Genomic DNA, 57,671 nt, shown 5'->3' with positions numbered 1-57,671 from the left:
CCCAAGGCACCCAGTGTAGCGGTATGAGAATCTCCACAGACCGCGGTACTGCCCGGCAGGATAGCCCCTTGCTCCGGCGCCATCACGTGGACGATACCTTGGCGATGATCATTCATCTTGAATTCAAGGATGCCGAACTCATCACAGTTGGCATCGAGGGTTTTAACCTGAATTTTTGATACCGGATCAACAATCAAATCAACGCCGCCAGACCGCTCAGTGGTTGGCACGTTATGATCCGGTGTTGCGATATTGGCATCCACTCGCCATGGCTTTCGACCCGCCAAGCGCAATCCTTCAAACGCCTGAGGTGAAGTCACTTCATGCAGGACCTGGCGATCGATATAGATCAGAGAACTACCATCTTCATTGGTTCGCACTAAATGCGAATCAAACAATTTGTCGTATAACGTTTTTCCAGCCATTGAAGGTCACCTCACTGCGTCTTGTTAACCGGCTTGTTCGTTACCGGCTTTTTATAGGCTGCCATCCTAATCCACCATTTGTCAGAAAACAAATTCATTATTTTTATAGTTTGCATTCCAAAGAGGAATGAATAGACTGATAGCAATCATTCAAGGCAGGTGTATATGGATACCAACTCATTACAAGCCTTTGTCGCCGTTGCTGAAAGCGGCTCTTTTTCCCGAGCGGCGGAACAGCTTTTTCTGACCCAATCGGCGATGAGTAAACGCATTCTAATACTCGAACAGCAGCTCAACAATCGCTTATTTGATCGCATTGGCCGCACGGTTAGTCTGACCGAAGCAGGCCGCGAACTGCTACCCAGAGCCCGTCGAATATTACTCGAATTAGAAGATGCCCGCCGCTCGCTGAGCAACCTCAGCGGTGATGTTAGTGGCACACTATCCGTCGCCGCCAGCCACCATATTAGTTTGCACCGCCTGCCTCCTGTATTACGCCAATACAGTTCTGAGTTTCCTGAGGTAAAGCTCGATCTGCGCTTCGATGAATCGGAGATCGCCTACGACAATGTGGTTAAGGGTAATTTGGAGATCGCCCTAATCACCCTCGCCCCGAGTCCCGATCCAAACATTCATTGCCAGACAATCTGGCGCGACAAGCTGAACTATGTTGTTGCCCCTGATCATCCACTAGCCTCATTAGAGCAGGTCACGCTAGAACAACTTTGCCGCTACCCTGCTATTCTATCTGGCCACGCCACCTTTACCCGGCAACTGGCGGAACAGCAGTTTTCACAGCTGGCACTGCAGCCAGACATTGCCATGTCCACCAACTATCTCGACACCATACGCATGATGGTCGAAATAGGACTGGGCTGGTCTCTACTGCCTGAAACCATGACCGAAAACAGTTTAACCGTGCTAAAAGTAGATGCACCAGCGGTCACCCGCGAGTTGGGATACATCACTCATAAAGAGCGCACCTTGAGTAATGCTGCCTGTCACTTTATTCAGCTTTTAGAACAAGCAGCAGAAAAGGGTTCATAATCCGCACCCGCTTCATTAATATGTTCATACCGACATTGTTTAGGAACCGATAATGACCGAAAGCTCAGGCAGTGATAGCTGGTTACAGGAACAACTGCAACGCTGGCAAGAGATAGCGCAACAGCTACCACTCAAATCGGAGCAGTGGCAGACGTTCCTCGATAGCCTTCAGGCAGGCCCCAGCACCGACTTTCGAGATCAGCAGGCCAACCTCCTGAATCTGGTTAAGCATCAGTCGGAACAGTTCAACCACTTTGCTGAGTCGCTGCTACAAAAAGCCAGCGATGATATCAGCCATGCACAACTCGTCGATCAATTGCAAACCTATATGCAGCACCAGTGTAATGATCTGCTCAGCCGGCAGTGGCATATCCCAGAGCCTTTTACTGCCCTGATGAAAGATGCCGTGCTTAACAGTGAGTCCCTATCCCAAGCCCCCCTGCGTGAGCTAATAGAACAACTCGCTAAAGCGCCGGAGATTGGCAACGGTCCCTATAGCCCCGCACAACTAAGATCCTTGGCTCAGGCGATGCTCGATTATCAAGATTCACTGCAAGAGTATCTGCAGCAATACGAACATATCTTTGAACAAACCGGTGAAGACCTGAAACAGCTGTTGGATCAATCAACCAGCGATATCGATAGTCTAAATGCACTGCAAAACCTCTGGATCGAGTGTTACGAAAAAGCCTATCGCGATACCGTCTTCACCGAACAATACCAAGCCGCCCACGGCCGTATCAGCAACAGTCTCAATCGTGTACGTAAACTAGCGTTCGACAGCCGGGATAACAAATTTAAAGAGCTTGGCCTTGTGACCCGCGCCGAACTCGACAGCGCCATTCACCAACAACATCAGCTGCGTAAACAGGTGCGCCGTCAGCAGCAAGAGATTGACGAGCTACGGGCGCTGATAAACAGCCTAGCGCCACAAGCAACTCAATCCCGGCAGCGAGGCAAAGCCTGATGAGCGGCTTTAAATTCAACCCGGAAAAAGTCGCCGCCGAACTCAACCAGTTTAGCCAACAGCTGCTACAGAGCTTTACGACCCTGCAACAACTGGATGAAATATGCGTTGGCCAAACCCCTAAAGAGGTGATTTATCGTGAAGACAAGCTGCAGCTACTGCGCTATCAAAGTGATAAAACCCCAGGGCGAAAACGTTGCAAAACACCCCTGCTCATCTGCTATGCACTGGTTAACCGTCCCTATATGGTCGATCTCGATCAGCAACGCTCTTTTGTCAAACGGTTACTAGAGCTAGGGCTAGATATCTATCTAATCGACTGGGGTTATCCCGATGCCGCCGATCGTTATCTCGATATGGATGATTATATCAACGGTTATATCGCCAACTGTGTCGATCAGGTGCTAAAAGATTCTGGCCAAGCGCAACTTAACCTGTTGGGCATCTGCCAAGGCGGCACTCTCAGTTTATGCTATACCGCTCTGCACCCCACTAAGGTTAAAAATCTGATTACCATGGTGACCCCCGTGGACTTCAAAACCCCGGACAATATGCTTAGCCATCTCGCCCAGCAGATTGATATCGATCTGGCGGTCGAAACCTACGGCAATATCCCCGGCGCAATGCTCAACGATGCCTATAATGCGCTCATGCCGATGCGCTTAGGGCTACAAAAGAACCTCAATATTCCCCGCCAACTAAAGACCCCAACCTCCGCGTTGAACTTTTTGCGCATGGAAAAATGGATCTATGACAGCCCAGATCAAGCTGGCGAGATGTTCCGCCAGTTTCTCACCACCTTTTTTAAGCACAATGGCTTTATCAATCACAGTGCTACGGTAGCCGACACGCCGGTCGATCTGCAGCAGATCCATCAGCCCATATTGAATGTCTTCGGCAGTGCCGACCATCTCGTTCCTCCCTCTGCATCCCGCGCCCTTAAAGGCCTCACGGACAGCAAGGACTATAGTGAATACGAAGTTGCCTCCGGCCATATTGGTGTATTCGTCTCAGGAAAGTCACAAACCGAGGTCGCCCCCGCCATTGCCGACTGGTTAAAACAGCACGAATAACCACAGAATAAAGCGCCGATAATTAAAAATTATCTTTTTTCCGCTGGGTTTCTCATCTAAAATTCGGCCTTTCTTTTTGTCGTTAACAAAAAACCGTTAGGTTTTTTAGCCGGAGTTTACGAAGTTGCCATCTAATGGGAAAATCAAACTGCAGGGGTTTAACAACCTCACCAAAAGCCTAGGTTTCTGTATCTACGATGTCTGCTATGCACAGACACCGAAACAGAAGGCTGAATACATCGAGTACATCGATGAGCAGTACAACGCAGACCGCCTGACAGAGATCCTGACCGAGGCCTGCGATATTATTGGTGCAACCGTACTCAACGTTGCTCGTCAAGATTATGAGCCACAGGGTGCCAGTGTTACGATTCTGGTTGCTGAAGAGCCGATTAAAGATTCTGACAACGTCGACACCACCGAGAAACCGGGCCCATTACCCGACTCAGTGGTTGCCCACTTAGATAAAAGCCACATCTGCGTACACACCTATCCTGAAGCGCATCCGGACGATGGCATCTGCACCTTCCGCGCCGATATTGAAGTATCGACCTGCGGTATTATCTCACCACTCAAAGCGCTGAACTATCTGATCCATAAGTTGGATTCCGATATCGTCACCATCGACTATCGCGTGCGCGGCTTCACCCGTGATGTGAATGGTGTTAAATATTACATCGATCACGATATCAACTCGATTCAAAACTTTATCACCCCCGATATTCGAGAGCAGTATCAGATGGTCGATGTGAACGTCTATCAAGAGAACATCTTCCACACCAAGATGATGCTTAACGATGTTGACCTCAACACCTACCTGTTCGGCACCACCACCGCCGACCTCAACGAACAAGAGATTGAAGATATCACCGAACGCCTCTACAAAGAGATGTCAGAGATCTTTTATGGCCGCAACATGCCGGACATGAAAGGTAAGTGAGTTAGAAGATCGTCGCCCAATTTAAAAAACATAACTCGCCCCTGCTTAGGGGCTAAATCCCCGCGCACCACCTAAGCTTTCTATTTACTTACGCCTCCCCCCTCTTTCCTTTGTTCAGTCCTTCACAAATAGCCCTTTCCGTATATTGCTAACCTTCGCCAATGGCTTTGAGGCTTCTTAAATCCTCGTGTTATTAATACTCCCTGAACATAGCATACATTTTTCAAGCACTGAGGAACGTTTACCTTTTTAGGCAAGGAAGGAAACCTGCGAGTAAGTACTTATCAGTGCTCTACAGACCCCATTAGTAAGATGCCGGGGAAACTGAAAACAGCACCATTCCTACATGCACACAATCCATAGGTAATGTAAAGCCGATGTAAAAACCAGCCTCAAATAAAGAACCGACATAAATGAACCTGCATATTCTGTTTACAAATACACTCATTGATTTCAAGTTATAATCTAAAAATGATATAAACAATTTGCCGCCTTTAACCTTAAGTACAATTCTAAAATAACTTCCTTGGTTGAGTTTTCAGTTATTGGTATGATTCATAGAACAATCAGGAAGCAGCCCATTCATTGAATCAGGCTCAATAGTAAAATCTAGTCTAAGGAAGGAATATCGGTATATGTCTAAAATTGATGAGCTGGCGACTTTAGCTGAATTAAAAGAAAAAGGGCACATTACCGATGATGAGTTTGAGGAGCAGAAAAAAATCTTACTTGGATCTGCTCCCATAGAGCCTTTAGATTTAAATGAAGAATTTACTTTAGCTGAGCTTGAAACCGATAATTCATCATCTCTTACAGCCAAGCCTGAGAAAAAAAACCAAATAACTACTAAAAAAGGATTATCTAAACGCAAAGCAAAAAAATCAATTTTCCATGAAACTTCAAAACACGGAACGGGAATAGGAAAAACCGAAGCAGGTCTTTCAATTTATACAGATGGGCAAGGTATTAGCATTGCTCGACTTATGATACTTATCCTTAAATTATTTGCAGCGGCTGCTGTCTTATTTTTTATTGTCAAGTGTTCCTCCAATACCACCACTAACGACACAAAAAAAAACGGCTCCGTTGAAAGCGCATATAAACTATGCCATGCAATCGAAGAATCAGGACTTTCAACAGCAGAATGTGAATTCTCCGTCCTCACCTTTTCCGTTGAAGCGAGGATGAATGTTAGCTCGTCTACTGCGGCAAAACTCTGCATCATGATGTCAGATACCATGAAAAAAAATGGATATAACTTTCAACCGGGCTGGAAGCTAAAAATATACTCCCCATTCAGCGGCGATAATACTATTGCGCTTTGTAATTTATAACAGAGTATTAGTGCTTTTAACCAAAGGAGTGAACAACGTCACTCCTTTGAACTCACACATAATATGTGATGTAAGAATTTAAGTAAAAACCAGCATACGTGTGATTAGCGCGCCCCTCACTATCCGACGATAACTAGCTATCATCAAGATGTCCCCGCCTCACCCCGAACACGCAAATAGCTCATCAACGTGTCTGTAGTATTCAGCTAATACCCCTACCTCCTTCTAAGCTGCTACCTTGTTGACAAACAAAAACAATTAGCACGACCAAGGAGTTTGTTATGAGCAACAAAAAAATACTGATGATTACCGGTGATTTCACAGAAGATTATGAAACCATGGTGCCTTTCCAGACGCTCTTAGCCGTCGGTCACAGCGTCGATGCGGTTTGCCCCGATAAGGTTGCCGGCGACACCGTTGCCACTGCCATACACGATTTTGAAGGCGATCAGACCTATACCGAGAAGCGCGGCCATAACTTCGCCCTCAATGCGACCTTTGCGGATATCAACCCTGCCGATTACGATGCCCTGGTCATTCCCGGTGGTCGCGCACCGGAATATCTACGCCTGAACACCGATGTATTAGAGATGGTGCGTCACTTTTTCACCACCAACAAACCGGTTGCGGCCGTCTGTCACGGAGCACAACTGCTCGCCGCCGCGGGTGTCTTGCAGGATCGTAAATGTTCCGCCTACCCTGCCTGCATGCCTGAAATCAATCAGTCGGGTGGTTTCTTCGCCGAGATCGCTATTGATGCCGCGATCACCGACGGCAACCTAGTCACCGCTCCTGCTTGGCCAGCTCACCCGGCTTGGTTGGCTCAGTTTATGGCCCTACTAAAATAGCCCCGTCCCAGCCCGATCGTAAAACGGCGACCTGCAAAGGCCGCCGTTTTACGGCATACTGATTACTCAACGACCAATATCGTATTAGCAACAGAGTCTTAGTCGCGTCAAACCGAAAGAGGAAGCAGCTATGTGCAAACTGTTTATCAATGCCGATTCCGACCTATGGAAAAGCAGCACCCGTTCACTGCGGATCGATGGCATGGTGACCAGCGTGCGCCTAGAAAACTATTTTTGGAGCACCCTCGAAACTATCGCACAGCGTGATCAACTGAATATCCCGCAGATGCTAACCCGCCTCTATCACGAATCGATTGATGCTGGACACGATCTCGGCAACTTCACATCGTTTTTACGGGTCTGCTGTATGCGTTACCTCGCGCTACAATTAGCCGGCGATATCCCGACCAACACAGAGATTGCAATCAGCAGCTTGGATGCTGATGCGATTTTATGTAGTGAAATTCAGAAGCGACATTGAAGCGCGCCCAACAGAGTTCAACTGGGGCAGCTCAACAGGGACAGACACCATCCAATACCAATATCCAGTCAAGCCTTGCTCATTGCAAGTACAGCCTGCTCATCACTAGCACTCAACAAACTCAGACACTCACTTAACCCTGCCGCTAAAAAGAAAAAACCCGCTAAGATTTTCGGGAATCTAAAGCGGGTTTTTGTTGGAAACCTAGGGTAATGCTAGCGTGTTAAAACGCCTTATTTATCTTCTTTAGCATTCTCAGCATCATTGCTGGCCTGCTTGTCAGTATGCTCTTCGCCACCGGGAGGGGTGAAGATATTCCACATCGCCATATTCTGATCGGCAATTTTATTCATCATATTTAGTGGGTTAGCCGCGCCGATCATATTTTGCATCTGTTCACGGATGCGTTCCTGCTGATCGATAAAGGTGGCGATGCTCTGCTCGAGATACTGACTCATCATGCCCTGCATACTATCGCCGTAAAAACGGATCAATTGCTGCAGCACTTGGTTAGTCAGCAGCGTGCCATGACCAAGCGCTTCCTGCTCACTGATAATCTGCAACAGAATATTGCGGGTAAGGTCTGCGCCGGTTTTAGAATCTTGAACCTGAAAGCTCTCTTGGCTCAGCACCAACTGCTTAACATCTTCCAGCGTGATGTAGCAGCTGCGAGAGGTGTCGTACAGACGGCGGTTGGTGTATTTTCTGAGAATTCTCAAAATAGTGTCTCTCTACCTGTTCCGTTACTTGGTTAAATATCGCCCGTTGCCAGTGACGGCAGACAAGCTATCTATTTTTTATCTGAATTTTTATGACTGCCGGTATAGGAGGTCATCATATTCATCAGCATCTTCTGTATGGCATCCATTGAACCAAGCCCGCTTGCCATATAGGGCTGAAACAATGTCAATGGATCATAACCATCGACCCCCGCATCCATACGTTCCTGAATCTTACTCATCATCTCTTTTTGAAATGATTCTACATCCGGCAAGCCTAAGACCTTACGCAGCTCTTCCGGTGTCATTTCCACATCTACTTTAAAATTCATCAGAAACCTATCCTCATCCGGATCAGCTTATCCTTCCGGATAATCAGCGTCAGTCAGAATTACACCTGCGTAAAACGGAACAACGGTGATTCAATTACTTAGCTAGTATTAATCTAATACTATACCAACTGCAGTGCAAAACAAATTTACCGATTCGTAACTGCACAATTTTCCGGTTTTATCCATAGAGTTGCGCACAAAAAGGCGATCAGCACCGCCAGTGCCGCCACACTAAATGTTGCAGCTGCACCCAATGACTCCCACATTAAACCACTGCACAATGCCCCCAGCGCACCACCCACACCAAAGCCTAGACTACTGAACATCGCCTGCCCCTGACCGTGATTTGACGGTGAAAAATAGTGGTGCACCAAAGCGATACCCACCGCGTGTAAAACACCGAAACTCACCGCATGCAGCGTTTGGGCAAACAGCATGAGCGTTAGGTTGTCGGGCATCAAGCCGATCAGCAACCAGCGCAGCACACTCAGCAGCAGACTGATCATCATCAATGCCCGCAACCCTAAACCACCAATAAGCTTAGGCATCAGAATAAAGATAATCACTTCAGCAACAACGCCCACCGACCAAAGCATGCCAATCTCAGTGCGGCTATAACCTAGTCCGTCCATCAACACCGAATAAAACGTATAGTAAGGCCCGTGACTAAACTGAATCAGCATGCAGATCAAGAAAAACACCAGCACCTGAGGCCGCAGCAACTGCTGCAAAAAACCACTCTCATCGCTATTACGCGGCTGAGCTTCACCGGCCACACAGAGAGACGCTAGCCAGATCAACACCATCAAGCCCAGCATCATCCAGGGCAACCAGCGAATACTCACTAGATCCAATACCCAACCGATCCCCATCACCGCGACAATAAAGCCCACCGAACCCCATAGCCGGATACGACTATACAAAGCTTCCCGGCCCTTTAAATGCGTCAGGGTTAACACTTCAAATTGCGGCAGCACGGCATTCCAGAAAAAACTAAAGCCCGCCATCACTAAGGCGATCCCTAGCACGCTGTCTTGCCAGAAAATAAGAACAAACACCAAACAGGTGAAGAAGGCTCCGTAGCGAACAATTCGCAGCCGCTGACCGGTATGATCCGCCAGCCACCCCCAGATATTGGGCGCTACTATGCGCGAGGCCATCAGAATTGCCATCAAGCCGCCGATGGTTTGCGCATCGAATTCAAACGATTGTAGATAGAGGCTCCAGTAAGGAACCAGCGCACCGAGCAACGAGAAATAGAAAAAATAGAATCCCGATAAACGGCTATAGGTAGTTAGCTTCATGGCTGTTTCAATACGCCTCCTGTCTGACAATATCGACCCACGATAGACGCAACGAGCATTGAGCATAGCAGAAACAAAAATCCACCGGTTTATGCAACCGATGGATTATCAAAAACGCAGCAGCCAACCGTCGCTGCGCTCAGGTCCATACCCGAGTGGAATTAGGCGTCGCCCAGTTTCTCAAGGATATACTGCGGTAAGGCGAAGCTACCAGTATGGATTTGCGGGTTGTAGTAACGGGTCTTAATACCACTCGCCTTAAAGCGCTCAGCGATCTGCTCGACACTTTGTAATCGAGTTGCGGCATCATCACAGCCCCACGCAAAGGTCATAGCACCACCGATATAAGTTGGTACCGCGGCGGTATAGAAGGTCTGATCTTTAAAGTAAGGGCTCAGACGCTGACGGGTCGTCACAACCTCTTCTGGCTGCATATAGACCACACCGTTCTGGGCGACAAAGATACCGCCGTCATTCAAACAACGCTTACAGCCTTCATAGAAGCGGCTGCTAAACAGCACTTCACCGGGACCGACAGGGTCGGTGCAATCAGAGATAATTACGTCGTACTTTTCATCAGTCTGGCAGACATAATCGATACCATCACCGATCACAACGTTAGCCCGTGGATTATCGTAAGCGCCCTGAGAATGGTTTGGCAGATATTCAACACACATATCGATAACCGCTTGATCGATCTCAACCTGAGTGACGCTATCAACCGATTCGTGCTTCAATACTTCACGCAGCATACCGCCATCACCACCACCGATGATCAGCACTTTTTTAGCGTTGCCATGGGCCATCAGCGGTACATGGGTAAGCATCTCGTGGTAGATAAACTCATCTTTCTCAGTGGTCTGAATAATGCCGTCGAGCGCCATCACAGTACCAAATTGAGGATTGCGGAAAATAATCAGATGCCAAGAATCTGTCTGTTGTTCAAACAGCACCTCTTGCACATCAAATGCTTGACCGTAACCATCGTAAAGAGTCTCTTTGTAGACTGTCATCGTGAATCCACCACTAAAGACGAACGTTTCGCCATCGTTAAATAAATAGTCAGTAACTGAACAGATAAACCTTGCCGTCGACCGTTGCCAGCAACAAGGAGTTATACATTATAAAACGGTATATTAACCGTTTAATACCGGCGTATCACAGACCACATCAGCATTTTGTGCCCGGTGACGTAGCAGGTGATCCATCAGTACAATCGCCACCATCGCCTCAGCAATCGGCGTGGCACGAATGCCGACACAGGGATCATGACGCCCCTTAGTGACCACCTCGATCGACTCGCCTCGGCTATTAATGCTCTGGCCGGGTAGACGCAGACTGGAGGTCGGTTTTAGAGCGATATGCGCGGTAATTTCCTGACCGGTTGAAATACCACCGAGAATGCCACCGGCATGGTTAGAGAGGAAACCTTGTGGGGTCATCTCATCCCGGTGCTCGGTGCCCTTCTGCTCGATACAGGCAAAACCATCGCCGATCTCGACCCCTTTCACTGCATTAATGCTCATCAGCGCATGGGCCAACTCAGCATCGAGGCGATCAAAGATAGGTTCACCCAACCCGACCGGCACCCCACTCGCGGATACAGAGATTTTCGCCCCAACAGAGTTGCCCTCTTTACGCAGGGCATCCATATACGCTTCCATCTCAGCGACTTTATCGACATCGGGACAGAAAAACGGATTCTGCTCCACTTGATCCCAATCGAAACCAGCGATCTTAATCGGTCCAAGTTGAGACAGATAACCTCTTACCGTCACGCCTTTTTGCGCTAAAAACTTCTTCGCCACGGCCCCGGCTGCGACGCGCATCGCGGTTTCACGGGCCGAAGAACGGCCACCACCACGGTAATCACGAAAACCATATTTATGGGTATACACATAATCCGCATGGGCCGGACGAAAGGTTTCTTCAATATTGGAATAATCTTTCGAACGCTGATCGGTATTCTCAATCATCAGTCCGATCGGTGTGCCGGTGGTTTTGCCCTCGAAGACGCCGGAGAGAATTTTCACTTCGTCCGCTTCACGACGCTGAGTAGTGTGTCGTGAGGTACCCGGTTTACGACGATCAAGATCCCGCTGCAGATCCGCTTCGGTCAGTTCGATTCCCGGAGGACAACCGTCAATGATACAGCCCAGTGCTGGGCCATGGCTTTCGCCGAAAGTAGTGACGGTAAATAGCTTACCGTAGGTGTTTCCTGACATCGTCTGTTCCCGATTTTAAAGCAAAAAATTTAGCCGATTATACCCTAGTCATTCAGACTGCGCTGCAATACTGTCTAACCTCTGCCGCCGTCAACAGGAATACCCCATTGCCCCCCTGTTCGAGCTCCAACCAGGTAAAGGGGATCTCGGGGTATTGCTGCTGCAGATGTACTTCGCTGTTACCCACTTCAATCACGAGCAGGCCATCTTCAGTTAAAAACTGCGCCGCCTGACGTAAAATCTGCTTGGTAATATCTAAGCCATCCGGGCCGGAGCCCAGCGCTAAGTCAGGCTCATGTTGATACTCTTGTGGCATCCCCGCCAGATCATCTCGGTCTACATACGGTGGATTACTGACAATCAGATCGTAAGTGCGGCCGGTCAAAGCGCTGAATAGATCACTTTCGATCGCCGTGACCCGCTCATCCAATTCATGGCGCTGAATATTACGTCGCGCAACCTCCAGCGCATCTGCGGAGATATCCGCTAGATCCACCTCCGCCTCTTCAAAGGCATAAGCGCAAACAATACCGATGCAGCCGCTGCCGGTGCAGAGATCCAAAATCCGTTCTACCGGGCCTTCCCGAAGCCAAGGGCTAAACTGCTGTTCAATCAACTCTTGAATCGGTGAGCGTGGAATCAACACCCGCTCATCGACATAAAAAGGCATACCGGCATACCAAGCTTCACCAATAATATAAGGCAAAGGCCGCCGCTGAATCACCCGCTGATCGAGAAAATCGAGTACACGCCGTTTCTCGTCGTCGATCAGACGAGCATCTAATAGCTGTGGGTTACTGTTCCACGGCAGATGCAGTGCGCCCAACACCAATTGCACCGCCTCATCCCAAGGATTATCGGTGCCATGTCCATAATAGAGGTCATATTCATAGAAACGACTCATGCTAAAACGGACAAAATCACGTATTGTATGCAGTTCTTTCAGGGTCTGTGCTTGATTGATGGTCATATCTGGATGGATAATTCGTCGGATTGAGGCCTGCTTTATTACAGGCCGTGTATGTTAATGAATAATGTTTGCGAACGCTATGTCTGAAAACAATCTGTCTCACAACAAGCGCCACAAAATGCGCCTCCCTGCCAATTCTTCGGCTCAAGGGGAAAATACCGATACGGACGACAGCGAGATTGATTTTGCATCGGTCATGCAAGGGGTTGCCCGAATCACTACGGACCGAGCTGACCTGCGCGGTACGCCCAAAAAGCTCAAGCTCGCAGATGATGAAACCACTCGCTATAAGCGCCAGATGGCGGTGCAGGATGAAGAGCTGATTGTTGATGGCCTTAATTCAGAAGTCATCAACTTAGTAGAAACCGAGGATGAGCTTATTTTTGCCGCCCCGGGGGTACAATTAAAGCTCATGAAGCGCCTCAAACAGGGCCATGTCCCTTGGGATGCTGGATTAGACCTACACGGCTTCACCTTGGATGATGCCCGCACCGAACTCGGCAGTTTTATTCGCGAATGCAGTCTACAACAACTACGCTGTGTCAAAGTGATCCACGGTAAATCTAACAGCGTAGAGGGTCAACATGCGCTGATGAAGTCCTATGTTAATGACTGGCTAAGACAGATGAATCAGGTGATTGCCTTTTCATCGGCACAGCCTAAAGATGGCGGCACCGGCGCGCTCTATGTGCTGCTCAAGCGCGCTAAATAAAGCGCCCGAACAGACGTAAATAGTTGCCGAGAGTCTTTACCTCCGGGTGCTAATCACGTAAGTTAGCACACTTTTTAACGGCCCTGTCATAATGACCTTTCCAGAGATGGTGTTAATAGGTGTTTGGCAGAGATCAGACAGACCAAAACAGGATTACACACTGTAATGGAAAAAGAATTTGCCAGCATCATCGAGCAGCTGGGTGAAGATATCACCCGGGAAGGTTTGATCGATACCCCTAAACGCGCCGCTAAAGCGATGAAGTTTCTCACTCGAGGCTATGAACAAAACCTTGATGAGGTCATCAATGGCGCACTCTTTCCCACTGAAAACAGCGAAATGGTTATCGTCAAAGATATCGAGCTGTATTCTATGTGTGAGCACCATATGCTGCCATTCATTGGCAAATGTCATGTTGGCTATGTGCCTAAAGGACAGGTGATCGGTTTGTCTAAAATTGCCCGCATCGTCGACATGTTCGCACGCCGCCTGCAAATTCAGGAAAATATGACCAAGCAGATTGCAGATGCCATTATGGAAGCGACTGGTGCCGATGGCGTTGGCGTGGTTATCGAAGCACGTCACATGTGCATGATGATGCGCGGTGTTGAAAAACAGAACAGCAGCATGAAAACCTCCATGATGCTCGGCTCGTTCCGCAAGAGCCAACCGACCCGCAGCGAGTTCCTCACTCTGATCAATTGATCCGCTGCCCGATAAGACCGACGCCCAGCGCCGGTCTTATGTCTGCCCTACCACTCAACCCCGTCCCCTCCTCACAAAAAAAACGCTCTTTAATTATTTTAAAACAATGAATTAAAGTCATAACTTAACGTTTTAATTTAAATTAAAGCATGTCCCTCACGCAATACATTTACCTACGTAAGACCCCTTAACGATAACGCCAGTACCCCTCAATCTCAGCCGCAACCTATCAAATATCCCTGTGCTGTGCGCATTCTTGATATTAAGCAAGGCGCGATGACACTATGAGCGTAAAATTCTCTCCGTTATTTTTTGAAGGATAGAGATATGACACCGCTAACCACTGCACAGATCCCAACCGTCGGCCTTGAGTTTATGAATCATGACCACGCCGAAGCAGCCCAACAGATCAATCAACTCGACTACTTGATTAGCCAAGCTAACGAGGGAGATAACACCGCGTTGTCAGCCATCGAGCCACTGTTAACCGAGATCTACGCCCATAATCAAAGCCACTTTGCCCGTGAAGAAGCACAGATGGTCCGGGTCGGCTTTCCCGCGTATGAATGCCATAAAGGCGAACATGAGCGCGTGCTTGAAGAGTTTCGCCAATTGTTAGTCCAGTGGCAAGATCACGCCGACCTGACACTACTGGCCGCCTATCTTAATGACATCCTGTGCCAATGGCTGATACAACATATTTCAACAATGGACAGTGTTACCGCGATGTTTGTTAACCGACATGATTGCTCTGCCGCATAACCGCGTCGCACAATAGAGACGACTATTGCTTATCACTCTCTGTTCGGTTAATTTTTAGGCGTTTTATAACGCAGATAGATATCATCGATCAGGGCTTATTGTTAACTTAAGCGCGACGCAGGGCTTAGAAACCAAATTAAAACCATAAAAATCAATGAGATAAAATTATTTTTAAATATTTTATCTTTTTTGTGAACTTTACCCGTACATGCGTCTCTAAATTAATACATCAACGTACTACGCAACATCTGAACTGCCCGGTGGAACCCCTTCCCACCGGGCAGTTTTTTTATGTCCAGTGAAAAATACAGACCACAAAATTAATTTAATAAAAATGCGATTGGCGCTGAACTTTATCTGAATAAGCCCCTCTATATATATACATCAACGTTATATGCTACATCTGAACTGCCCGGCGGCCCCCTTCCCACCGGGCAGTTTTTTTATGTCTGTTAGTTTTCAGTAATGAAATCCTCAGGGAAAACGAAACGGTATAGCGAGATTGATCCTCTATTTGATATGCTAGGGCCAACAGCGCGGCATAACATCAGCCGGACACTTCCGGGCCGCTCACTTCACGCAAACATCCTATAGAGCGACACAGCCTTCATCATGAGTAAATACTGGAGCCCGGCTATCAGCCAACTGACCCCTTACGTTCCGGGTGAGCAGCCAAAAGTTGATAATCTAATCAAACTGAATACCAACGAAAATCCTTATCCGCCTTCACCGAAGGTCACTGAGGCAATCAATAACTACCCTAAAGATCGTCTACGCCTCTATTGCGACCCCGATGCCACCGCGCTGAAGCAATCACTAGCGGATCATTTCCAGCTAGCCTACGATAATATCTTTGTTGGCAACGGCTCGGATGAAGTACTAGCATTAGCCTTTATGGCGTTTTTCCGTCAAGACAAGCCACTGCTACTGCCGGAAACGACCTACAGCTTCTACGATGTCTATTGCAACCTATATGATATTGATTACCGTCAAATCCCACTAACCGATCAGTTTGAGATCGATTTCGCCGCCTATGATCAACCTAACGGCGGGATCATCTTTGCCAACCCCAACGCCCCAACCGGTCGACTCACCTCGCTGGACACCATCGAAGCATTGCTGCAAAAAAACACCGAGTCACTGGTAATCGTCGATGAAGCCTATATCGACTTCGGCGGTGAATCAGCCGTTGAACTGAGCCGCCGCTATGATAATGTGTTGATCATTCAGACCTTTTCTAAATCACGCAGTTTAGCGGGTTTGAGAATTGGCTTTGCACTGGGGCATAAAGATCTTATTGCTGGCCTCGAACGGGTAAAAAATTCATTCAACTCTTACCCATTGGATAGCATTGCGATTGTCGGTGCTGTTGCAGCACTGGAAGATGTTGCCTACTTCGAAGAAACCACGCAGAAGATTATTGCCTGCCGTGAATGGACTCACAACGCCTTAGAACAACTGGGTTTTACCGTCATCCCATCAAAAACTAACTTTGTGTTTGCTCGTCACAACTCACTCAGTGGCGAAGAGCTGATGCAGTATTTGCGTAGCAACAACCTACTGGTGCGACACTTTAGTAAACCGGGTATCGAGAACTATCTGCGTATTACCATCGGCACCCAAGCTGAGATGCACAGTCTGATTGAAACACTAAAGCAACACCCTAACCTCTAGTATCTAGCTCTAGCACCTAGGTCCATAACGCAGTAAAGCAGCCCTTAGGCTGCTTTACTGTTTAATGCCGAGCTCTAGCGACGCTCCTCGCCAGATCGCCTTACAGTGGCGCTCACTCACTACCACTAATTTTATTGCCACCCTGTTGTTTCGCCAGTTGCAAGCAATCCTCAGCCCGATTAAACATCTCCTCAGCACTGTCTTCTTCGCCGGCTAAGGTGGAAACACCGATACTGACAGTAAAGCTAACATCCGTGCCCAGATGTTGCGCCGATAGATCCGCAACCCGGTTACGCACCCGCTCAGCGGTGAGTATGCCCTGTTCCGCGTTGGTTTCAGGCAACAGGATAGCAAAGCAATCTTCCCCCACCCGGGCGAGAAAATCGGCGGTTCGTTTCAGACTATTCAATGATTCAGCCAAGCGTTTAAGCAACTGATCACCAACATCCCAACCCTGTTCATTATTTATCTGTTGTAACTGATCAACATTCACCAACATCAAGCTACAGGTCCAGTCATAGCGTACCGCCTGCGCGATCGATTGCGCCAACACTGGCATCAACGCGCGACGATTGTACATACCGGTCAGCAAGTCCCGTTGCACCGGCGGCACCTCCCGCTGCGCCTCTTTACGCCGACTAATGTCTTCGATTCGACAAACAACGCTCGGCTCATCCCCAGCTGAAGGGGCCATACGCACTTCAACCCAGCAGCTATGCTCCATGCCCTGTTGCTGCAGATAGCTGATCTCTTTAGGATCAAACAACATCTCTTTCACCCGCAGCTGATTTAAGCTAAGCGACTGATCGACCATTCCTTGAAACAACGCAGCGAGTGATTCGGGAAAGATATCGGTTAGGTTCTTACCGATGAGTGCTTCGCTCGCGCCCCAGGGTAACGCCGATTCGGCATGAGAGGAAAAAATAATGGTGCCTTGCTGGCTTAAAATCAGCACATCTTCAGACAGCACATTGAGTAGTGCATCAATGCGGGTTTGAAGAATTTGATTTTTGTTCATGGTAACTCCACTGGCAACACGTGTGATAGTTAACTTATAGCATAGCCAACCAATCGACCTGAAGGGCGAGTGCTGATAATGGGCATATAAATCAATATTAAATAACAAAAAACCCGCCGAAGCGGGTTTTCCTGAAAGCCGTGTGACTAAATCAGATGCAGAAACATTTCAGCGGCGGGAAGCCATTAAACTCAATCGAACTGTAACTGGTGGTATAAGCCCCGGTCGAGAACCAATAAATCCGATCACCGATTTCCAACGACAGTGGCAACTCATACTTAAAGTTTTCGTACATGATATCCATGCTATCACAGGTAGGCCCGGCCAATACCACAGCTTCCGTTTCGCCATCCCGCTCGGTTTCCAAGGGAAACTTAATCGCTTCACCAAGTGTTTCGATCAGTCCATTAAACAGACCCACATCGGTATACACCCAACGATTCAACGCAGTATGGGATTTACGTGAAATCAGTACTACTTCACTCACTAACAAACCGCTATCTCCGACCAACGAACGGCCCGGCTCGAGGATGATTTGCGGTGGGTTATCACCAAAATCTTCGGTCAGATAACGGGTAATCTCTTCACAGTAAACGGAAAAATCGTTCGCTTTGGTTAGGTATTGGGCCGGGAAACCACCGCCCATATTGATTAAACGCAGCTGAATTGCATATTCACTGCGCAACCGCTCAAAAATCACCTTAACCTTAGCAATCGCCGCATCCCATACATCAATCAGGCGCTGCTGAGAGCCTACATGGAAAGAGATACCATACGGTTCAAGTTTTAACTTCTTCGCCAAGACCGCCAAGTCGATCGCCATATCGGGATTGCAGCCAAACTTACGGGACAACGGCCAATCTGCGCCTTCAGCACCTTCGGTTTGAATGCGGATATACACCCGAGAGCCTGGTGCATATTCGGCGATATTTTTCAGATCTTCTTCAGAATCGGTGGCAAACAACCGCACACCTTTTTCGTAAAAATAACGGATATCTTCACGCTTCTTAATCGTATTGCCATAGCTAACCCGGTCAGGGCTGACGTTATGGGACAATACTTGATCCAGTTCATAGATCGATGCGATATCAAAGCTAGACCCTAAGCCGGCCAGCAGCTCCACAATTTGCGGATGAGGGTTAGCTTTCACCGCATAGTAGATAGACGCAAAATCAAATCCATTTTTCAGCTCTTGATATTTTTCTGCAATGGTCTGCAAATCAATTAACTGAAAGGGTGTCTGATGCTGATCGGCAGCCTCTTTCAAGCGAGCCCATTTTTCAGCAGAGATATGATCCGGCAATTTAATCACTATGTTTACCTGTACTCCTGCCGGTTTATCCGGCGGAAAAGTGGAGCGTTTCAACTCCATGAGAAAACGCGGAGTATAGTTAAAACGCACCCTCTGTAAAGATAATTTTAGACGGAAACGGTATTTTTTTCGTGCTTATAATCAAATAACCGAATCACTACCCTGAGTTATAATTTTTTCGATCTCAGCAAAGGATTTAGCCTCATACATAATATCGAATCCCACCCGCAGTTTACGGGATACATCACTAGCGGAGATAATCCCGCGAATACGTTTAATACCCAGTTCGGATTCATCGACAACCAACAAATGCTGCCCCCCCGAACTCTTAAGCGTCAGCATAATGTCGCCAATACGTGAATGGGTCACTTGGTCGAAGGTCAGGGACTGTAGATGTTCTTTATGCAGCATAATATGCCCGACGGACACCTCATCCCGAGTCACCCCATGATTCTGCATATGCACAATCGCCTTGTTATCGGCAATATCATGGGAACTGATCACACCGACAAACTTACCCGCTAGGGTGATCACAAACAGTAAACGCACATGCTGGCTTTTCATTCTTTCCAAGGCATCATCAATCGACACCCCTTCGGTTACCGTTACCGGTGTTACGACGCTGAAATCGGTCATCACTTCAATTGCAGGGTTACGCACACTGAAAGGTTGCTGATTCTGCTCCGGTGCCAGCAGATGTTCAACATCGCAATTATCCTGTAAACGTAATGGGTAGAATTCCTGAGACACAGGCACCTCCTAATATTATTTTTATAATGCCCCTACAGCATAGTGCTGATATCGACTAAATCGCCAGCTATTAATCACTTAAGCTTAAAAAGTCAGACCAATGGTTAATCCTAATCCTGCAACTAACACACAGGATGCAACGCTATAAACCATCAGCCCCTGAGGGTGAACAACCTCACGCGTCGCTTGTTTTAGATCCCAGAAAGGTCGCCGAGCTTCATGTAACGCCTCTGCTCGGGTTAGGCCGATATCTTTCAGCAAATGGTCATCTAGGCCAATGAGTAAACGCCGGCTCGCGTAAGCCTGCCGATAGTGTTGCAACTGGGTAACTAACTTAGACATGGTGAGTCCCTCCTGATAATAGAGCTTCAGTTTAAGGACTAATCTGATACCATGACAGATTCAAAATACTTTTTATAAGAGCAATACAGATTTCTAACTCATCGATCTGTATGGACATACTGACTTAGAACTGTACTGTTTTTAACGCTGTATCGGAGCATATTCAATGAAACTGTATGAGCAGGTAGCATCCACGGTAAAAGACCGGATCGATCTGGGCTACTATCACGAGGGCGATAAACTTCCCTCCGTGCGCGGCCTGAGTCAGGAGCACGGCGTCAGTATTTCGACCGTACAGGAAGCCTATGGCCTACTGATCGATGCTGGAATTATTGAGTCTCGCCCTAAGTCTGGATACTACGTACTATTACAACAGACGCCCCCGGAACTCCCCGCCACCAGCAATCCCGCACCTCAGCCACTGGTTGTTGCTCACTGGCAAAAGCTAAAGGATATGATTAACGAGTATGGCAACCACACCGCCACTAAGTTAAGCCTAGCACTACCGGATACCCAAGCGCCGACACTAAAACCCTTAACCCGCTTAATGTCCGAACTGAGCCGAAATGCCAACTGCAACATTCTTGATTATGAACTCGCCGCAGGCTCAGACCCACTGCGTCATCAGATTGCCAGGGTAATGGTGGATTCAGGTTGTCGAGTTCATCCCGACGAGATTATTATCACCTCCGGTTGCCAAGAAGCTCTCTCCTGTAGCCTGCGAGCAGTCACCGAACCCGGTGATATTGTGGTGGTTGATTCGCCCAGCTTTTTTGGCTCGGTGCAAGCGATCAAGATTAACGGTGTGAAGGCATTAGAGATTCCCACCAATCCGGAAACCGGCATCTCCCTTGAAGCCCTCGAAATGGCCTTCGAACAGTGGCCGATTAAAGCGTGCCTGCTAACACCGACCAACAATAACCCGCTGGGGTATTCGATGCCGGACAGCCATAAACTACGGCTGTTGGAGCTGCTAAATCGCTATGATATTCCACTGATTGAGGATGATGTGTACGGTGACCTAAGCTATACCCTGCCCCGGCCGCGCACGGTCAAATCATTCGACACCCAAGGCCGGGTTATTCTTTGCTCCTCTTTTTCTAAATCGATCGCCCCCGGCATTCGGGTCGGCTGGATAGCTCCGGGGCGTTACCGCGATCATATTATGATGGTGAAATACCTCTCAAGCCTGTCTACGCCGAAGCTGACACAGATGGCCGTTGCTGAGTTTATCGCCCAAGGCTATTACGAAAAACACCTACGTAAAACGCGCATCAACTATCTTCGGGATCGTGATGCCACAATCGGTTGGCTAAAACGCGATATGCCCGAGGGCACCCGCATCAGCTACCCCCAAGGAGGTTATCTACTCTGGGTAGAGTTGCCCGAGCAGGTCGATGCCAATGAACTTAATCGTCAGGCACGTTTAGAGGGCATCAGTATTGCACCGGGTACGCTATTTTCGGCCTCCGGCAAATACAAAAACTATATGCGCATCAGTGTGGTAAACAGTGCCCACCCGTCGATGGAAAAAGCCATTAAGACCCTTGGACGACTCTGTAAAGAGATTCAATCCCAAGCTTTGCTGCCAGAACCCGCTTCGCTGAACCACCCGTGTTAAGACACTTTGGCCGAAAATGCACGTGAAAACATCTCATGATATTTCCCCCACAATCAGCATTTTTTGACTACACTCATTTATATGTCAGGAGCCAGTCCGTTGGGAAACGGACTGTCGTGTGTATTATGACAATCCAAGGGGGATTGAATGTGGATGGATATAACCTGGAGTCACGCGTAAAAAGTCTCGAGGTACTCACCTCTCTATTACTAGCAATAACCAGCAACATACATCAAGGGTCACCAGCACCCTTAGAAACACTCAAGAAACTGCTTAACGCTCACCCAGACATCATGAGCGAAGATCTACTCAATTATATGGAAGAACTCGAAAACACAGCTAAATTACTGCAACAACGGCACTAGCGAGACCGCCGTTTGCACTAACATCGCTGCCCCGCCTTCATCAAACACCCCATTAACAACAATGGACTGAGGCGATAGATTATTTGTCGCCCCAGTAATCCTCACGCCACTGCGCTTGCGCTTGTTGCGATTGGAAGGTCCACAATAATAGACGGCTCTGCTTTTGCCCCTGCGACATCGCCACCTCTTTAATTCGTCTGGCACCGGCTTTTTGTAGCGCCGCTTTAAGCTGAGGAATATTGTCCTGCTTAGAAACCAGACAACTAAACATATAACACTGCTCAGCCACGCTGCGGCTTTCAATAATCATTCGATTAATAAAAGCTAGCTCACCGCCAGAACACCATAACTCATTACTCTGCCCACCAAAATTCAGGTGCGCTTTGTCGGCCGCTTGGCCTAGGTTGCGCTGTTTACGACGATTAGCCGCCTCACATTCCTGTGCAGAACCATGAAAAGGCGGGTTACACAGGGTAAAATCAAACCGATCTGAAAGTTTGACCACTCCTTTGAAAATACGTTTGGCTTCGCTCTGCAAACGACACTCTATCTGGCCTTTCAGGGAAGGGTTCGCCTCGGCGATGAGATTAGCCGTGTTCACCGATACGGGATCAATATCGGTGCCAACAAACTGCCAACCATAGCTGCGGTTGCCAATCACAGGATAGATACAGTTGGCCCCAACACCGATGTCCAAGCCTTGCACCATCCGGCCTTCAGGTACGACACCGCCATTATCTGCTGCGAGTTCATCGGCTAAATAGTGGATGTAATCGGCTCGCCCTGGAATCGGCGGGCAAAGATAACCGGCTGGAATATCCCAAAACTGAACCCCATAGCGTTGCATCAACAGCGCTTTATTAAGTGCTTTAACCGCCACCGGATCATGAAAATCGATACTCGGATCACCGGCACGGTTAACGATAAGGCAGGGTTTTAGATCGGCACAGAGCTGGCAAAGCTTATCGAAGTCATACCGGCCCTGATGAGGGTTACGGGGATGTAGCCGCTTAACGTTCTGCCCGCGACGCGCTTGTTGTTTAGCCATAATCTAAAATAACCCTGCTGCATTGAAAACCAAGCATTGTATCCTAACTCAGGACAAAAGAGGCCTATCATCGGATTTCAATATAGGGCAACCAGCGTTTTTCGAGATCCGCCGTCTCAATATCGAACTCACCCATTGGCGGCTGGCTCAGGTCGCTCGGCGGTGATGCCAGTAGATTGAGGTCAAGGGCATGGGCTTCGCCGCGCACACCGGACTCGGTAACCACCATCTTGTAATAGATACCGTTCCAAAAATTGGCCCCAAAAGCGGCCGGTTTTTTAAACATAAATAGCAGGTCATGTTCCAGCCAGCGCAGATCATCCGCACTGACCCTCGCAGGCTGACGATAGGGATAAGGAATAAAGCACCACAGCTCAGGCCCTTCTAGACACTTCATCTCTTTCATTGAAAGGAAATAATCCTTAAATAGGTGCAGGTCCAGATGGATACGATAAGTAAACGCGGCCTTCTCGGCTACGGTAAAAACAATCGTACCGATACGCTGCTCAGCACCATCGAACTGCTGTAAATAGATGCCTTTCTCACCTTCACTTAAGCCTTCTCCCCACGCCGCTGTTAACGGGCATAATAGTATGGCTGACAGCATTAATCTGGCTAATCGCTTTCTCATCACTGACTCCTCCAATGGCATCCATCCAGTGTAGAAGCCTCACACAGGACCTCTATGATACTTACGTACTGTTTTAGTGCATGCCAGCGCTGCAGTTTGGTAATAATACGGATACAATGCCGCAAACAATGCCAACAGCAATTCACATAACAATAATGAATAAAGGGATTTAATGGATACTGATTACTTAAAAGGGTTTCTCCTAACCTCTCTCGGGGTGCTGATACTCAGCTTCGATGCACTGCTGATTCGGCTGATTCAAGTGGAGTCCTTTAGCCTGCTATTTTGGCGCGGTTTGATGATGAGCCTGATGGTAGCGCTCTGGTGTCGATACCGTTATCCCGGTAAACCGCTTTTTTATCGTGACTGGGCCAGCATTCGTTCGACACTGTTATTTACCCTTAGCTCCATTTTATTTGTCAGTGCAATCCACAACACCTCTGTGGCCAACGTATTGGTTATTATCAGCGCTCAGCCATTGTTTGCTGCGATTATCGCCCGGGTATTTATTGGTGAGCGCTCAGCTCCCATTACCTGGCTCGCTATTGCCATCTCTATGTTAGGGATTGGCTGGGTGATGAAAGACTCGTGGTCCAGTCCAAATATGGAAGGCGATCTGATGGCGCTGCTCTGTGGCATCATGCTCGCCGGCAAATTTGTTAATGACCGTTCAGTCAAACACCGGGATATGACACCCGCGCTGATTACCTCCGGTCTACTCATCAGTGTTATTAGCCTGTTCGGGGCATCCCCGTTGGCCCTTTCCGGTACGGATTGGGGGTGGATGCTCTTACTCTGCGTGATTATTATTCCCATCGCCTTTGTCCTCATCACCATCGGGCCAACCCGTATTTCAGCTGCAGAAGTCGGGATGCTAATGCTATTAGAAACCGCCTGCGGGCCGTTGCTAGTCTGGTTTTTCCTCAATGAAGAGCCCAGTCGTGCGGCCCTGCAAGGTGGCACTCTCGTCATTGTCACCCTATTGATTCACGGCTATATCCAGTGGCGGCGCCAGTCTCGTTAACCACTCAGTGTAAAAAACATTTGCATCGACCGCGACGAATAGTAAGAATGGCGTAATTAGTTTAGATATTAAGAATAAATATATGCGTAAATTTGAAGACTCTTTACCCCTGCAACTGCTTAAAGCCCGTGAAACGGCCATGGCGCTATTTCGGCCGCTGCTGCAGGAAAATAATGTAACCGAACAACAATGGCGAGTACTCAGAGCGCTCAAGGCATTCCAAGAGCTAGAGTCAAAACAACTGGCCGAGCACTGCTGTATTCTTAGTCCTAGCCTGACAGGCATTATCAAACGTCTGGAACAACAGGGTTATATTAAACGTAAAAAATCGGACGAAGATCAGCGCCGCACTCTGCTGAGTCTCACCGATAAAGCCCTCGATCTATTTGAACGACTTAGCCCCGATGTGGAAACGCAGTATCAAGCCTTTACCGAGCTATATGGTGAAGAAAAAATGGAACAGCTGACAAAATTACTCAAAGAACTGGCTGACCTGAAGGTCTAACCGCTTTAGCAACAGCATTCATACGAGTGACCTAGCGCTTAAGAATGCCGCCAGCGGATTAAACAGCTCGGTTCACATGACGCAAAAAAAGCCGCGGATCTTCTGATCGGCGGCTCTTTATTTAGCAGAAATTGAGTGTCAACAGCAGCGGTAAATTAACGCTGCAAACCACCCATACAGATATATTTAGTTTCTAAATAGTCATCCAAACCATATTTAGAGCCTTCGCGACCCTGACCGGATTCTTTCACCCCACCAAAAGGGATCACTTCAGAGCTGATCGCCGTCTCATTGACGCCCACCATGCCATATTCGATCCCTTCAGATACGCGCCAGATACGACCGACATTTTCAGTAAAGACGTAAGCCGCCAAACCAAACTCGGTATCGTTAGCCATCGAAATCGCTTGCTCTTCAGTACTGAACTTAAACACCGGCGCAACCGGGCCAAAGATCTCTTCAGAGAAGATATTCATGCTGTCATTTACATTGGTCAGTATAGTCGGCTCATAGAAGCAGTTACCCAACTCGGATGGTTTACCACCGGTCACCACATTAGCACCCTGCTTAACGGCATTCTGCACAATGTTATCAATATCACCCAACGCTTTTTGCGAGACAACTGGGCCATGAGTGGTATCGGCATCGAAGCCAAAACCTAAGCGAAACGCGTTAACCGCTTCCGCAAATTTCTCAACGAACGCATCATAGATACCTTCCTGAACCAACAACCGGTTAGCACAGATACAGGTCTGACCTGAGTTGCGGTATTTAGAGATCAACGCACCTTTGACCGCCAGATCGAGATCCGCATCATCAAAGATAATAACTGGCGCGTTACCACCTAACTCCATAGAGGTCCGCTTTACTGTATCGGCGCACTGCTTCATCAGCAATTTACCCACGGGAGTAGAGCCGGTGAAGGTCAGCTTTTTAACCGTTGGGTTCGATGTCATTTCGCCACCCACGGAAGAAGAACGAGCGCTCGGCAGCACGCTAAACAGGCCGGCAGGCAACCCTGCACGATTAGCCAACTCTGCCAATGCCAATGCCGACAATGGTGTCTCTCCGGCAGGCTTCAACACGATAGCACAGCCAGCAGCCAAAGCGGGTGCCGCCTTACGGGTGATCATCGCATTAGGGAAGTTCCAAGGTGTAATGGCCGCGACCACACCCACCGGTTGCTTGATTACAATACTACGACGGTCACCTGCCGATGGCAGAATGTCGCCATAGATGCGCTTGCCTTCTTCGGCAAACCATTTCAGATAAGAAGCGCCATAAAGCACCTCACCTTTGGATTCAAATACAGGTTTACCCTGTTCAATCGTCATAATCGCCGCTAGATCATCAATATTGTCGATAATCAGCCCGTGCCAGCGCTCCAACACCTCAGAACGTTGACCGGCGGGCAGTGCTTTCCAGCTCTGCATCGCGGCATCCGCCGCAGCAATCGCGCGAGCGGTTTCCGCTTGGCCAACACTGGCGACTTCAGCCACCACTGCACCGGTTGCAGGGTTCAATACAGAGAAGCTTTCGCCCGTATCACCATCAACCCACTGCCCATTAATAAACGCTTTAGTCTTTAGCAAAGAGCTGTCATTCAATTCTAATTTCATAGCAATCTCGTTTAACGTTATCGGGCAGCGTGTCCCGTTGGCACCGACCCATTGGAATCGATCTATGGGTCGATAATACACAATATTAGTTAACATGTTAAGTTGATATCGTAATTTAGCGCTTTCCAACGATCCCGAAGGCCACGCCTTGGTTTACCCCTGCAGCCTAGTTGTTTACTGAAAACCTTAGTACGCCGCTAGAAACCGCTCGGCCTGTTGGCAAGCGCGGCGAATCAATTCTGGTGCTAAAGCTTGCGCGGTTTCGGTCTCCTGACGGCTGCGTATCCAGCCAAGATAGGTAAAACCACGGGCCGTTAGAAAAAGTTCTAACTGGGCTAGGTCGCTATCACTCAGCGCGCGCTGCTGTCGATAACCATCAACCAATGCCGCTTTCGCGGTCTCATAGCCCTTTTCATCGACAATAAAATAGAGCGCTGTGGCCAGCTCGAACATATGCCAGCCAAAACCTGCATCATCAAAATCCAGTAAGCGCACCCCAACACCATCAGCGATCAAGTTTTCCGGTACAAAATCCGCATGGATCATACTGAAATTTTGCTCGTTCTTGGGTAACGGCTCTAACTGCTGCTGTACCTTCATTCGCGCCGCTATAATCAACGCCTGCTGTTCGGCGGTCAGTAACTCCAGCTCCCAGAAACGCCCCCAAAAAGGCTGTTCACCCACCAAACCGTCACAATCCCACGCATGACGTTCAAAACCATCGGGCAGCGACCAATCACAAGCCTGATTATGCAACCGGGCCGCAGTTTCACCAATCGCTCCATACAACTGGGCCAGCTGTTCGATATCATCACTCACACCATGCTCAACACACCCCAGCGGAGCGCCCTCGATCCAAGCAAATAGGTCGATCTGACGCGGTTCCGGCACAGCATCAACCTGTTCAGTGACCAGTAGTTCCCCGTTTGCCGTAGGTATCACTTCAGGCACCAGCACCCCGGCATCAATCAGTGCCGCCATCCACTGCAACTCTGAATGCAGCGCCCTAGTATTATGATAACCCGGTCGGTGGATACGCAGTGCATAGCGCACCCCTTCGGTGGTGAGCACCTCAAATACAGCATTCTCCCGATATTTAATCGGTTCGATCTGCGCCACATCGAAAGGCCAGTGTGATAATGCCTGCACCGCTAACGACTGTAGCCGGTCAACCTGCTGAGCCGGGCTTAAGCTATAAAAACAACTCATCCGTTGGCCACCTGACTGACTAGGTACAGCACTTCATCCAAGGTCGAAAGAAGAATATCCGCATGTTCAGGCTGAAACGGCATCGGCGGGCGCAGTTTCAAGATGGAATCGTAAACCCCAATAGTGCTGATCAACACGCCCCGTTCGCGCATCAAATTGATGATTCGGCGAGCTTCCGCAATGGCGGGCTGCTTAGTGGTTAAGTCCTGCACCAGCTCAACGGCAAAGAACATCCCGAGATCCCGGACATCACCGATGAGCGAATATGTCTGCTGTAATTTACGCAGCCCAGCACTCACATAGGCACCGGTAGAAACGGCGTTTTCCATTAACCGCTCTTCCACTAACACATCTAACACCGCCATACCCACAGCACAGGAGACGGGTGTTCCCCCAAAGGTATTAAAATACATCGCTTGTTGACTGAAGGCTTCAATCATATCCCCACGGGCGACTACCCCAGCCAAAGGGTGACCATTGCCCATCGGTTTACCCAAGGTGACGATGTCCGGTGTCAGGTCATACCATTGATGGGCCCACATATGTTTACCACTGCGACCAAAACCCGCTTGTACTTCATCGGCAATCAACACGCCACCAGCTCTGCGTACCAACGCTGTGGCTCGCTCAAGGAATCCCTTGGGTACGGTTAATAGGCCTTCATTAGCAAAATCAGGGCACACCAACATCCCTGCCACCTTAATCCCTTCGGCTTCAAACTCATCAATTGCTTGCTGTACTTGAGCGACATAGCGATCCGCTAAATCCGCTTCACCAACCCCACTCACGCCACGATAAGAATCCGGTATAGCAAAGGATTTAACCCGCTTTGTCAGTTTGGCTTCCGGCATAAAACCAGTACCTAGTTCGGCCACCGCCTCGGTATTTCCGTGATAGGCAAAATCGGTAACGATAATGCCCTGATGACCGGTACAAAAACGGGCCATTCGCAGTGCTAATTCATTCGCTTCGCTACCCGTACAGGTCAGCATTGCCATGGATAAATCTTCGCCAAAGCTGGCCGTCAGCCGCTCCATATACTCGACGATATTGTTATGCAGATAACGTGTATGAATATTGAGCGTGCTCGCCTGCTGATGCAGTGCGGCCACCACCTTCGGGTGACAGTGGCCAACATGGGGGACGTTATTGTAGACATCCAGATAGCGGTTGCCTTCAGGGTCAAATAACCAAACCCCTTCCCCTCGTACCAACTGTAGAGGACGTTCATAAAATAGTGGCGAGCTTTTACCCATCACTTTAAAACGACGGTGTAACAATTCGGTATTTACAGTGTTCAGCATTTTATTATCCTGTCTGACATCAGGACTGGCCCTGATGAGTGCTGACAGGAGTATCTAATTTAGACGCTGAATCGGGCATCCATCAAAAGGTGGAAGCGAAAACATTGCTGGCAAGAAGAGCTTAATTTGTGGCGCGTTACAGCTGCAACAACGGTAAAACCTTGGCGATCAGTTCGCTGCGAGATTGCACCGAGACTTTTTGAAAGATGTTATGTAGATGGGTTTTAATCGTGGCAAGCCCGAGGCCGAGCGCCAAGGCAATCTCTTTATTACTCGAGCCACTTAACAATAACTCAAGCACATCGAGTTCCCGTTCGGTTAGTGCATAATGATCGGTAATAGACTGTCGTTCATTATTGCGATGCGGCAGATATACCGCATTTAAACTGTATTCAAGGAACGGCTGTAGGCTGCGCAACAGACGTAGTTCATGGGTGCTGTAGTTGCCCAACCCCGCTTCACGCAACATCGTCAATACCGCAATAATACGTCCCTCATGCCGGAAAAACATATCCGCCACAAAACGATGATTATTGGGCACCATAAACTCTTGATAATAGATGGTCTGCTTCAATAAGTGGGGTGACATCTGTGAATCCAAGGTTACCACCCGATCATCCCGATCGGTAAAGCGTTCGGGATTTAACGGGTCCATTTGGCTATAGGCCGCTTCATACTGTTTCTCAATATCCGCACCGCTTTTATACACCACCGCACCCCGATGGCGCATATCCGGCTCAACTAAGAAAAACACCAACTCGCTTAACGGCATTAGATCATTAATCAGGGCTAACGCTTTTCGCTGAAATTCATTGGGAAATTTAGGTGCTGTCATATATCTGATCCACAGGGCTAGCGATGCAAGCTTGTCAGTATGCCGCAGCAACACTCACAAGCAACAAAAAAACGGGCCAAATCAACCATACGGTTGATTACTTTCTCGACTAAATACGCGTCGAATACAGTCACAGCATATCTGCCGGCCTTCCCCCCTTCAGTCGGTGGTGCTGTGATACAAAAACAAAGAATCCCCTGGAGGATCATATCGATGACTCAACACTTTACACACAAACTCTCTACCATTGCCTTGGGTGCCGCCATTGCCCTCGCATCAGGTAGCGCCTCTGCCTACAACCTTTATGACGCTGACGGTTCGCAGCTTAACCTAGACATTGAAGCGGTTATTGGCACCTTCAGTAGTAACGAAAACTATTTCGGTAAATCGGGTAATGGTTCTTCTTGGCAGGAGGGCTATTTAAAAGCCGGATTCAGTGGTAGTCATGCACTCAATGATGACAGCACCGTTTACGGTGGCCTTAATGTTGTTTCATCCGGTACCTGGGGTGATGGCGATGCCGCAGGCAATACTGATGGCAGTGAACGGCGCACGGCACTCGAAGATGCTTTTATCGGTATTCGCAGCGGCATTATTGATGTTTCGTTAGGCCGCCAGAACATCACCATCGGTGATGGTTTCCTCATCAACGGCGACGCCTTAAACGTTGGTAGCGGTGAAACCCTGCCCCCTTTTGCTGATAACCGAGGTGGGGCTTACTGGCTCGCAGCCCGTAAAGCATTCGACCAAACCTTTTGGCTTAAAATTGGCGGCGAACAGGGTTTCCGCTCGGATATGTTTTGGTTTAAATCCGACAATGCCATGCAAGATAATGTCGAGATGGCCGGTATCAACGTTGAGTATAACAACGACATAGGTACTTTCGGCGTCATGCACCTGAAAGGCTTAGATGCCGATCAAGTTGCCTCTGACCGTGATGGCCAAACCACCAACAGCATTCGTTACCAAGGTAATGCTGGCGTTGAGAACCTCTTTTTATCAGCTGAATTTGTCAATCAAGAAAGCGGCTCCGGTGTTGATGCCGATGCTTGGTATGCCGAAGCCGGCTGGACCTTTGCAAAGACCACCTGGTCACCGCAACTGAGTTATCGTTATACCCGTTATGATAATAATTTCGACTCGCTGTTCTTCGGTTTTAACCGTGGCTACGGCACGTGGTTCCAAGGTGAAGTCGCCGCGAACTATGCTGGACCTTTTGGCTCTTCCGCTACCATTCAGCACCTAGCCCTAAAAGCTTCACCGACGGAAATGCTATCAGTAGGCGCACTGTTCTTTGACTTCAGTGATTCAAGCACCTTCGGCGCCAATTCTGAAGGCCAAGAACTGGATATTTATGCTGAATGGGTGGTCAACGATCACCTGATTATCAGCCCGCTGATCGGCATCTATTCACCGGATAATGGCAATCAGAGTCAAAATAGCGATGATGATAATCTTTATGCTCAGGTCATCGCTATCGTACCGTTCTAATCACCGAGGCTAATACCCAGTGATACAGAGCCCTGCATGCAGGGCTCATCTGTTTTAAGGAGACCCTGATGCAAACTCATTTTTCACTCACTATTAATGGCCAGCAGACGGCCGGCGACGCCGGTCAGTTTGATGTGCTCAACCCTGCAACTGAAACGGTGGTTGCGTCTGCCCCACTGGCCTCTGTTGATCAGCTCGATCAGGCGGTAGAAGCCGCTGCCGAAGCGTTTACATCTTGGCAACACACCCCTGATGCCGAACGTCAGGCGCTGTTGCACAGCATCGCGGATGTTATCGCCGCCAATGCCAATGAACTAGCTGAGATCATTGTCTTGGAACAGGGCAAACCGATGTTTCTTGCCCATGCAGAAGTGACCGGTGCCGTCGCTTGGACCCGTTACAATGCCGACCTTCCAATCCCCGTCGACATTATTGAAGACAGCGAGCATAAGCGGATTGAAGCACATCATAAGCCATTGGGTGTTGTCGCTTCTATCACCCCTTGGAACTGGCCTTTAATGATCGCCATCTGGCATATCATGCCGGCCCTGCGCACCGGCAATACGGTTGTTTGCAAGCCCTCTGAATATACCCCACTGAACACCATCAGACTGGTAGAGTTGATCAACCAAGTCCTGCCTGCTGGGGTGCTCAATGTGGTCACCGGTCAAGCGGAAATCGGCGGCGCGATCAGCAGCCACCCCGGTATCAGCAAAATAGTCTTTACCGGTTCAACACCTACCGGTCAGCGGATTATGAGCAGCGCCGCCACCAACCTTAAACGCCTGACATTAGAACTTGGCGGTAATGATGCGGCAATTATTTTGCCTGATGTCGATGTTGATGCCGTGGCCGAAGGTATTTTTCAAACCGCCTTCCTGAATATGGGACAAACCTGCGCAGCCCTTAAGCGCCTCTATGTCCATGATGATATCTATGATGCGCTGTGTAATAAGTTGGTCGAACTGGCCCAAGCGCAGGTAGTCGGTAATGGTATGGACGCTGAGGTGACCTTTGGCCCTGTACAGAATGCGAATCAATTAAAAATCGTCACCACCTTGGTTGATGATGCTAAAGCACAGGGCGCTCGAATTTTGTGCGGCGGCGAACAACTAGCGGGCCCAGGCTACTTCTTCCCACCAACCCTGGTCGCCGATATCACTGACGGTACCCGCTTAGTCGATGAAGAACAGTTTGGCCCAGTACTGCCAATTATCCGTTATCAGGATGTTGAAGAAGCGCTGGCCCGCGCCAACGCAGCCGATGTAGGCCTTGGCGGCTCTATTTGGTCGGCGGATATTGACACCGCGACACAATTAGCCAACCGCCTTGAATGTGGTACCGCGTGGATCAATGGCCATGCCGAAGTACTGCCGCACGCGCCCTTTGGTGGCTGTAAAATGTCTGGATTCGGTGTCGAGTTTGGCGAACAAGGGATGCTCGAATATACCCGTCTGCAGGTTATCAATATCAACAAATAATCGCTGTCCGTTGCGGGGTAAACGCCCCGCTTACTGTTAAATTACCGATAATGACACCCAAATGACCGATAACACCCTACTTAATGACCTTCAGGGTCGAGGACTGATCGCCCAACACAGTGGCGACATCGATATACTGGCTGAACACCTACAACAGCCCCGCACGCTCTATTGTGGCTTTGACCCTACCGCAGATAGCCTCCATATTGGCCACCTCGTGCCATTATTGATGTTAAAGCGGTTTCAACTGGCAGGCCATCGCCCCGTCGCACTGATTGGTGGTGCCACCGGCATGATTGGTGATCCAAGCTTTAAAGCGACTGAGCGCAGCCTCAACACAGCCGAAACCGTCGATCGTTGGATTCAAAGCATTAGCCATCAGCTATCCCACTTTATCAATACTGATAAGACGAATAATGCCGCCCTCATTGCCAATAATGGCGACTGGATGGCTGGCATGGATATCATGTCTTTTTTGCGTGATATCGGTAAGCATTTCTCCGTCAATGCGATGATTAATAAGGAGTCCGTGCGGCAACGTATCGAGCGCCCCGATCAAGGCATATCGTTTACTGAATTTTCCTATAGCTTGCTTCAGTCCTACGACTTTACCGAACTGAATCGCCGTTATGACTGCACGCTACAGATTGGCGGTAATGATCAATGGGGTAACATCACCGCCGGTATTGATCTAACCCGTCGCCTCAATCAACAATCGGTATTCGGCATAACCTTACCGCTGATCACTAAGGCCGATGGTACCAAGTTTGGTAAAACAGAATCCGGCGCTATCTGGCTCGATCCGCACAAGACCTCACCCTATGGTTTCTACCAGTTTTGGCTCAATACCGCCGATGCCGATGTGTACCGCTTTCTGCGTTATTACACCTTTTTATCTCTAAAAGAGATTCAGCAAATAGAGCAAGATGATCAACAGCGGGCACAAAAACCGGAAGCGCAACGTATTCTAGCCGAACAGATGACCCGCCTCGTGCATGGTGATTGTGCCCTTGAACAGGCTCAACGAATCTCCAGCGCGCTGTTTAGTGGTCAAGTCGGGGACCTAAGCCAGGCGGAGTTTCAGCAACTCGAACAGGATGGTTTGCCCTGCTGCGAGGTGAACCTGCCCATGACCTTGACGGATCTACTGGTCAGCTCAGAACTGGCTTCCTCTCGCCGCCAGGCGCGAGAATTTATCGCTGCCGGCGCGGTACAACTGAATGGCGTCACCGCCACAGATGCCAATCAAGCGATTACGCCAGCCGTGGCACTGCATCAACGCTTTGTGCTACTGCGCCGAGGCAAGAAACAGTTCACACTCGCCTGCCTTAACCAAGGTTAATGGTTCGCCCGGTGGTAACAGCGATCTTGGCTCAACCCTTTGGTCGATACCGAATAGCGTAGCGAACAGGCTTAATAACATAGTCTGTTGTTCTGGCTCGACAGGCAGCGTACCACTGACACCATGGATAGACTTGCAGCAACATCCAGTGAGTGCGTCGCTTCGCACGTCTTCTGTTGAAGGCTTTTCAGAGCTTACACCGGTAAGCTCTTTTTTTTTGTCCTTAACTTACCCCTCTCAACCCTTTGGTCGATAGTGCCACCCCCAACAAATCCGCTTAAATAGATCACAGACAGCAACGTCATTGGGTCGCAACAGAACCCGCTCACCGTTGCACAGAGGTAAATTGCACAAATGGATGAGGCGGTTCTGCTGCTGATAAAAATCGCAGAAAAGCCCGGTCAACCATATGGTTGATATTCAGTGGCGGCGTTTTGCTCTGTAATGAGATGTAAGAAGAATTCAAACGGACTATTAATATGCTACCTGACATCGACACCATTCTGTACGCCAGTGATATCACTGAAGGCAGCCGACCGGCGTTTCGGATGGCCGTCAAACAGGCGATTAATAACCACGCACGTATCGTATTCCTGCACGCACTCGAACCGATGGATGATTTTATCGACGATTTCTTGCCGGTCAATGCATCGCAAAAACATAAGCAGCAATTGATCGACAGTTTCAGGAAACGTATCGGCGAGCGCATAAAAGCATTTCTTAGCAGTGAGCTCGATGATGATTTCGAACTGCCTTATGAACCAACAATTCAAGTTTCGCCTGGCAAGCCAGATCAGGTTATCCTGAAAGCTGCTAAGCGGCTGAATGCAAGCATGATCATTATGGGAGATAGAGAAACCTCGTCCATGTCTCGCGTCTTTCTGGGCTCAACGGCCCAAAAGGTGATTCACCATAGCGAGATCCCGGTACTGATTGTGCCATTAAAAAAATAATTTATAACAACCAAGAAAACTTAGAGGAACGCCCATGAAGACAATAATAAAAGCCTGTGCTTTCGCCGCGCTTGCAGCCACACCCTTTGTCAGTTCGGTCGCTGCCGCGGCCGACTACCCAAATCGCCCCGTCAAATTCGTTGTGCCATGGCCTCCAGGTGATCTAGAAGACATTCTTACCCGCATCATCGCGGAAGAGATGGCTAAAGAAACCGGTAAACCCGCCACCGTTGTCAACAAACCTGGCGGCGCAGGTATTGTGGGTGCATCGGATGTATCCCGTGCTCGACCTGATGGTCTGACTATCGGCTCTTTTGTGGCCGATATTCTTACCACCCATCTGCTATCCGGTAATGCGCCTTACCAACAAGACACCTTTGAGCCGGTTGGTATCTTTCTAGATTACCCCTTTGTCTTGGCCACCAAAGCAGATTCCGCCTATAACAATATAGAGGAACTCGCCGAATACTCGCAGCAACATAAAGTGTCACTCGGTCACTTTGGTTATCAAGCACTGCCAACCGCGATCACCTTTACGGTTGCCGAGCAAGAGGGAATTAAATTCTCATCCAATGCCGCATTCGATTCTAACGACTGCTCCACGTTAGCTAACGGCGATGCTGACGTCATCAACACCACCACCCAGCAGATCCTTGCTTGCTTGAAATCCGGTGATGTTAAACTGCTCGCATCACTGACCCGCGACCGCCTCAGTATTGCGCCTGATGTTGCCACACTAAATGAACAAACCGGTATCAGCCAAACCACTTGGAACGGCCTGTTTGTTAAAAAAGGCACACCGGAGCACATCAAAAACCGTATCGCTGAGATCGCTGAAAAAGCCCTATCTACTGATCGGGTTAAAGAGCTGAGTGCCACCACCGGTGCTGGTATTTATTGGATCGGCGGTAAATTCGCTGAAGACGTGGTCGCCAATGACTATGAAGCCTCTAAAGCGTTACTGGAGTACATGAAAGAGTAATGCCAGCCATGACTGCAGCCGCCATCCTAGTGCGCTGCAGTCTCTCCCTGCTAATTCAAAATAATAAGGGTCTAACTCATGAGTAGTCTGGTAAATAACACCGACAATGATACCGACGAGCTGCCTCAGGAAAAACGTTATGGCATCTACTGGTGTATCCTCGCACTGGCACTGATATTACTGTGTTTATTACCCTTTCAAACGCCCTTGATTCACACCCAGCGAGGTTGGTTTTTACAGCCAATGTTTGGCTCATCCGTGGGGTTATCGCTATTAGTCATTTTTACCAGTGTGCGGGTTATTCAATCCATCAAAGATGGCTTTCTTAAGCGCTGGAACGTTATCGAATCACTGTTCGAAACCCTCAGTAGCTACCGTACCGCACTGATTTCGGCAGTCCTTTTCTTTGTCTATATCAATTCGCTGTCGGTATTGGGTTTTACCCTCTCAACCCTGCTGTTTACCACAACCCTGTTGTGGTTATCTCGCTTGCTGGATCGCACTTGGTTTCTGGCGACGCTGGGAACTCTCGCAGCGATGATCTTGATTTTCCGTGTCGGTGTCAGCCTGTGGTTGCCGGATGTATGGCTGTACAGCCTGCTACCGGATAGCTGGTCTGACATTGCTAACCAATATCTATAAGACGTAACTTTGATATGGAAACCCTACTCTTAGGTTTAAACGAAGTCGGTACACTCAATGTGTTACTGGCGATTATTATCGGCGCACTCATCGGCGTTACCATTGGCTCAATACCAGGCCTTGAACCGGCAGGTGTCATTGCCATTCTCTTACCCCTGAGTTTTTCAATGGAACCTCTTGCCGGTGTATCCCTATTGTTAGGCGTCTACGGTGGTGCCTGGTATGGGGGTGCGATACCCGCCATTCTAATGAATACCCCGGGCACCCCGGTCGCCGTGTTAACCACCTATGATGGTTATCCGATGACCCTGCGTGGTGAAGGTAAAAAGGCCCTTTCTATTGCTTACACCTCATCCTTTGTTGGCGGCATTATCAGCGTGCTATCGCTCGTACTGCTGGCACCGATGCTATCTCAAATTGCTCGGCTGTTTGGCTCGGCTGAATTTGCAATGCTGGCGGCTCTGGGGATGATTTTTGTTGTGCTAGCCCACCGTAAACATGTTGTCGAAGCGGCAATGATGTTGGGGCTCGGTATGTTCCTTGGCACCATCGGTCTCGATCGGTCATTCAGTACGCAGGTTTATACCTTTCATCAAGAATGGCTACTCAACGGCATCCCATTGGTGCCAGCCGTGATCGGTCTATTTGCCATGTCGCAAGCCTTTGTACTACTCTCTGTCCGTGAAAATGATTCCAGTGTCACCAAACTCGAAGGTGAAGGGTTATTTGGCGGCTTTGGCGTATTATTAAAGCACAAGATCACCGTCATCCGCTCTGCGGCCTTAGGGGTTGTCATGGGGCTATTGCCGGGGGTTGGTGAATTTGGTTCGCAGTTCTTTTCCTATACTCTGGCGCAAAAATTCTCCAAGACACCAGAAAAATTTGGCCACGGCGCTCCCGAAGGTATTATCGCCTCAGAAACCTCCAATAATGCGGTCACCGCCTCGGTGATGATCCCCTTACTGGCATTCGGCATTCCCGCTGATGCGCTAATGGCGATGTTATTGGCAGTGTTTATGGTACATAACTATGTGCCCGGCCCTACTCTCTTTGCCGAACGCCCCGAGTTTATTTCTGGGCTTTATATCTCGCTGTTTTTGATGAACATCGTCGTGTTTGTCTACCTCACTTTTGCGACCAAATGGATCGTCAACCTAACCCGCATTCGGGGACGCTTTATCGGCGCCTTTATACTTGTGCTGGGGTTTGTTGGTAGTTACAGCCAAAACTATCAGTTCTCCGATGCTATGATCGCCTTAGGCTTTGCAATATTTGGATATGTGTTACGTAAAAATGATATCCCAGCGGTTCCGATCATTCTCGGACTGGTACTAGGGCCAGTTTTTCTCACCCGTTTTCGCCAAGCGATGGGCGTTGCGGACGGCGATCTAAGTATCTTTATTAGCCGTCCGATCAGTCTGACACTGCTGTCTCTGATTGTGTTGTCGATTACGGTCTATCTATGGAGTAACTATAAAGCCAAACGCTCGGGATAACCTCCCCTATGCGATAACCCACTGACGCCTGATCGCTGTTCGATAACAACAAGGATCAGGCGTTTTTGTATGCCCAAACAAACACCTGTTTAACTTAACATATTAAGTTGTTTTTACTGGTTAATTATCGTACTCTGTTTCTCTTGGTTGAGAATCAGGAGCTGGTAATGCAAAAAAACGATAATATTTACCCCGCTGGTCTATACAATTTTCAAGACGAATGTCTGAAACTTCTGACCGGTGTGCTCAATGTTTCCAAGGCTGCCACCTATTTAGTGGACAGCCAACGTAAGCCTATCTGTTATAAAACATGGCAGCTTCAACCCGCCATGCATCGACAATACATGGATACCTTTCATAAGCTCGATCCGCTGCACCCGACTCAATTTGTCGAACAGGCCGATGTCTCGGTCGTTAAAATGAATGACCTGGTCAACACTCAGGAACGCTATGACCACCCCTATTACCGCGATTTCGTCTCGCCTTGGGGCGTGCAAGATATTGTCGAACTGTTTCTGCGCGTGGATAATCAACTGATCGCTGGCTTCGCTCTGTTTACCTCCAAGCAGCAACCCGAAATGCGTATAGAAGATATTCGTAAAGCGAACCAACTACACCAGTTTATGCAGTTCTCACTGGAGCAAAGCCTAGCCGCACCAAAGCATAGTCAGTTTCAGGTGTTTTGCGATCAATACCAGCTAACGCCAAAAGAACGCATGGTGGTCGAACTGGTCAGTCAAGGGTTGCCGAATAAAAGCATCGCTTCAGGCCTTGATTGCAGCCTGGCCACCGTTAAAACTCACCTACAACATATCTTCACCAAAACCGGCGTGAACAGTAAGACTGAAATAGCATCATTGCTCTATAACCTTCATTAATTTCTGCCCCCATAGACACCGGCCTCAGGGATGAGGTGAACAGAGATCCACCTATATCAACCTTCTGGTTGATACCTTCCTCGCTTGATCAATTCATAATAAATCTAACCCCGTAGCCTGTGTTAATACGTCAACATGTGCATATCGCTGTATGGCTGCGGCTCTGACAACAAGAAGCATCCGGAGTTATCAAATGAGTGAAAACAAGCAAACCCTGTGGAACCCAATGGTTCACCCTGGTGATCCCAATGCCCGCAACCATATTCAAATTGTTAAGGGTGACGGTAACTATGTTCAGAATCGTGAAGGTAACTGGCTAGTCGACGGTGTCGGTGGCTTATGGAACGTTAACGCCGGTCATAACCGCAGCGAAATTAAAGATGCCATCAAGGCTCAGCTGGATGAACTAGAGTATTTCCAGATCTTTGATGGCATCAGCCATCCCCGGGTGCTTGAGCTATCCGATATGATCATCGAGATGACTAAGCCCGAAGGCATGGCCAAAGTCATGTTTAGTTCAGGCGGCTCCGATGCCGTAGAAACCGCACTGAAAGTTGCTCGCCAATACTGGAAAGCGATCGGTCAATCTCAGCGCTACAAATATATCTCCCTTAAGCAAGGCTACCATGGCGTTCATTTCGGTGGCGCTTCGGTCAACGGTAACACCGTCTTCCGTACTAACTATGAGCCAATGTTACCAGGCTGCGTGCATATCGATACGCCTTGGTTATACCGCAACCCTTGGAATTGCGAGAACCCTGAAGAGTTGGGTCATCTCTGTGCGAAACAACTGGAAACGGAAATTCTTTTCCAAGGGCCTGACACCGTGGCGGCTTTCATTGCTGAACCGATTCAAGGGGCTGGCGGCGTTATCGTTCCTCCGGCTAACTACTGGCCACTGATTCGTGCTGTCTGTGATAAATACGGCGTACTGCTGATCGCCGATGAAGTCGTCACGGGCTTTGGCCGTAGTGGTAACATGTTTGGTGTCCGGGGTTGGGGCGTTGCTGCGGATATTCAGTGCTTCGCGAAAGGCATCAACTCCGGTTACATTCCATTAGGCGCAACCGTCATCAATGAACGCGTAGCACAAGGGATCGAAAACTGCCAAAGCTTCACCGGTGCTCTGATGCATGGTTATACCTATTCTGGCCATCCAGTCGCTTGTGCCGCTGCAATTGCTAACCTGAAGATTGTCCAAGATGAAGACCTTCCGGCCAATGCTGCCGTTCAGGGACAGGACATGTTAACCAAGTTGACCAATGCCCTGAGTGACTTCCCATCCGTCGGTCAATTACGCGGCATGGGCTTAATGTTAGCGATCGACCTCGTTACCGATAAGACCACCCGCGAGCCTATCGATCCGATGTCTGGCTTTGCCAATCAGATCGCGGCTGTAGCCCTGCGTGAAGGTGTTATTGTGCGCCCGGTTGGCACTAAAATCATCCTCTCGCCGCCGTTAACTATCGGCACAGAAGAGGTCGATAAGATCGTTTACGCCCTACAAAAAGGCTTTAGTGAGATCGATCGATAAGCGTTTAAACATATCGATAGCAACCCCTGAGATTGCCAGTTTTACTGGTGATCTCAGTTCTACGGGTGTATTCTGTTAACTTGTTAAGTATTTTCAAGTAAGCCTGACAGAACGATAACCCCACTATGCCAACCTCTTCCACCGCGCAAGTCAAAACCCCCATTGTATTGTTAGCCGGAATGGCGATTGCCAGTCCCGTGGCGCTCAACCTCTATGCTCCCGTGATGCCCGTGTTGGCAGAGCAGTTCGATACCAGCCCATTTACAATCCAGTTAGGTTTTACCTTTTATCTACTGACGCTCGCCATTGGTCAACTGATTAGCGGCCCATTAGCCGATCGCTATGGCCGTAGGCCAGTGTTTTTCTGGGGATTTTTGCTGCATATTTTGGGTGCGTTACTCGGTGCATTTGCCTTTGAGGTATGGCAACTACTATTGGCGCGTATCCTTCAGGCTGCCGGCGGCTGTACGGGGATGTTGCTGGCCCGTAGTATTATTCTTGACCAGCATGGTAAAGATAAAGCCGCCGGAATGCTCGGTTATATCACCATGGGAATCGCTTCGGCTCAAGCACTGGCGCCCACCATGGGCGGCTATCTTAATTTAGCGGTAGGCTGGCAATCGGTCTTTTGGGTATCGATGGCACTTGGCACCATCGTTTGGCTCGGCGCCCTCTTCACCTTGCCGGAAACGTCAACACCAAAATCAAACACTGGCTCGCTGCTACAAAGTTTTACCCGCTACAGCACTGTGCTGTCATCCCGAAATTATGTTTTTTGTGCGCTATCGACTACCATGATCGCCTCCGGCTTTTTTGTTTTTATGACCAGTGCGCCCTTCTTAGTCGCAGAGTTTTTACAGGGTAACTCAGCGGATTATGGCAATTGGTTTCTACTGGTGGCTGGCGGTTTTTGGTTTGGTAGCCTGACCGCCGGGAAGATATCCGCAAAAGTTGGCACTCGACGAATGATGTTGGCGGGCAATAGCCTCTCAGGCATCGGTGCACTGTTCATGCTCGGGCTGTTTTTACTCACCCCCTTCAGTTTTTTGGCGCTTTTTATACCGATGGCCTTGTATACCTATGGTCGTGGTTTAAGTCAGCCAAGCGCACAAGCGGCGGCTATCTCATCAACCACCGGCGCGGTGGCAACGGCGACTGGGATGCTCGGTTTTTTCCAATTAACCATTGGCTCGTTAGTCGCACAAATCACACCGCTGCTGATGGAGTTCAGCATCAATATGCTACCACTGGTATTGGTATCCTTGGCGCTACTCGCCTCGCTATTTGCAATCAAGGGTAGTCAGGGCGAATGAGCCCTTCCCTGCTACGCTGCGCTTGGCGGCATTTCAACAGAGATTAATCTGGCGAGTTCTGTTGATGAGCAGCCTCTTGTAGATCAGGAATATCAATCAATAAATCCGTCACGCCCACATCGATATGATATTGAAAAAGCACCGTCGATAGCTGACCACGGTGATGGGTTTGATGATTAAACAAATGGCTGACTAATCCAGCAAACTCACGTTCACTCACCTGCCCTCTCGAATTGCGATAACGCAACGTGCGGTTAAAATCATCATCGCCAACCTCGGATACCAACCACTGCTTAATGGCAGTATCAACGCGCTCACGGGCAGCGATAAGGGACGTAAAATCCTCGTAGAGCAATTCATCTAGAGCGACAGGGCTTGGTAACGCCTTCAGGGCGATGAGCGAAGTATAACCTTGCGCATGTAACGAGAAGCGCGATAACCACAGCAGATCTCCGACTAAAATATGGTTCAGTATCCCTAATGGAGATCTAAAAAATGCCCCACAATCACGCCTTAGCTGATCCGCAGTAAGCTTGGCACAAGCCTTATAGATCTGGCCATTCATCCGCTGATTGTAATCCGCCATGCGGATAAAATGGGTTTTAATGTCCATGACCGACGCGGCTCCTTTATCGGTTTTAACGGCGATGTGACGTCAACAATAGATTATCTTTTACTGGGTTCGGTTGCTTTGATCAATACACTAAACTCGCTAAGCTCTGCGGCACTATAGGCTGTATGCACCCGCACAGACGATGCTGGATGATGCTGTAAGCCGACCCCCTCGCGATACCCTTTAACCGGTCGAATCGGTCTTGGGCTAAAACCTCCACCACAGTTAGGGCAAACATTGCTTAGCTGTTGTTCCACACAACCTCGGCAAAAGGTGCACTCATAGCTGCAAATATAGGCCTCAGTTGAATCTGGCGGCAGATTTTTATCACAACACTCACAGTTTGGACGAAGCTCTAGCATCGCTGAAACCCTCATTTAAAGAGAAGTAGAAGGTAAAAATACGTGAATCCACCACTGTTGACTAGCCATCAAGACATCGCCACCACCGTTCAGATCGATTTAGGGGCAAACATAATAATCGCCATACCGACTAATGCCACACTCGCACCAACCATATCCCAAGCGGTGGGCTTGATACCGTCGACCAACCAAAGCCATACTAAAGCGACAACAATATAGACACCACCATAAGCCGCATAGACGCGACCTGCCGCCGTTGGATGCAACGATAGCAACCAAGCAAACAGCATTAAGCTAAGTGCCGCGGGCAGCAATAACCAGATCGTTTTATCCTGCTTCAACCAGAGATATGGCAGATAACAACCGGCAATTTCAGCAACCGCAGTGATGATATAAAGCGCGAGGGTTTTTAACTCAAACATGGGATTCATCAATCTCATCTAACGGTAGGAATCATGACTAGCAGCTAGCCACAGCGCGCAGCTTAATCTGAACAAATCAACGCACTGGGAACAACGACACTCACGCGACTATCACTCAGACTATCACTCAGACTATTTTGGCAGAGACTTCGATAACAAAATAGTCAGAACAACAGGATACACTAATCTGTAGCAGTAACGGTCGACTGGGACTGTGTCGACAGCAACGGTTGCCTCTCAGCGGCGCTTGCTTGATAGACCGCATACGCACTCAGCATCATAACAATCAAGACTGCAGCCAGAAGCGGTCGATCAGCCCCTAGTTCATTGGTGATGCCATCCCGCTTCGCTTTTGCTAAATCATCGGGATGATACACGCCTTTACGACAAAACAGGATAGTGACAAAAAACATCCCCGTAACGGCCATAAACACATGCAAGGTATAGGTAAACGCAATTAATGCCGTCGGGCTATTAATCTGGGTAGCACTGAGGCCTAACACCGAAGAACAGCACATCATGGCAATCGCGAATAGATTGATGGGGGTTTTAGAGCGGCTAACTGCGCCCCAGGCACTATTAATTTTCTGTTTTGTGGCGCTGTGATTAAGCGCCACAGGGCAGCCGCAGTGGAGACAGCTGTCGGCTTTGTTCGAGATTGGCTGATCACAGTCTTCACAGTTTATCATTGCCACGGTTCAGCTCCGCTAAAATAATTTCTAGGTTTACGGGCCCCCATCACCTCTCTAAGTAAACGATTTACCTAAGGACTGATCAGCCTATTTTGCACAGTAGCTCACCTAGCCTATCTGACCAGCACTTCATTAGGCCGGCGGCGCGGTGGCTTGAAAATGCATCGCATCACGGCCCCAGAAAGCGCCCGCAGATAACCAGCCCTCTTGGGCAAAACACTCCATCACTTCAATCGGCATTGAGGCATTCACGGGCCAAGCGGTTTTATTGCCATTTCTGCCGGCATTGATATCGATCGCATTCATCCATGCATGCATCGACCAGGAATTCCAACTATTACGTTTTAAACGAGGGTTATATAAGCCGTTATAAACCAGTATGCCTGCTTGTTGACGCGATTCTTCATCAGGGTATATCTCGGCTAAACGCTGAAAAACACGCAATAAACTATCGGCGCACTTTTCGTGTGCCCAGAGGGATTTAACCGGTTTATCACCATAATAAATGCTAAAAGGCAGGATGATTTTCTTGCGTGGCGGACTGTAGTGTTTATCGCCATGGGGACCAAAAAAATCGATAAACTCAGGGGATCCTTCAACCGGAAATGGATGCGGAGATGGCATCAGGTTTTTGAGGTGTTGCTGACAAGCGGCAATACTCATCGGCCCCCAAAAACCATCACCTAATGTCCCAACACGTTCCTGTAGACGAACAATCTCTGACCTTTTCATTGTAAATACACCTCGGTATTTCAATTGATAGAATCATCGCAGTCCTGAGTTTACAGCGTTAAACAGAACTACTTAGCGGCAGCGCTAGCTATCCCAGATAAGGCATTGGTGACTTTATTGATCACCTCATCACAGCCCTCAATCTCATGCCGCTTCACCAGATAGGCTGGATCGTTATAAGAGATCCAAACCTTATCGCTAACATCCTGCCACACCAGATACTTCTGTGGCAGATCAATAGCAACCGTTTGCTGGCACGCCATCAAAGGGCTGCCAACCTTAGGATTACCGAAAATAATCACCTGAGTATCCCGCAGCTCAATATTGACCTGAGCTGCGGCATCAGAATGTTTTACCCGATTAAAGACAGTCATGCCTTTTTTAGCCAGAATAGAATCTAACCGGTCGGCGGTTTCCTCTACACTGTATTCGCTGGCAATGTTAACCATTCCCTCTGCTGCAAAACCTGGGCAACCCCAGAGAATAGCCGTAAGTGCAATGACATAACGCTTAAACATAAGAAACTCCTTGGTATTCATATTGAACGTATGGCGTCAGTGTACACAGCATTAAGGACTAAAAACCAGCCTAATTTGTCAGCCTAAATCAGCACCAATGTTTTATTCGTTCCTATGAGTTTAGATGCAATTCAAACATTTGTTCAAAAAATAACTTAAATCCATAAAAGACAGTGCCAAATAGCAATCTTACTGGAAGATTAGCACCGATGTGACGCGCTAAAGATGAAGGTATAAAAACACAAAAGAGGATAAGAGCGCTTAGCGAGAGCCCTTAAAGATAGAGCGTAGCCAGACAGTGATCTGAGACTTGATAAACGAACTTAATCAATGGATCTGTTGAACGGAGCTGGTGGAAGAATGTTATGGTGAATTGGTATAAAAGATATCATTCAAGAAGGTTACTGAGCCTGTCATATAGTCATATCACAGGCCCAGCGTTTAACGATTAAAGACTGACACCAAAGACAAAATCAGCCAGCAGCATGAAGAGCCCAAAGGCCACAATGATCGCGACAATGTTGAGTAAGAAGCCCGCCCGCACCATATCGCGAAGCTCCATCAACTCATAGGAGAATACAATGGCATTCGGCGGTGTCGCTACCGGCATCATAAAGGCCATTGAAGCGCCTAGCGCCACCGGTACGCAGAGTATCAGTGGATCCAAACCTAAGCCCACAGCGACCGCCGCAAGAATAGGCAAAAAGGTCGCTGTCGAGGCGGTATTCGAGGTAATTTCAGTGAGGTAAACAATCGCCACCGTCACTAGCAGTACCAGCACCATGGTGCTCACTTCGATGCCGGCAACCGTATTACCAATCCACTCAGCTAGACCAGTGCCTTTAAAACCACTCGCCAAGGCCAAACCGCCGCCGAACAACAGTAGCACCCCCCAAGGTACGTGACGCGCCGCTTCCCAATCCAAGGCGAACTCGCCTCTCTTACGAGAAATAGGCACGGCAAATAAAACCAACGCAGCCAACAACGCAATAATCGTGTCATTCAGTGGTAAGCCAGTCAGCTCAACAATAAACTTGCGGAAAATCCAACCTAACGCGGCCGCTAAAAAGACCACCGCCACCAACTTCTCACCACGGGACATAATACCCAGCGCAGAGAGTTCACGGTGAACCACAGCACTCGGATCGTCAATCGCAATTTGATGTGATGGGAACAACACCCGTGTCAGTAATAACCAGGCAATCGGCAGCATAATCACGACCACCGGCACACCTAACAACATCCAATCAAAAAAGCTGATTTCGATGTTATAAGTATTTTGTAGGAAGCTCGCCAACAACGCATTCGGCGGTGTACCAATCAATGTCCCCACACCACCGATTGAGGCGCTATAGGCGATTGCGAGCATCAGTGCCACACCGAAATTACGTACCACTTTTTTATCATCGGTTTGCTGCGCAACAAAGTCGATCACCGACAGGCCCACCGCAAACATCATAATGGTGGTCGCCGTATTAGAGATCCACATAGAGAGGAACGCCGTCGCCAACATAAACCCGAGAATAATACGTGACGGCGAGGTCCCGATCATGCTGACAATTTTCAACGCAATACGGCGGTGTAGCCCTACATGCTGCATCGCGGCCGCCAGTAAAAAGCCACCGAGAAACAAAAAAATCAACGGGTGACCATAATTAGCCGCCACCGGTTTAATTTTATCAATGCTAAACAAGGGCATCAGCACTAACGGTAAGAGTGCGGTCGCAGGAATAGGCACCGCCTCCGTTAACCACCAGATCACCATCCATGATGCCATAGCCACTAAATGCCAGGCCTCAATCGGCATACCCTCTGGGGCGGAACACATCAGGATGATCGCCGCCACCAAGGGACCACCGATCAAGCCGAAAAGCCGCAGCCCCGTTACCGGTAGAACCGACACCTCGTCTTGGTCTTTGTAGTCAGGATCACGACGATCCCCTGGGGCCAGAAAATCTCCGTCATGGGCATGAACGTTCTTTTCTTTATTAGACATCGGTACTTCTCTCTGAATGTATTGATTTTCAAACGGTTTTAACTAAATTCTAAGCGTTCATTCAAGTGCAAGGGATAACCCAAGGCGGCGATTATACACGCCGTTTGGCCGCAATAAAGCTATCCACCAGCTTAGCGTAATAATACAACAGATTAAGTCAGCAATAAGACCGCTAACAGCGGAAAAAATCGGCTAAATAGCCACAATTATTATCTAAATAACAATTTATTGATCTCGCACGATAACCATGAACAGCAAGGTCTTCATTGACAACGGCCTATCAGCCGGCGATAGCACCACGCACCCCCTCAATAAGCATCTGTACACCGATCACCGCTAACATCAACCCCATCAAGCGAGACACCACTTTAATCGCATTCTGGCCTAGATAACGCGCCAGCCATTCACCCCCAACAAAGGCGCTGTAGGTCAGCACACACATCATTGCAAACGCCGCCAGCACCGTCGAGATTTCGAGCACGGTGGATTGCGCAGCAAAATTCATCGCGGTGGCGATAGTCCCCGGCCCTGCTAGTACCGGAATACCCAAAGGGGTAATGGCAATATCGACCACCGAATCGACACTCTTTTCATTATCTCGATGGGTCGGCGTATGGATACTCGAGCGCTCCCCTTGCAACATATGATAGCCAATCAACCCGATCATCATGCCGCCGGCAATCCGAAAGGCTGGCAGCGTAATACCAAACATCAAAAAGATTTCACGCCCGCCAATGGCAAACACCGAGACAATAATAAAAGCGACCACCACCGAGCGCAGCGCAATCATCCGCCGCATGCGCTGATCAACATCTTCGGTCAAACCAATAAACAGAGTTGAATTGGCAATCGGATTCATGATCGCGAAAAACGCCATAAACACGGTAAAGAAATGTACTGCAATATTATCCATATAGCTTAACGCCTCCCTACACAGGCATATAAATTCAGCTGTATCTTATCGATTAATGCGTTTAAACGTGAGGCTAAAGCGTAAAAAGAAAGGAAATATATGGGGCGAACAACAAGACGAGTCAATCGGCGAGGCGATTGATCAGACAATAAAAAACACCAGCACCCGGATTAATGGTACTGGTGTTGTACATCACTCAACTTAAAGCGCAGCTTGGAAGATCGCTGCCACTTCCGCATGGCTCAGTTTGCGCGGGTTGGTCAGACAGCAAACATCTTTCTGAGCATTCACCACCATGGTGTCTATATCTTCGCTCTTCACACCCAGCTCGCCCAAGGTACGAGGGATACCAACATCTTCACCTAGCGTTTCAATTGCATCAATCGCTAGCAGCGCCGCATCCCGTTCAGACAGGCCATCGGTCACTTCACCCAGAGCATCGGCAATATCCGCAAAGCGTTCGGTCGCGGCGATCATATTTACTCGGCATACATGTGGTAACAGCAAAGCATTACACACGCCATGTGGCAGGTTATACATACCACCCAGTTGGTGGGCCATCGCGTGCACATAGCCTAGGCTCGCATTATTGAATGCCATCCCCGCGAGGTATTCCGCGTAAGCCATCTTATCTCGAGCCACCATATCATCACCACGAGCAACCGCGTTGCGCAGATACTTACCAATCAAGCGGATCGCTTGCATCGCACAAGCATCGGTAATGGGTGTTGCCGCCGTAGAAACATAGGCTTCGACCGCATGAGTCAGCGCATCCATGCCTGTTGCTGCGGTCAGTGCCGGTGGCATATCGACCATCAGAGCAGGATCATTAATGGCAACATCGGGCGTTACTCGCCAATCAACAATCGCCATTTTCACATGATTAGAAGTGTTGGTAATAATGGTGAAGCGCGTCATTTCACTGGCAGTACCTGCAGTGGTATTGACCGCGATGTAAGGTGGTAATGGCGCTGTCGCCTGATCTAAACCTTCGTAATCATGGATAGTGCCGCCGCTAGAAGCCACCAGCCCGATACCTTTACAACAATCGTGTGCGCTACCGCCCCCTAAAGAGATCAGCATGTCACAATCATTCTCTTGATAAATCGCCACGCCATCAGCCACGTTAGTGTCCGTTGGGTTAGGTACGGTGTCATCATAAACCACACTGGCAATATCTTCACTCTGTAACAACTCGGTCAAGCGCGCCGTATAGCCCAACGACGTCATACCTTTGTCCGCCACAACCAGCGGTTTTTTACCGCCTAGCATTTTTACCCGCTCAGGCAGTTTACTAAAACAGCCTTCGCCCATTAGGGATACATTGGGAACAAAAAATTCATGAATAGCCATATTAAAACAATCCCTTTATCGAAAAATAAAATATAAAAACCACTTCGAGAAACTAACTATAGTCCAAGGTTGCCCATTATTTGTTGATCTGGACCATGTAACACGCAAAAAATCTGCCGTCTTGTTATGGCAACCCAAAACGCCACTTGCCAGCCCTTTTATAGGCCAGCAAGCGGCAGTATTTTTAGCCTGTTTTACACTCTAATCATTCACACGATCAATGCTAACTTAGCGCATCTGGAACAGTTCTTGATGATAGTGTTTGGCGGATAATCCTTGCGCCAAAAAATCTTTTCGCAGCGAGAAACCAAAACCAGACGGGCCGCAAAACCACACGCTGGCAGACGACCACTCGGGCACTGTTTGACAGATTCGATTACAATCCAAACGGCCATCTCTACCGCTCACCAGCACATGCAGTTTAACGCCCGCCGCTTCTGCATCCGCGGTCAGTTTTTCGATCACCGACTGATCATAATCGGCGGTGCAATGAAACAGGTCAATCGGCTTATCGCCGGGGGTTTTAGCCAGCTCTTTAAGACGCGCCACAAATGGCGTAATACCGATACCGGCACCGACCCAAATCTGCCGTGGCTGAGGATCACCAAAATCGAAACAACCATAGGGGCCTTCAACGGTCACCGGCATCTCAGTTTTTAGCGTCTCCCGCAAACGACTAGTATGATCGCCCAGTGCTTTAGTGATAAACACTATATGACCATCATCCTGATCCCAAGCCGAAGCAATGGTATAGGGGTGAGCCCCCTCTTTGCGGTTGGATGTGACAAAAGCAAACTGACCAGCGCGATGACCCGCCCATCCCTGCTTCATCAACACACTCACCTCAAGCACTCGCAGATCATCGTAGTAGGTTAAACCATCAATAGCCCCTTGCGCTTTGCGGCCCTTACCTATCTGCCCTGTCAATGCGAGCACCGCCGCAATACTGCCGCCAGCTAACAACAATGCCATCACCCAGCCCACAGGCTGCAACCAATAATCAAATTCGATTAAGATTAACGCATGGTAAGCCAACACCAGATAAGCAATAGAGATCAGTTGGTGAGTTTTAATAAACAGATGATAAGGAAAGCGTTTAATTAATGCCAACAAGATCAACGCTACCGCTGCGTAAAACGCCCACTCGCCGACCGACTCGGCAAAACCTCGCTGACTGCGAAACAGGTCTTCAATAAAGCCCAGTGTTTCAGTACCACGCGGACCTCTCTCCGGCTTTTCTAACCAGCCCCAGCCAACCATCCACTTAGTGCCCTGAGCCATCCACCAGTGAACCACTGAGACCACCAGCGCGGTAATCCCGAGCCACTTATGCAAGCGGTACATCTTATCTAACCCATCCAGATGGGGTTCAAGCCATTTCGGCCGCAGCGCTAACATCATGGCAATGCTCATCACACCGATGGCGATAACACCACTGTATTGCACAAACACATGACGAAAACTGAAATAGGTGAACGGTTCTGGAAGCAAGCTATCAGCCAACAGCCATACCGCAGTCAATATCAACAACAACGCAACAAAGAAAATTTTAATCTGTTTCATGATCGATCGTCTTCAGTAAATTCCATTTAAAACACCGGACCGAGGGCACCGTTACATACCCGGCAAACAAAGAGGCGACCGACACCAGACGTGGTCACCTGCTCAAATCCGGAACCCTATTCTACACAGCCCATCACGACACAAATAAGCCCTTTCATGTAAGGTTATGTAAAGTTTTGCTAAGGCGGATAACACCTTAAGTACTATAAGAAGAAAACACTCTGCCCGCATTGATGCACAACAAGAGTCAACGTGGTCGGTGACTGGCACTTAACTGGCATTTAAAACACTTGGAACAGGCCCTGAAATAACGGCTTGATAAAAACGCAGATATTCATCCCGATATTGAGCAGCAAGGTTATGCAATAATAAAAGGGTTCTGCTTTAAGGTCTGCACGGCCAAATCGATAAAACGGCGGGTTTTCGCATTAACCCGACGACCTTCCATATGAATGATGTTTACGGATAAAGGCTCCTCTTCATACTGGGTTAACACACATTTTCAATGTACCTTTATCCAGCTCTTCACCCGCCTGATAAGACATTAAACGGGTAATGCCATGGCCCAATAATGCGGCCGTTATTCAGCATGACAAGCAATGGGCATCATCCGTCCTATTTCCAGAGACATACGATCCTCCTTGCCTCTGATACTCACCTTAACATTGCTATAGAGGAAGCCCGACGCAGTGGGCTCCTGTCGTAACTCAATCGCCTGATTATCACGAATAAGTACCGCCCGAGATTGTTGCGGATAGAAATGAACCATCGCGCTACCTCGCTCACATTGATATGAAACTTCATGGAAATGCTGTGAATTAGGCAACAAGGGCGTATTCGTGCAGCCAACCATTAGCCATGAAATAACCCCCCCGCTAACCACCTTAAAACAACGCTTCATTAATGCTTTCCTTATAACAAACGTAATAACACGGCGAGCAGTAATACCCTAAAATCTAGAATCATTTTCGCAAGGCCGGCCATCATGATCTCCATCCATCTTCGTGTTAGGACAGTTGTTGATGAAGAATACCGCCTCAGCTTTGGAGTGCATTTGGCTGCAATACTGCCGGCCATCACATCTAAATCGATGCGTGATATTAGACGCCGCTGCAGTGCCATGCGTGGGTTTGGCAGAATGCCCACCTAAGTGGACGACATTAACCGATGAAGATGCATCGCGCTCACTGATAAAAGCACAGACGATAAGGATGAGAAATCCAAACAGCTGTAATTTGAATGCGCCTTTCGCCTCTTGCCAATGAAAAAACAAATAAAAGATGGAAAAAGGCCAAAGAAACAAAACAGCTAATCCCCACAGAATGCTGGTTCTGAAAGCCGCAATGATTAAGCCTATTGACCCAATAATGGCTATAAGGAGGCCGAGATAAAACCCTAGCTCTGTCATACGATGTCCTTTTGTATGCGCTATAAATAATGAAGGCCGCGGGCGAAGAAGGCATTAAGCGTGAACGCTGCCTGTTCATCAGCCGATTGACCGGCCGATATTCTAACCGAAAATAATGATCGTTGGCCTGCTACGTATAAATTTCTCTGCAAAACTGGCCGATATAAATGCTATTGGATCATCGTCGTTAGAAGAGAAGATTGCCGATAGGCCACAGCGATACTGCCTACCGACTGACATGAAGGCGGGGTAACAAGAGATGCTGCAAGTTTAAACAAACACCTCAAAGGCCGTATCGACCACCAGATTGATAAAGCCTTTACGGAATTTTTCTAATTTAATCAGCGAGAGACCGGCTTGACGAAGCGCAAACATTTCGGCCAGCGCCTTTTTAGCATTGACGAGATCACTAAAGTCCTCCTCGTTGATATCACCGTCGGCAAGTAACTTCGTCCAGCGTTTCAGATCATCTTTTGCTTTATCAATAAATGTCTCGGCATCCTGTTTCGCTTGAGCTTCATAACCATCAAAGGTCTCTTTTGCTAATACTGCGGCATTGTCTTTTAACGCCGCTAAAAAATCATCGAAATCAGCCATGATTAGGTGCTCCTCTTACGCTGCAGTCTGTCGCTTCATTCTTATTGGCTTCTAAGCAAATGATCTCGTCAAATGCATCCGCCGCTAACGCCTTATATTCTTGAATAAGAATGTTAGAAAGGGTTCCACGCTCCTGCCAGCGTTTAAAGAATTTACCTAAAAGATCACCTTCGGGGTCTTTAAGTATCTCCCACTGTCTAGCCGATAACCGACTACCGGGCACCCCTTTGACAAATTCATACGCCATTTCTGCTTTAAGCTTAATCGCATCGATCGCCGCTTCATTGTCCACATAGGGTGTATTCGCTTTACTTAGAACGGTTAAAACTTCAGCTTTCAGAGAAGTGGCGTTCTCATAGGCCGCAGGACTATGAGGGCCAATAAGCGGTGTACAGCCATATAACATCAGCAGTAACAATATTGCGTAGACCCTTGCACGATATGTTTGATTCATTCGTTTCTCCCTAACTTATGAAATTGAAACGCAACATGTTGATCATCGTGTCAGCATGCTCACTATTGTCCAGGCAGGATAGTCTGTTATCTCACGACACTGGAGTATGGGATCAAAGTCTGAATAATAACGCTTCACTCTTGCTCACAAGCTGATCCACTATCCAACAATGTAGTCCAAAAGAGTCCACTCCGCCCGCTAACTATTAGCTTGGACAGGCAGTTCTCAACTGGGTAAATGTAAGCAAGATTTTCTTCAATCAGAGGAACGCTCTGGCTGGGCGTTAATCGGATTGACTGTGAAATCCTTATAACTCGGTATAGCGCCCCCTACGGCTCTTGCCGATAGAATCGGCTAAGCAGCCGGTACACTTCAGGCATATGTGTCTTCACACTATGAGGGTCTTCAAAAAAGGTTTCGCTACAGACGGCAAAAAATTCAGCCGGGCTTGTTAAAGCATAATCATCTAAGGGAAGTGGACGGTGCTTTTTATAATCATGCTGTAAACGATCCCAAGCCGCGGTAAAAATATCATGCCACTCACCTGCACTCATATCAGGATGCATCGGTGGTGCGCCATTAGCACCATCACGTAGCATGTCTAGCTTGTGAGCTAATTCATGTATGACGACATTACTCGCTTTACTCTGTCGAGTATGCACACCGCTTTCACACACTGATTGCCAAGATAAAATAACGGGCCCTCTAAGCCATGCTTCGCCGCTCAACCCAGGGCTTTGAGCATGCACGACCCCATCATCAGTGCGATAAGGACGATTGGGGACAAAGTCTCCCTCATATAAAATAAGGGTATGCCAGTGATCGTACCAATCCAAACCTAAATGCAGAATCGGAACGCAGGCCATCGTAGCAATTTTTAAACACATCTCACGGTTAAATTGGAATTCTGCACCTGATTCAAACTGCTTTCGAACCAGAAAACGAAAGCTCATCTTTCGCAAGACCTCTCGCTCTGCACCTCGATAGCGCGCCATCACAGGCCAATCCGCAATAGCCGATTCCCACTCTTGCTCAGTAAAGCCCATTTTTATAACGCGCCGGTTTTCCAACCAGTTGTAAAATCGTTTAAACATGACGGACTCGTTTCTTATCTATATTGTCTGGGACAGGCACTGCAATATTAATGAGCTTTCTATAACAAACCGTCTACGATTAACATGATCGACGACGTGACACCCTGACGGTATCAACGCCATCTTATTAATAGTCGCTTAACTGACTAATGCTCTCTTCGCTTTTGCAGTTAACTGAATAGCCCGATCGCACGCATGTGCTAGCTCAATGCCCTTTTTTATAAAATGACGCGAGAAATAGTCTTTATGTTCATCATGTTCATGAAAGTGATGAGGCGTAAGTACCGCCGTTAAAACCGGCACCTCTGTTTCTAATTGAACTTGCATTAAGCCACTACAGACAGCTTGCGCCACAAAGTCATGACGATAAATACCGCCATCGACCACCAAGCCACTGCATGCAATCGCTGCATACTGACCACTTTTTGCCAGCAGTTTCGCTTGTAGTGGGATTTCAAAGGCACCGGGTACCGCAATCACCTCAATCAGTGATGTATCATAACCGCGCGAGGTTAACTCTTGTTTAAATCCATTCAAACAATTAAGAACGATCTCTTCATGCCAAGTCGCATGTAGAAAAGCAATTCGTTGTGTTGCAGGAATGAAATTCGTTGAGCTCTGATTCATTATAAAAACCCATAAATAAAAGGTGAATCAGGGCGAACGGACAGGAAAATACGGCATATAGCACGACAACTAAGCCACTAATAATAAGCGGCTCAGTTAGATATTTTATCTGACACGTTCCCTATCATCCGGACTATAACCGTCGGCTCTGGAGTCACACCAGATCTGCTGACCCTAAAAGAACAATCTTAAAGGCGCTCGCGGGCTTAGAAATAATTCTTTACCGCCGGTGGGGAGTTTCACCCCGCCCCGAGAACGAAATCGAAATAATTCGACGGCAGCGAATATACGTGTTTTTACTGCATATTGTCAAAGCCGCGAATAAGAGAACGGACAGTCATAACAAACAGAACAAACAGGGACAGGCACGGCATCTTAATACCGAAGATTCGCAGAATTAGCTTCCTATCCAAAAAAATAGATCGATAAATACACAATAGTTATCTGTGAAAATTATTTAAGTAAACAGATTTGCCAAAATGGGAGAAATCGTTAAACTGAGCGCCACTTTATCTATGCGGAACTGATTGTCATGCCAATGCTTATTGCCGTCACCTTTTTGTGGGCGTTTTCCTTCAGCTTGATCGGGGTGTATCTAGCGGGGCAAGTCGATGCGTGGTTTTCTGTATTAATGCGCGTCGCACTCGCTACCATCATTTTCTTGCCCTTTTTAAAACTGCGTCAAATCCAGCCAAAAGTTGCTCTACAACTTATGGTCTGTGGCGCGTTCCAGCTCGGCATCATGTACGGTTTTTATTACCAATCGTTTCTGTACCTTTCCGTACCCGAAGTTTTGTTGTTCACCGTCATGACCCCCATCTACATCACCCTACTAAATGACCTACTGGATCGCCGACTCAATATTGGCTTCATCATCAGTGCATTACTCGCGGTTATCGGTGCAGTTGCTATTCGCTACCAAGGTATCGACGAAGGCTTTTTAAAGGGACTCTTTATCGTTCAAGGCGCAAATTTATGTTTCGCCGCCGGCCAAGTAGGTTATAAACGCATTATTGCCAAAGAGCGTCCCGACCTACCACAGCGCACAGTATTTGGTTGGTTCTTTATGGGAGCATTGGCCGTGGTTATCCCTTGTTACCTATTACTCGGTAATCCAGAGAAACTGCCAACGACCACACTGCAATGGTCTATTTTGACATATCTTGGTGTCGTTGCATCTGGGCTGGGATATTTTGCTTGGAATAAGGGCGCCACACAGGTTAACGTCGGCACACTGGCGGTCGCTAATAACTTATTGATCCCAGCAGGCATCTTGGTCAACGTGATCTTTTGGAACCGTGATGCAGATATTATCCGTCTTGCAATCGGCGGTGGGATTATCTTACTCGCCCTAATTGTGAATGATAAATTCAACCAACGAATTCAACGAGCCAAAGCAACTTAAACCACTTACTCTAGCCTACAACCCTCTCATAACATTGAGTGCCTGTCCTTGGTCCAGCAAAACAGCAAAAGGACAGGCACTCCTTAATTGACAACCCAGACATCCAATTCTAAGCTCAAAATCAGCATTGATTCACACATCGTTAAAAGGACTTTACCGATGACTCGACCTCGACAGGAACTCGTATCTCTTCAAGACACACCCTATTATCATGTCGTCTCCCGCTGCGTGCGCCGTTCATATCTATGCGGTGTTGATCCTATTTCCGGTAAAGATTATCAACACCGGCGTCAATGGATCGAAGATCGTATCCGGATTCTATCCTCTCTTTTTGCGATTGATGTTTGTGCCTATGCGGTGATGTCTAACCACCATCACCTGGTCGTGAAAATATGCCCTGATCAAGCCGAGTCCTGGACGGATACTGATGTTGCAAGCCGTTGGACTAGTTTATTCAAAGGCCCACTACTGGTACGTAAGTGGATGTCTGGTGAGCCTTTAAGCGCTTCAGAAGCAGAAACCGTTAGTCGTATCATCTCGGTTTATCGTAAGCGGTTGAGCAGCCTTAGTTGGTTTATGAAATGCTTAAATGAACCCATTGCCCGACAAGCCAATCAGGAAGACCAATGCACCGGCCATTTCTGGGAATCACGTTTCAAATCCCAGGCCTTATTAAGTGAAGAAGCACTGCTATCCTGCATGGCCTATG

The 57,671-nt window shown here is 48.3% G+C and carries 59 protein-coding genes, 1 pseudogene and 1 riboswitch (1 of these 61 only partly in view); of the genes and pseudogenes, 27 read left to right on the top strand and 33 right to left on the bottom strand.

Going from position 1 to position 57,671, the window contains the following annotated elements; all coding sequences use genetic code 11:
• A protein-coding gene (gene leuC / locus ACN0T0_RS06300; protein ID WP_417224311.1) for a 3-isopropylmalate dehydratase large subunit crosses the window boundary here: on the bottom strand, nt 1–425 show its beginning. 991 nt of this gene lie to the left of the window's left edge; only the first 425 of its 1,416 coding nucleotides appear in the window; it begins with the start codon at nt 423–425; its stop codon lies off the left edge, out of view.
• 165 nt (nt 426–590) lie between these two features.
• Here leuC and ACN0T0_RS06295 point away from each other — a divergent pair, with 165 nt between their 5' ends.
• The 7 genes from ACN0T0_RS06295 (at nt 591) to ACN0T0_RS06265 (ending at nt 7,115) form a co-directional block, all read left to right on the top strand.
• Nucleotides 591–1,472 (top strand): LysR family transcriptional regulator, encoded by an 882-nt coding sequence (locus ACN0T0_RS06295; protein WP_417224310.1) that lies wholly within the window; start codon nt 591–593, stop codon nt 1,470–1,472.
• Nucleotides 1,473–1,524: 52 nt separating this feature from the next.
• Nucleotides 1,525–2,439: a poly(R)-hydroxyalkanoic acid synthase subunit PhaE gene (locus tag ACN0T0_RS06290; protein ID WP_417224309.1), complete on the top strand. Its 915-nt coding sequence runs from the start codon at nt 1,525–1,527 to the stop codon at nt 2,437–2,439.
• Complete coding sequence (phaC, locus tag ACN0T0_RS06285) at nt 2,439–3,512, top strand: class III poly(R)-hydroxyalkanoic acid synthase subunit PhaC (protein ID WP_417224307.1); 1,074 nt, start codon at nt 2,439–2,441, stop codon at nt 3,510–3,512. The genes ACN0T0_RS06290 and phaC overlap by 1 nt, the downstream gene beginning before the upstream one ends.
• Nucleotides 3,513–3,636: 124 nt before the next feature.
• Nucleotides 3,637–4,452, top strand: a complete 816-nt coding sequence (gene speD, locus ACN0T0_RS06280) for an adenosylmethionine decarboxylase (protein ID WP_417224305.1) — start codon at nt 3,637–3,639, stop codon at nt 4,450–4,452.
• Nucleotides 4,453–5,087: 635 nt separating this feature from the next.
• Nucleotides 5,088–5,786, top strand: coding sequence for an SHOCT domain-containing protein (locus ACN0T0_RS06275; RefSeq protein ID WP_417224303.1), 699 nt, complete (start codon nt 5,088–5,090; stop codon nt 5,784–5,786).
• A gap of 281 nt (nt 5,787–6,067) precedes the next feature.
• Nucleotides 6,068–6,634 carry a DJ-1/PfpI family protein gene (locus tag ACN0T0_RS06270; protein ID WP_417224301.1) on the top strand — a complete coding sequence of 189 codons (567 nt, stop codon included), beginning with the start codon at nt 6,068–6,070 and terminating at the stop codon, nt 6,632–6,634.
• 130 nt (nt 6,635–6,764) lie between these two features.
• The gene (locus ACN0T0_RS06265) at nt 6,765–7,115 is read left to right on the top strand and encodes a ribbon-helix-helix domain-containing protein (RefSeq protein ID WP_417224300.1); all 351 of its coding nucleotides are present in this window, start codon (nt 6,765–6,767) and stop codon (nt 7,113–7,115) included.
• A gap of 233 nt (nt 7,116–7,348) precedes the next feature.
• Here ACN0T0_RS06265 and phaR read toward each other — a convergent pair whose 3' ends face one another.
• The 6 genes from phaR to prmB form a co-directional block, all read right to left on the bottom strand.
• On the bottom strand, nt 7,349–7,834 hold the full coding sequence (gene phaR, locus ACN0T0_RS06260; protein WP_417224299.1) for a polyhydroxyalkanoate synthesis repressor PhaR: 486 nt from the start codon (nt 7,832–7,834) through the stop codon (nt 7,349–7,351).
• Nucleotides 7,835–7,905: 71 nt separating this feature from the next.
• Nucleotides 7,906–8,166: a DUF6489 family protein gene (locus ACN0T0_RS06255; RefSeq protein WP_417224298.1), complete on the bottom strand. Its 261-nt coding sequence runs from the start codon at nt 8,164–8,166 to the stop codon at nt 7,906–7,908.
• A 146-nt stretch (nt 8,167–8,312) separates the two neighbouring features.
• Nucleotides 8,313–9,470, bottom strand: coding sequence for an MFS transporter (locus ACN0T0_RS06250; RefSeq protein WP_417224297.1), 1,158 nt, complete (start codon nt 9,468–9,470; stop codon nt 8,313–8,315).
• A 161-nt stretch (nt 9,471–9,631) separates the two neighbouring features.
• Complete coding sequence (gene speE / locus ACN0T0_RS06245) at nt 9,632–10,483, bottom strand: polyamine aminopropyltransferase (protein WP_417224296.1); 852 nt, start codon at nt 10,481–10,483, stop codon at nt 9,632–9,634.
• A gap of 123 nt (nt 10,484–10,606) precedes the next feature.
• Nucleotides 10,607–11,695 (bottom strand): chorismate synthase, encoded by a 1,089-nt coding sequence (gene aroC, locus ACN0T0_RS06240; protein ID WP_417224295.1) that lies wholly within the window; start codon nt 11,693–11,695, stop codon nt 10,607–10,609.
• A 52-nt stretch (nt 11,696–11,747) separates the two neighbouring features.
• The gene (gene prmB, locus ACN0T0_RS06235; protein ID WP_417224293.1) at nt 11,748–12,665 is read right to left on the bottom strand and encodes a 50S ribosomal protein L3 N(5)-glutamine methyltransferase; all 918 of its coding nucleotides are present in this window, start codon (nt 12,663–12,665) and stop codon (nt 11,748–11,750) included.
• 79 nt (nt 12,666–12,744) lie between these two features.
• Here prmB and ACN0T0_RS06230 point away from each other — a divergent pair, with 79 nt between their 5' ends.
• The 4 genes from ACN0T0_RS06230 to hisC all read left to right on the top strand — a co-directional run bounded on the left by ACN0T0_RS06230 (nt 12,745) and on the right by hisC (nt 16,518).
• A complete protein-coding gene (locus tag ACN0T0_RS06230; protein ID WP_417224291.1) occupies nt 12,745–13,377 on the top strand; it encodes a Smr/MutS family protein in 633 nt (210 codons plus the stop codon).
• Nucleotides 13,378–13,542: 165 nt separating this feature from the next.
• A complete protein-coding gene (gene folE / locus ACN0T0_RS06225; RefSeq protein ID WP_417224290.1) occupies nt 13,543–14,082 on the top strand; it encodes a GTP cyclohydrolase I FolE in 540 nt (179 codons plus the stop codon).
• A 327-nt stretch (nt 14,083–14,409) separates the two neighbouring features.
• Entirely contained in the window at nt 14,410–14,844 is a 435-nt protein-coding gene (locus ACN0T0_RS06220) for a bacteriohemerythrin (protein WP_417224288.1), read from the top strand.
• 612 nt (nt 14,845–15,456) lie between these two features.
• Nucleotides 15,457–16,518: a histidinol-phosphate transaminase gene (gene hisC, locus ACN0T0_RS06215; protein ID WP_417224286.1), complete on the top strand. Its 1,062-nt coding sequence runs from the start codon at nt 15,457–15,459 to the stop codon at nt 16,516–16,518.
• A gap of 112 nt (nt 16,519–16,630) precedes the next feature.
• On the opposite strand, the gene ACN0T0_RS06210 is transcribed toward hisC, so the two are convergent.
• The 4 genes from ACN0T0_RS06210 to ACN0T0_RS06195 form a co-directional block, all read right to left on the bottom strand.
• Nucleotides 16,631–17,536, bottom strand: coding sequence for a diguanylate cyclase (locus tag ACN0T0_RS06210; RefSeq protein ID WP_417224285.1), 906 nt, complete (start codon nt 17,534–17,536; stop codon nt 16,631–16,633).
• A gap of 151 nt (nt 17,537–17,687) precedes the next feature.
• The gene (locus ACN0T0_RS06205; RefSeq protein ID WP_417224283.1) at nt 17,688–18,848 is read right to left on the bottom strand and encodes a type III PLP-dependent enzyme; all 1,161 of its coding nucleotides are present in this window, start codon (nt 18,846–18,848) and stop codon (nt 17,688–17,690) included.
• Between the two features lie 141 nt (nt 18,849–18,989).
• Nucleotides 18,990–19,598 (bottom strand): CBS domain-containing protein, encoded by a 609-nt coding sequence (locus tag ACN0T0_RS06200; protein WP_417224282.1) that lies wholly within the window; start codon nt 19,596–19,598, stop codon nt 18,990–18,992.
• A gap of 84 nt (nt 19,599–19,682) precedes the next feature.
• The gene (locus ACN0T0_RS06195) at nt 19,683–19,940 is read right to left on the bottom strand and encodes a DUF1127 domain-containing protein (RefSeq protein ID WP_417224280.1); all 258 of its coding nucleotides are present in this window, start codon (nt 19,938–19,940) and stop codon (nt 19,683–19,685) included.
• A 166-nt stretch (nt 19,941–20,106) separates the two neighbouring features.
• Between ACN0T0_RS06195 and ACN0T0_RS06190 the strand changes: the two genes are divergently transcribed.
• Both ACN0T0_RS06190 and ACN0T0_RS06185 read left to right on the top strand, forming a co-directional pair.
• Complete coding sequence (locus ACN0T0_RS06190; RefSeq protein ID WP_417224278.1) at nt 20,107–21,561, top strand: PLP-dependent aminotransferase family protein; 1,455 nt, start codon at nt 20,107–20,109, stop codon at nt 21,559–21,561.
• A gap of 149 nt (nt 21,562–21,710) precedes the next feature.
• Nucleotides 21,711–21,926 carry a hypothetical protein gene (locus ACN0T0_RS06185; RefSeq protein ID WP_417224276.1) on the top strand — a complete coding sequence of 72 codons (216 nt, stop codon included), beginning with the start codon at nt 21,711–21,713 and terminating at the stop codon, nt 21,924–21,926.
• Between the two features lie 79 nt (nt 21,927–22,005).
• On the opposite strand, the gene rlmF is transcribed toward ACN0T0_RS06185, so the two are convergent.
• Nucleotides 22,006–22,974: a 23S rRNA (adenine(1618)-N(6))-methyltransferase RlmF gene (gene rlmF / locus ACN0T0_RS06180; RefSeq protein WP_417224275.1), complete on the bottom strand. Its 969-nt coding sequence runs from the start codon at nt 22,972–22,974 to the stop codon at nt 22,006–22,008.
• 67 nt (nt 22,975–23,041) lie between these two features.
• Entirely contained in the window at nt 23,042–23,605 is a 564-nt protein-coding gene (locus ACN0T0_RS06175) for a hypothetical protein (protein WP_417224273.1), read from the bottom strand.
• Nucleotides 23,606–23,777: 172 nt separating this feature from the next.
• On the opposite strand from ACN0T0_RS06175, the gene ACN0T0_RS06170 reads away from it, so the two are divergent.
• Both ACN0T0_RS06170 and hpaR read left to right on the top strand, forming a co-directional pair.
• Entirely contained in the window at nt 23,778–24,629 is an 852-nt protein-coding gene (locus ACN0T0_RS06170; RefSeq protein WP_417224271.1) for a DMT family transporter, read from the top strand.
• Between the two features lie 82 nt (nt 24,630–24,711).
• Nucleotides 24,712–25,134, top strand: coding sequence for a homoprotocatechuate degradation operon regulator HpaR (gene hpaR / locus ACN0T0_RS06165; RefSeq protein ID WP_417224269.1), 423 nt, complete (start codon nt 24,712–24,714; stop codon nt 25,132–25,134).
• A gap of 155 nt (nt 25,135–25,289) precedes the next feature.
• Here the strand turns inward: hpaR and ACN0T0_RS06160 are convergent, their stop codons facing one another.
• The 4 genes from ACN0T0_RS06160 to ACN0T0_RS06145 form a co-directional block, all read right to left on the bottom strand.
• A complete protein-coding gene (locus ACN0T0_RS06160) occupies nt 25,290–26,753 on the bottom strand; it encodes an NAD-dependent succinate-semialdehyde dehydrogenase (protein WP_417224267.1) in 1,464 nt (487 codons plus the stop codon).
• Between the two features lie 186 nt (nt 26,754–26,939).
• Entirely contained in the window at nt 26,940–27,962 is a 1,023-nt protein-coding gene (locus ACN0T0_RS06155) for a phosphotransferase enzyme family protein (RefSeq protein ID WP_417224266.1), read from the bottom strand.
• Nucleotides 27,959–29,266: an aspartate aminotransferase family protein gene (locus tag ACN0T0_RS06150; protein WP_417224264.1), complete on the bottom strand. Its 1,308-nt coding sequence runs from the start codon at nt 29,264–29,266 to the stop codon at nt 27,959–27,961. Before ACN0T0_RS06150 ends, ACN0T0_RS06155 begins: the two co-directional genes overlap by 4 nt.
• A gap of 136 nt (nt 29,267–29,402) precedes the next feature.
• Nucleotides 29,403–30,101 carry a response regulator transcription factor gene (locus ACN0T0_RS06145; protein WP_417224263.1) on the bottom strand — a complete coding sequence of 233 codons (699 nt, stop codon included), beginning with the start codon at nt 30,099–30,101 and terminating at the stop codon, nt 29,403–29,405.
• A 213-nt stretch (nt 30,102–30,314) separates the two neighbouring features.
• Here ACN0T0_RS06145 and ACN0T0_RS06140 point away from each other — a divergent pair, with 213 nt between their 5' ends.
• The 10 genes from ACN0T0_RS06140 (at nt 30,315) to ACN0T0_RS06095 (ending at nt 42,213) form a co-directional block, all read left to right on the top strand.
• A complete protein-coding gene (locus ACN0T0_RS06140) occupies nt 30,315–31,592 on the top strand; it encodes a hypothetical protein (RefSeq protein WP_417224261.1) in 1,278 nt (425 codons plus the stop codon).
• A gap of 68 nt (nt 31,593–31,660) precedes the next feature.
• The gene (locus ACN0T0_RS06135) at nt 31,661–33,073 is read left to right on the top strand and encodes an aldehyde dehydrogenase family protein (protein WP_417224259.1); all 1,413 of its coding nucleotides are present in this window, start codon (nt 31,661–31,663) and stop codon (nt 33,071–33,073) included.
• A 61-nt stretch (nt 33,074–33,134) separates the two neighbouring features.
• Nucleotides 33,135–34,415 (top strand): tyrosine--tRNA ligase, encoded by a 1,281-nt coding sequence (tyrS, locus tag ACN0T0_RS06130; RefSeq protein WP_417224257.1) that lies wholly within the window; start codon nt 33,135–33,137, stop codon nt 34,413–34,415.
• Nucleotides 34,416–34,894: 479 nt separating this feature from the next.
• Entirely contained in the window at nt 34,895–35,368 is a 474-nt protein-coding gene (locus tag ACN0T0_RS06125) for a universal stress protein (RefSeq protein WP_417224255.1), read from the top strand.
• A 34-nt stretch (nt 35,369–35,402) separates the two neighbouring features.
• Complete coding sequence (locus tag ACN0T0_RS06120; protein ID WP_417224254.1) at nt 35,403–36,350, top strand: tripartite tricarboxylate transporter substrate binding protein; 948 nt, start codon at nt 35,403–35,405, stop codon at nt 36,348–36,350.
• Nucleotides 36,351–36,428: 78 nt separating this feature from the next.
• A complete protein-coding gene (locus tag ACN0T0_RS06115; protein ID WP_417224252.1) occupies nt 36,429–36,992 on the top strand; it encodes a hypothetical protein in 564 nt (187 codons plus the stop codon).
• Between the two features lie 14 nt (nt 36,993–37,006).
• Entirely contained in the window at nt 37,007–38,488 is a 1,482-nt protein-coding gene (locus ACN0T0_RS06110) for a tripartite tricarboxylate transporter permease (RefSeq protein ID WP_417224250.1), read from the top strand.
• A 167-nt stretch (nt 38,489–38,655) separates the two neighbouring features.
• Nucleotides 38,656–39,366: a helix-turn-helix transcriptional regulator gene (locus ACN0T0_RS06105; protein WP_417224248.1), complete on the top strand. Its 711-nt coding sequence runs from the start codon at nt 38,656–38,658 to the stop codon at nt 39,364–39,366.
• A 193-nt stretch (nt 39,367–39,559) separates the two neighbouring features.
• Complete coding sequence (locus ACN0T0_RS06100) at nt 39,560–40,900, top strand: aminotransferase class III-fold pyridoxal phosphate-dependent enzyme (RefSeq protein ID WP_417224246.1); 1,341 nt, start codon at nt 39,560–39,562, stop codon at nt 40,898–40,900.
• A 125-nt stretch (nt 40,901–41,025) separates the two neighbouring features.
• Nucleotides 41,026–42,213: a multidrug effflux MFS transporter gene (locus ACN0T0_RS06095; RefSeq protein ID WP_417224244.1), complete on the top strand. Its 1,188-nt coding sequence runs from the start codon at nt 41,026–41,028 to the stop codon at nt 42,211–42,213.
• A gap of 43 nt (nt 42,214–42,256) precedes the next feature.
• Here the strand turns inward: ACN0T0_RS06095 and ACN0T0_RS06090 are convergent, their stop codons facing one another.
• From ACN0T0_RS06090 to ACN0T0_RS06015, 16 genes are all read right to left on the bottom strand, one after another.
• The gene (locus ACN0T0_RS06090) at nt 42,257–42,826 is read right to left on the bottom strand and encodes a DinB family protein (RefSeq protein ID WP_417224242.1); all 570 of its coding nucleotides are present in this window, start codon (nt 42,824–42,826) and stop codon (nt 42,257–42,259) included.
• A 53-nt stretch (nt 42,827–42,879) separates the two neighbouring features.
• Nucleotides 42,880–43,188, bottom strand: coding sequence for a DUF1272 domain-containing protein (locus tag ACN0T0_RS06085; protein WP_417224240.1), 309 nt, complete (start codon nt 43,186–43,188; stop codon nt 42,880–42,882).
• A gap of 89 nt (nt 43,189–43,277) precedes the next feature.
• Entirely contained in the window at nt 43,278–43,610 is a 333-nt protein-coding gene (locus ACN0T0_RS06080; RefSeq protein WP_417224502.1) for a YnfA family protein, read from the bottom strand.
• 182 nt (nt 43,611–43,792) lie between these two features.
• Nucleotides 43,793–44,305 (bottom strand): hypothetical protein, encoded by a 513-nt coding sequence (locus ACN0T0_RS06075; RefSeq protein WP_417224239.1) that lies wholly within the window; start codon nt 44,303–44,305, stop codon nt 43,793–43,795.
• Nucleotides 44,306–44,434: 129 nt separating this feature from the next.
• Entirely contained in the window at nt 44,435–45,034 is a 600-nt protein-coding gene (locus ACN0T0_RS06070; protein WP_417224237.1) for a M15 family metallopeptidase, read from the bottom strand.
• Nucleotides 45,035–45,102: 68 nt separating this feature from the next.
• Complete coding sequence (locus ACN0T0_RS06065) at nt 45,103–45,552, bottom strand: DUF302 domain-containing protein (protein ID WP_417224235.1); 450 nt, start codon at nt 45,550–45,552, stop codon at nt 45,103–45,105.
• Nucleotides 45,553–46,000: 448 nt separating this feature from the next.
• Complete coding sequence (locus ACN0T0_RS06060; RefSeq protein ID WP_417224233.1) at nt 46,001–47,548, bottom strand: SLC13 family permease; 1,548 nt, start codon at nt 47,546–47,548, stop codon at nt 46,001–46,003.
• 280 nt (nt 47,549–47,828) lie between these two features.
• A complete protein-coding gene (locus tag ACN0T0_RS06055; RefSeq protein WP_417224231.1) occupies nt 47,829–48,461 on the bottom strand; it encodes a MarC family protein in 633 nt (210 codons plus the stop codon).
• Between the two features lie 201 nt (nt 48,462–48,662).
• Complete coding sequence (locus tag ACN0T0_RS06050; protein ID WP_417224230.1) at nt 48,663–49,814, bottom strand: iron-containing alcohol dehydrogenase; 1,152 nt, start codon at nt 49,812–49,814, stop codon at nt 48,663–48,665.
• A gap of 228 nt (nt 49,815–50,042) precedes the next feature.
• On the bottom strand, nt 50,043–51,377 hold the full coding sequence (locus ACN0T0_RS06045; RefSeq protein ID WP_417224228.1) for a ferric reductase-like transmembrane domain-containing protein: 1,335 nt from the start codon (nt 51,375–51,377) through the stop codon (nt 50,043–50,045).
• Between the two features lie 580 nt (nt 51,378–51,957).
• Nucleotides 51,958–52,278, bottom strand: coding sequence for an MliC family protein (locus ACN0T0_RS06040; RefSeq protein ID WP_417224226.1), 321 nt, complete (start codon nt 52,276–52,278; stop codon nt 51,958–51,960).
• A 48-nt stretch (nt 52,279–52,326) separates the two neighbouring features.
• Nucleotides 52,327–52,785, bottom strand: coding sequence for an excalibur calcium-binding domain-containing protein (locus tag ACN0T0_RS06035; RefSeq protein WP_417224225.1), 459 nt, complete (start codon nt 52,783–52,785; stop codon nt 52,327–52,329).
• Nucleotides 52,786–53,055: 270 nt separating this feature from the next.
• On the bottom strand, nt 53,056–53,382 hold the full coding sequence (locus tag ACN0T0_RS06030) for a hypothetical protein (RefSeq protein WP_417224223.1): 327 nt from the start codon (nt 53,380–53,382) through the stop codon (nt 53,056–53,058).
• Complete coding sequence (locus ACN0T0_RS06025) at nt 53,375–53,836, bottom strand: hypothetical protein (RefSeq protein WP_417224221.1); 462 nt, start codon at nt 53,834–53,836, stop codon at nt 53,375–53,377. The genes ACN0T0_RS06030 and ACN0T0_RS06025 overlap by 8 nt, the downstream gene beginning before the upstream one ends.
• Before the next feature lie 329 nt (nt 53,837–54,165).
• Nucleotides 54,166–54,930 carry a zinc-dependent peptidase gene (locus ACN0T0_RS06020; RefSeq protein WP_417224219.1) on the bottom strand — a complete coding sequence of 255 codons (765 nt, stop codon included), beginning with the start codon at nt 54,928–54,930 and terminating at the stop codon, nt 54,166–54,168.
• A gap of 138 nt (nt 54,931–55,068) precedes the next feature.
• Nucleotides 55,069–55,557 (bottom strand): 6,7-dimethyl-8-ribityllumazine synthase, encoded by a 489-nt coding sequence (locus ACN0T0_RS06015; protein WP_417224217.1) that lies wholly within the window; start codon nt 55,555–55,557, stop codon nt 55,069–55,071.
• Between the two features lie 112 nt (nt 55,558–55,669).
• Nucleotides 55,670–55,818: riboswitch (FMN riboswitch) on the bottom strand.
• Between the two features lie 271 nt (nt 55,819–56,089).
• Between ACN0T0_RS06015 and ACN0T0_RS06010 the strand changes: the two genes are divergently transcribed.
• Both ACN0T0_RS06010 and ACN0T0_RS06005 read left to right on the top strand, forming a co-directional pair.
• Nucleotides 56,090–56,962, top strand: coding sequence for a carboxylate/amino acid/amine transporter (locus ACN0T0_RS06010; protein WP_417224215.1), 873 nt, complete (start codon nt 56,090–56,092; stop codon nt 56,960–56,962).
• A gap of 159 nt (nt 56,963–57,121) precedes the next feature.
• Nucleotides 57,122–57,671 (top strand): annotated as a pseudogene (locus ACN0T0_RS06005) (transposase); the annotation flags it as partial.

The organism is Amphritea sp. (assembly GCF_048266285.1).
Classification (GTDB): Bacteria; Pseudomonadota; Gammaproteobacteria; order Pseudomonadales; family Balneatricaceae; genus Amphritea.
The sequence above is the reverse complement of the archived record's forward strand: the minus strand, read 5'-3'. Positions and strand labels throughout refer to the sequence as shown.

Bases quoted from the DNA above. Each gene is read 5' to 3' on its own strand.
- ACN0T0_RS06295 (WP_417224310.1), top strand. From the start codon at position 591: ATGGATACCAACTCATTACAAGCCTTTGTCGCCGTTGCTGAAAGCGGC.
- ACN0T0_RS06290 (WP_417224309.1), top strand. From the start codon at position 1,525: ATGACCGAAAGCTCAGGCAGTGATAGCTGGTTACAGGAACAACTGCAA.
- phaC (WP_417224307.1), top strand. From the start codon at position 2,439: ATGAGCGGCTTTAAATTCAACCCGGAAAAAGTCGCCGCCGAACTCAAC.
- ACN0T0_RS06275 (WP_417224303.1), top strand. From the start codon at position 5,088: ATGTCTAAAATTGATGAGCTGGCGACTTTAGCTGAATTAAAAGAAAAA.
- ACN0T0_RS06270 (WP_417224301.1), top strand. From the start codon at position 6,068: ATGAGCAACAAAAAAATACTGATGATTACCGGTGATTTCACAGAAGAT.
- ACN0T0_RS06265 (WP_417224300.1), top strand. From the start codon at position 6,765: ATGTGCAAACTGTTTATCAATGCCGATTCCGACCTATGGAAAAGCAGC.
- ACN0T0_RS06255 (WP_417224298.1), bottom strand. From the start codon at position 8,166: ATGAATTTTAAAGTAGATGTGGAAATGACACCGGAAGAGCTGCGTAAG.
- ACN0T0_RS06250 (WP_417224297.1), bottom strand. From the start codon at position 9,470: ATGAAGCTAACTACCTATAGCCGTTTATCGGGATTCTATTTTTTCTAT.
- speE (WP_417224296.1), bottom strand. From the start codon at position 10,483: ATGACAGTCTACAAAGAGACTCTTTACGATGGTTACGGTCAAGCATTT.
- aroC (WP_417224295.1), bottom strand. From the start codon at position 11,695: ATGTCAGGAAACACCTACGGTAAGCTATTTACCGTCACTACTTTCGGC.
- prmB (WP_417224293.1), bottom strand. From the start codon at position 12,665: ATGACCATCAATCAAGCACAGACCCTGAAAGAACTGCATACAATACGT.
- ACN0T0_RS06230 (WP_417224291.1), top strand. From the start codon at position 12,745: ATGTCTGAAAACAATCTGTCTCACAACAAGCGCCACAAAATGCGCCTC.
- folE (WP_417224290.1), top strand. From the start codon at position 13,543: ATGGAAAAAGAATTTGCCAGCATCATCGAGCAGCTGGGTGAAGATATC.
- ACN0T0_RS06220 (WP_417224288.1), top strand. From the start codon at position 14,410: ATGACACCGCTAACCACTGCACAGATCCCAACCGTCGGCCTTGAGTTT.
- hisC (WP_417224286.1), top strand. From the start codon at position 15,457: ATGAGTAAATACTGGAGCCCGGCTATCAGCCAACTGACCCCTTACGTT.
- ACN0T0_RS06210 (WP_417224285.1), bottom strand. From the start codon at position 17,536: ATGAACAAAAATCAAATTCTTCAAACCCGCATTGATGCACTACTCAAT.
- ACN0T0_RS06195 (WP_417224280.1), bottom strand. From the start codon at position 19,940: ATGTCTAAGTTAGTTACCCAGTTGCAACACTATCGGCAGGCTTACGCG.
- ACN0T0_RS06190 (WP_417224278.1), top strand. From the start codon at position 20,107: ATGAAACTGTATGAGCAGGTAGCATCCACGGTAAAAGACCGGATCGAT.
- rlmF (WP_417224275.1), bottom strand. From the start codon at position 22,974: ATGGCTAAACAACAAGCGCGTCGCGGGCAGAACGTTAAGCGGCTACAT.
- ACN0T0_RS06175 (WP_417224273.1), bottom strand. From the start codon at position 23,605: ATGAGAAAGCGATTAGCCAGATTAATGCTGTCAGCCATACTATTATGC.
- ACN0T0_RS06170 (WP_417224271.1), top strand. From the start codon at position 23,778: ATGGATACTGATTACTTAAAAGGGTTTCTCCTAACCTCTCTCGGGGTG.
- hpaR (WP_417224269.1), top strand. From the start codon at position 24,712: ATGCGTAAATTTGAAGACTCTTTACCCCTGCAACTGCTTAAAGCCCGT.
- ACN0T0_RS06160 (WP_417224267.1), bottom strand. From the start codon at position 26,753: ATGAAATTAGAATTGAATGACAGCTCTTTGCTAAAGACTAAAGCGTTT.
- ACN0T0_RS06155 (WP_417224266.1), bottom strand. From the start codon at position 27,962: ATGAGTTGTTTTTATAGCTTAAGCCCGGCTCAGCAGGTTGACCGGCTA.
- ACN0T0_RS06150 (WP_417224264.1), bottom strand. From the start codon at position 29,266: ATGCTGAACACTGTAAATACCGAATTGTTACACCGTCGTTTTAAAGTG.
- ACN0T0_RS06145 (WP_417224263.1), bottom strand. From the start codon at position 30,101: ATGACAGCACCTAAATTTCCCAATGAATTTCAGCGAAAAGCGTTAGCC.
- ACN0T0_RS06140 (WP_417224261.1), top strand. From the start codon at position 30,315: ATGACTCAACACTTTACACACAAACTCTCTACCATTGCCTTGGGTGCC.
- ACN0T0_RS06135 (WP_417224259.1), top strand. From the start codon at position 31,661: ATGCAAACTCATTTTTCACTCACTATTAATGGCCAGCAGACGGCCGGC.
- tyrS (WP_417224257.1), top strand. From the start codon at position 33,135: ATGACCGATAACACCCTACTTAATGACCTTCAGGGTCGAGGACTGATC.
- ACN0T0_RS06125 (WP_417224255.1), top strand. From the start codon at position 34,895: ATGCTACCTGACATCGACACCATTCTGTACGCCAGTGATATCACTGAA.
- ACN0T0_RS06120 (WP_417224254.1), top strand. From the start codon at position 35,403: ATGAAGACAATAATAAAAGCCTGTGCTTTCGCCGCGCTTGCAGCCACA.
- ACN0T0_RS06115 (WP_417224252.1), top strand. From the start codon at position 36,429: ATGAGTAGTCTGGTAAATAACACCGACAATGATACCGACGAGCTGCCT.
- ACN0T0_RS06110 (WP_417224250.1), top strand. From the start codon at position 37,007: ATGGAAACCCTACTCTTAGGTTTAAACGAAGTCGGTACACTCAATGTG.
- ACN0T0_RS06105 (WP_417224248.1), top strand. From the start codon at position 38,656: ATGCAAAAAAACGATAATATTTACCCCGCTGGTCTATACAATTTTCAA.
- ACN0T0_RS06100 (WP_417224246.1), top strand. From the start codon at position 39,560: ATGAGTGAAAACAAGCAAACCCTGTGGAACCCAATGGTTCACCCTGGT.
- ACN0T0_RS06095 (WP_417224244.1), top strand. From the start codon at position 41,026: ATGCCAACCTCTTCCACCGCGCAAGTCAAAACCCCCATTGTATTGTTA.
- ACN0T0_RS06090 (WP_417224242.1), bottom strand. From the start codon at position 42,826: ATGGACATTAAAACCCATTTTATCCGCATGGCGGATTACAATCAGCGG.
- ACN0T0_RS06085 (WP_417224240.1), bottom strand. From the start codon at position 43,188: ATGCTAGAGCTTCGTCCAAACTGTGAGTGTTGTGATAAAAATCTGCCG.
- ACN0T0_RS06080 (WP_417224502.1), bottom strand. From the start codon at position 43,610: ATGTTTGAGTTAAAAACCCTCGCGCTTTATATCATCACTGCGGTTGCT.
- ACN0T0_RS06070 (WP_417224237.1), bottom strand. From the start codon at position 45,034: ATGAAAAGGTCAGAGATTGTTCGTCTACAGGAACGTGTTGGGACATTA.
- ACN0T0_RS06065 (WP_417224235.1), bottom strand. From the start codon at position 45,552: ATGTTTAAGCGTTATGTCATTGCACTTACGGCTATTCTCTGGGGTTGC.
- ACN0T0_RS06060 (WP_417224233.1), bottom strand. From the start codon at position 47,548: ATGTCTAATAAAGAAAAGAACGTTCATGCCCATGACGGAGATTTTCTG.
- ACN0T0_RS06055 (WP_417224231.1), bottom strand. From the start codon at position 48,461: ATGGATAATATTGCAGTACATTTCTTTACCGTGTTTATGGCGTTTTTC.
- ACN0T0_RS06050 (WP_417224230.1), bottom strand. From the start codon at position 49,814: ATGGCTATTCATGAATTTTTTGTTCCCAATGTATCCCTAATGGGCGAA.
- ACN0T0_RS06045 (WP_417224228.1), bottom strand. From the start codon at position 51,377: ATGAAACAGATTAAAATTTTCTTTGTTGCGTTGTTGTTGATATTGACT.
- ACN0T0_RS06040 (WP_417224226.1), bottom strand. From the start codon at position 52,278: ATGAAGCGTTGTTTTAAGGTGGTTAGCGGGGGGGTTATTTCATGGCTA.
- ACN0T0_RS06035 (WP_417224225.1), bottom strand. From the start codon at position 52,785: ATGACAGAGCTAGGGTTTTATCTCGGCCTCCTTATAGCCATTATTGGG.
- ACN0T0_RS06030 (WP_417224223.1), bottom strand. From the start codon at position 53,382: ATGGCTGATTTCGATGATTTTTTAGCGGCGTTAAAAGACAATGCCGCA.
- ACN0T0_RS06025 (WP_417224221.1), bottom strand. From the start codon at position 53,836: ATGAATCAAACATATCGTGCAAGGGTCTACGCAATATTGTTACTGCTG.
- ACN0T0_RS06020 (WP_417224219.1), bottom strand. From the start codon at position 54,930: ATGTTTAAACGATTTTACAACTGGTTGGAAAACCGGCGCGTTATAAAA.
- ACN0T0_RS06015 (WP_417224217.1), bottom strand. From the start codon at position 55,557: ATGAATCAGAGCTCAACGAATTTCATTCCTGCAACACAACGAATTGCT.
- ACN0T0_RS06010 (WP_417224215.1), top strand. From the start codon at position 56,090: ATGCCAATGCTTATTGCCGTCACCTTTTTGTGGGCGTTTTCCTTCAGC.